This window comes from Alteromonas sp. 76-1, from assembly GCF_900654235.1.
Lineage (GTDB): Bacteria > Pseudomonadota > Gammaproteobacteria > Enterobacterales > Alteromonadaceae > Alteromonas > Alteromonas naphthalenivorans.
On record NZ_LR136958.1, the window covers coordinates 4670810 to 4728480 of the forward strand.

General features: G+C 43.7%; 59 protein-coding genes (2 of these 59 running past the window's edge). 20 read left to right on the forward strand and 39 right to left on the reverse strand.

The features are described from left to right. Positions 1–1765 carry the 3' portion of a translocation/assembly module TamB domain-containing protein gene (locus tag ALT761_RS19840; RefSeq protein ID WP_129740483.1) on the forward strand. The gene continues 2105 nt to the left of window position 1, outside the view, so the window shows 1765 of its 3870 coding nt (coding positions 2106–3870); its start codon lies off the left edge, out of view; it ends in the stop codon at positions 1763–1765. Positions 1766–1901: 136 nt separating this feature from the next. Here the strand turns inward: ALT761_RS19840 and ALT761_RS19845 are convergent, their stop codons facing one another. Beyond that, complete coding sequence (locus ALT761_RS19845; RefSeq protein ID WP_129740484.1) at positions 1902–2498, reverse strand: hypothetical protein; 597 nt, start codon at positions 2496–2498, stop codon at positions 1902–1904. Then, on the reverse strand, positions 2491–2988 hold the full coding sequence (locus ALT761_RS19850) for an RNA polymerase sigma factor (RefSeq protein WP_129740708.1): 498 nt from the start codon (positions 2986–2988) through the stop codon (positions 2491–2493). Before ALT761_RS19850 ends, ALT761_RS19845 begins: the two co-directional genes overlap by 8 nt. Positions 2989–3237: 249 nt before the next feature. Here ALT761_RS19850 and ALT761_RS19855 point away from each other — a divergent pair, with 249 nt between their 5' ends. Then, a complete protein-coding gene (locus tag ALT761_RS19855; RefSeq protein WP_129740485.1) occupies positions 3238–3513 on the forward strand; it encodes a hypothetical protein in 276 nt (91 codons plus the stop codon). Positions 3514–3531: 18 nt separating this feature from the next. Here the strand turns inward: ALT761_RS19855 and ALT761_RS19860 are convergent, their stop codons facing one another. Genes ALT761_RS19860 through proB form a run of 4 tightly spaced genes read right to left on the reverse strand, consistent with a single transcriptional unit; the run spans position 3532 to position 7067 of the window. Then, entirely contained in the window at positions 3532–4434 is a 903-nt protein-coding gene (locus ALT761_RS19860) for a DMT family transporter (protein ID WP_129740486.1), read from the reverse strand. Continuing rightward, a complete protein-coding gene (locus ALT761_RS19865) occupies positions 4431–5471 on the reverse strand; it encodes a D-2-hydroxyacid dehydrogenase (RefSeq protein ID WP_129740487.1) in 1041 nt (346 codons plus the stop codon). The genes ALT761_RS19860 and ALT761_RS19865 overlap by 4 nt, the downstream gene beginning before the upstream one ends. Then, positions 5461–5934 carry an acyl-CoA thioesterase gene (locus ALT761_RS19870; RefSeq protein WP_129740488.1) on the reverse strand — a complete coding sequence of 158 codons (474 nt, stop codon included), beginning with the start codon at positions 5932–5934 and terminating at the stop codon, positions 5461–5463. Before ALT761_RS19870 ends, ALT761_RS19865 begins: the two co-directional genes overlap by 11 nt. Positions 5935–5969: 35 nt before the next feature. After that, positions 5970–7067 (reverse strand): glutamate 5-kinase, encoded by a 1098-nt coding sequence (gene proB, locus ALT761_RS19875; protein ID WP_129740489.1) that lies wholly within the window; start codon positions 7065–7067, stop codon positions 5970–5972. Positions 7068–7294: 227 nt separating this feature from the next. On the opposite strand from proB, the gene ALT761_RS19880 reads away from it, so the two are divergent. The 4 genes from ALT761_RS19880 to ALT761_RS19895 all read left to right on the forward strand — a co-directional run bounded on the left by ALT761_RS19880 (position 7295) and on the right by ALT761_RS19895 (position 12382). Beyond that, the gene (locus ALT761_RS19880; RefSeq protein ID WP_129740709.1) at positions 7295–9715 is read left to right on the forward strand and encodes a M1 family metallopeptidase; all 2421 of its coding nucleotides are present in this window, start codon (positions 7295–7297) and stop codon (positions 9713–9715) included. A gap of 4 nt (positions 9716–9719) precedes the next feature. Continuing rightward, the gene (locus tag ALT761_RS19885; protein ID WP_041453219.1) at positions 9720–10268 is read left to right on the forward strand and encodes a DUF6702 family protein; all 549 of its coding nucleotides are present in this window, start codon (positions 9720–9722) and stop codon (positions 10266–10268) included. Positions 10269–10506: 238 nt separating this feature from the next. Continuing rightward, positions 10507–10779 (forward strand): hypothetical protein, encoded by a 273-nt coding sequence (locus tag ALT761_RS19890; protein ID WP_057795120.1) that lies wholly within the window; start codon positions 10507–10509, stop codon positions 10777–10779. Positions 10780–11035: 256 nt separating this feature from the next. Further along, entirely contained in the window at positions 11036–12382 is a 1347-nt protein-coding gene (locus ALT761_RS19895; RefSeq protein ID WP_129740490.1) for an ABC1 kinase family protein, read from the forward strand. Positions 12383–12435: 53 nt separating this feature from the next. Here the strand turns inward: ALT761_RS19895 and ALT761_RS19900 are convergent, their stop codons facing one another. Both ALT761_RS19900 and ALT761_RS19905 read right to left on the reverse strand, forming a co-directional pair. Then, positions 12436–12744 (reverse strand): DUF6482 family protein, encoded by a 309-nt coding sequence (locus ALT761_RS19900; protein WP_129740491.1) that lies wholly within the window; start codon positions 12742–12744, stop codon positions 12436–12438. A gap of 88 nt (positions 12745–12832) precedes the next feature. Further along, positions 12833–14095, reverse strand: coding sequence for a sterol desaturase family protein (locus ALT761_RS19905; protein ID WP_129740492.1), 1263 nt, complete (start codon positions 14093–14095; stop codon positions 12833–12835). A gap of 319 nt (positions 14096–14414) precedes the next feature. Here ALT761_RS19905 and ALT761_RS19910 point away from each other — a divergent pair, with 319 nt between their 5' ends. The 7 genes from ALT761_RS19910 to ALT761_RS19940 all read left to right on the forward strand — a co-directional run bounded on the left by ALT761_RS19910 (position 14415) and on the right by ALT761_RS19940 (position 19818). Continuing rightward, positions 14415–15275 carry a DUF3014 domain-containing protein gene (locus ALT761_RS19910; protein WP_129740493.1) on the forward strand — a complete coding sequence of 287 codons (861 nt, stop codon included), beginning with the start codon at positions 14415–14417 and terminating at the stop codon, positions 15273–15275. Then, complete coding sequence (locus ALT761_RS19915; RefSeq protein ID WP_129740494.1) at positions 15262–15831, forward strand: DUF1285 domain-containing protein; 570 nt, start codon at positions 15262–15264, stop codon at positions 15829–15831. Before ALT761_RS19910 ends, ALT761_RS19915 begins: the two co-directional genes overlap by 14 nt. Before the next feature lie 221 nt (positions 15832–16052). After that, the gene (locus tag ALT761_RS19920) at positions 16053–17360 is read left to right on the forward strand and encodes a metal-dependent hydrolase family protein (RefSeq protein WP_129740495.1); all 1308 of its coding nucleotides are present in this window, start codon (positions 16053–16055) and stop codon (positions 17358–17360) included. Positions 17361–17415: 55 nt separating this feature from the next. After that, positions 17416–18006 (forward strand): YqaA family protein, encoded by a 591-nt coding sequence (locus ALT761_RS19925; protein ID WP_129740496.1) that lies wholly within the window; start codon positions 17416–17418, stop codon positions 18004–18006. Between the two features lie 134 nt (positions 18007–18140). Next, on the forward strand, positions 18141–18602 hold the full coding sequence (locus ALT761_RS19930; RefSeq protein ID WP_129740497.1) for a hypothetical protein: 462 nt from the start codon (positions 18141–18143) through the stop codon (positions 18600–18602). 53 nt (positions 18603–18655) lie between these two features. Beyond that, on the forward strand, positions 18656–18838 hold the full coding sequence (locus ALT761_RS19935) for a hypothetical protein (RefSeq protein WP_129740498.1): 183 nt from the start codon (positions 18656–18658) through the stop codon (positions 18836–18838). A gap of 167 nt (positions 18839–19005) precedes the next feature. Then, on the forward strand, positions 19006–19818 hold the full coding sequence (locus tag ALT761_RS19940) for a DUF1206 domain-containing protein (RefSeq protein ID WP_129740499.1): 813 nt from the start codon (positions 19006–19008) through the stop codon (positions 19816–19818). Between the two features lie 25 nt (positions 19819–19843). On the opposite strand, the gene tusA is transcribed toward ALT761_RS19940, so the two are convergent. From tusA to rph, 3 genes are read right to left on the reverse strand one after another with little or no spacing between them, the layout of a single operon-like run. Further along, a complete protein-coding gene (tusA, locus tag ALT761_RS19945; RefSeq protein ID WP_129740500.1) occupies positions 19844–20101 on the reverse strand; it encodes a sulfurtransferase TusA in 258 nt (85 codons plus the stop codon). 2 nt (positions 20102–20103) lie between these two features. Then, positions 20104–20745, reverse strand: coding sequence for an orotate phosphoribosyltransferase (gene pyrE, locus ALT761_RS19950; RefSeq protein ID WP_126871521.1), 642 nt, complete (start codon positions 20743–20745; stop codon positions 20104–20106). 9 nt (positions 20746–20754) lie between these two features. After that, positions 20755–21468 (reverse strand): ribonuclease PH, encoded by a 714-nt coding sequence (gene rph, locus ALT761_RS19955; protein WP_013786776.1) that lies wholly within the window; start codon positions 21466–21468, stop codon positions 20755–20757. Positions 21469–21755: 287 nt separating this feature from the next. Here rph and ALT761_RS19960 point away from each other — a divergent pair, with 287 nt between their 5' ends. Both ALT761_RS19960 and ALT761_RS19965 read left to right on the forward strand, forming a co-directional pair. After that, a complete protein-coding gene (locus ALT761_RS19960) occupies positions 21756–22619 on the forward strand; it encodes a YicC/YloC family endoribonuclease (RefSeq protein ID WP_129740501.1) in 864 nt (287 codons plus the stop codon). A 219-nt stretch (positions 22620–22838) separates the two neighbouring features. Then, the gene (locus ALT761_RS19965; protein WP_129740502.1) at positions 22839–23282 is read left to right on the forward strand and encodes an SRPBCC family protein; all 444 of its coding nucleotides are present in this window, start codon (positions 22839–22841) and stop codon (positions 23280–23282) included. A gap of 40 nt (positions 23283–23322) precedes the next feature. Here ALT761_RS19965 and ALT761_RS19970 read toward each other — a convergent pair whose 3' ends face one another. The 3 genes from ALT761_RS19970 to ALT761_RS19980 all read right to left on the reverse strand — a co-directional run bounded on the left by ALT761_RS19970 (position 23323) and on the right by ALT761_RS19980 (position 29613). Further along, the gene (locus ALT761_RS19970) at positions 23323–24846 is read right to left on the reverse strand and encodes a tryptophan halogenase family protein (RefSeq protein ID WP_129740503.1); all 1524 of its coding nucleotides are present in this window, start codon (positions 24844–24846) and stop codon (positions 23323–23325) included. Continuing rightward, on the reverse strand, positions 24824–26512 hold the full coding sequence (locus ALT761_RS19975) for a tryptophan halogenase family protein (protein WP_129740504.1): 1689 nt from the start codon (positions 26510–26512) through the stop codon (positions 24824–24826). The genes ALT761_RS19970 and ALT761_RS19975 overlap by 23 nt, the downstream gene beginning before the upstream one ends. Before the next feature lie 164 nt (positions 26513–26676). Next, positions 26677–29613 (reverse strand): TonB-dependent receptor, encoded by a 2937-nt coding sequence (locus ALT761_RS19980; protein ID WP_442858135.1) that lies wholly within the window; start codon positions 29611–29613, stop codon positions 26677–26679. A 519-nt stretch (positions 29614–30132) separates the two neighbouring features. Between ALT761_RS19980 and ALT761_RS19985 the strand changes: the two genes are divergently transcribed. The 4 genes from ALT761_RS19985 (at position 30133) to ALT761_RS20000 (ending at position 34788) form a co-directional block, all read left to right on the forward strand. Continuing rightward, positions 30133–31470: a GH1 family beta-glucosidase gene (locus ALT761_RS19985; protein ID WP_129740710.1), complete on the forward strand. Its 1338-nt coding sequence runs from the start codon at positions 30133–30135 to the stop codon at positions 31468–31470. A gap of 21 nt (positions 31471–31491) precedes the next feature. Then, entirely contained in the window at positions 31492–33024 is a 1533-nt protein-coding gene (locus ALT761_RS19990; RefSeq protein ID WP_129740506.1) for an MFS transporter, read from the forward strand. Between the two features lie 73 nt (positions 33025–33097). Continuing rightward, the gene (locus ALT761_RS19995) at positions 33098–34099 is read left to right on the forward strand and encodes a LacI family DNA-binding transcriptional regulator (protein WP_129740507.1); all 1002 of its coding nucleotides are present in this window, start codon (positions 33098–33100) and stop codon (positions 34097–34099) included. Positions 34100–34254: 155 nt separating this feature from the next. Next, the gene (locus ALT761_RS20000; protein WP_129740508.1) at positions 34255–34788 is read left to right on the forward strand and encodes a nuclear transport factor 2 family protein; all 534 of its coding nucleotides are present in this window, start codon (positions 34255–34257) and stop codon (positions 34786–34788) included. A 29-nt stretch (positions 34789–34817) separates the two neighbouring features. Here ALT761_RS20000 and ALT761_RS20005 read toward each other — a convergent pair whose 3' ends face one another. The 3 genes from ALT761_RS20005 to ALT761_RS20015 form a co-directional block, all read right to left on the reverse strand. Further along, positions 34818–35453, reverse strand: coding sequence for an OmpA family protein (locus ALT761_RS20005; protein ID WP_129740509.1), 636 nt, complete (start codon positions 35451–35453; stop codon positions 34818–34820). A gap of 529 nt (positions 35454–35982) precedes the next feature. Continuing rightward, positions 35983–37176: an HD-GYP domain-containing protein gene (locus ALT761_RS20010; protein ID WP_129740510.1), complete on the reverse strand. Its 1194-nt coding sequence runs from the start codon at positions 37174–37176 to the stop codon at positions 35983–35985. A gap of 72 nt (positions 37177–37248) precedes the next feature. Then, positions 37249–37587: an MGMT family protein gene (locus ALT761_RS20015; protein ID WP_129740511.1), complete on the reverse strand. Its 339-nt coding sequence runs from the start codon at positions 37585–37587 to the stop codon at positions 37249–37251. Positions 37588–37653: 66 nt separating this feature from the next. Here ALT761_RS20015 and ALT761_RS20020 point away from each other — a divergent pair, with 66 nt between their 5' ends. Next, positions 37654–38235 carry a DTW domain-containing protein gene (locus tag ALT761_RS20020; protein ID WP_129740512.1) on the forward strand — a complete coding sequence of 194 codons (582 nt, stop codon included), beginning with the start codon at positions 37654–37656 and terminating at the stop codon, positions 38233–38235. A 3-nt stretch (positions 38236–38238) separates the two neighbouring features. Here ALT761_RS20020 and ALT761_RS20025 read toward each other — a convergent pair whose 3' ends face one another. The 22 genes from ALT761_RS20025 to yidC form a co-directional block, all read right to left on the reverse strand. Then, positions 38239–38838: a glutathione S-transferase family protein gene (locus tag ALT761_RS20025; RefSeq protein WP_129740513.1), complete on the reverse strand. Its 600-nt coding sequence runs from the start codon at positions 38836–38838 to the stop codon at positions 38239–38241. A gap of 41 nt (positions 38839–38879) precedes the next feature. After that, positions 38880–39836, reverse strand: coding sequence for a hypothetical protein (locus ALT761_RS20030; protein ID WP_129740514.1), 957 nt, complete (start codon positions 39834–39836; stop codon positions 38880–38882). Positions 39837–39992: 156 nt separating this feature from the next. Next, on the reverse strand, positions 39993–40907 hold the full coding sequence (locus tag ALT761_RS20035; protein ID WP_129740515.1) for a hypothetical protein: 915 nt from the start codon (positions 40905–40907) through the stop codon (positions 39993–39995). 198 nt (positions 40908–41105) lie between these two features. Continuing rightward, positions 41106–41522, reverse strand: a complete 417-nt coding sequence (locus ALT761_RS20040) for a F0F1 ATP synthase subunit epsilon (protein ID WP_013786809.1) — start codon at positions 41520–41522, stop codon at positions 41106–41108. Between the two features lie 58 nt (positions 41523–41580). After that, a complete protein-coding gene (gene atpD / locus ALT761_RS20045) occupies positions 41581–42966 on the reverse strand; it encodes a F0F1 ATP synthase subunit beta (RefSeq protein WP_013786810.1) in 1386 nt (461 codons plus the stop codon). A gap of 33 nt (positions 42967–42999) precedes the next feature. Continuing rightward, positions 43000–43860: a F0F1 ATP synthase subunit gamma gene (gene atpG, locus ALT761_RS20050; protein ID WP_013786811.1), complete on the reverse strand. Its 861-nt coding sequence runs from the start codon at positions 43858–43860 to the stop codon at positions 43000–43002. A gap of 62 nt (positions 43861–43922) precedes the next feature. Beyond that, positions 43923–45464: a F0F1 ATP synthase subunit alpha gene (gene atpA / locus ALT761_RS20055; RefSeq protein WP_013786812.1), complete on the reverse strand. Its 1542-nt coding sequence runs from the start codon at positions 45462–45464 to the stop codon at positions 43923–43925. Positions 45465–45477: 13 nt separating this feature from the next. Next, a complete protein-coding gene (atpH, locus tag ALT761_RS20060; RefSeq protein WP_129740516.1) occupies positions 45478–46011 on the reverse strand; it encodes a F0F1 ATP synthase subunit delta in 534 nt (177 codons plus the stop codon). Between the two features lie 14 nt (positions 46012–46025). After that, positions 46026–46496 (reverse strand): F0F1 ATP synthase subunit B, encoded by a 471-nt coding sequence (gene atpF / locus ALT761_RS20065; RefSeq protein WP_129740517.1) that lies wholly within the window; start codon positions 46494–46496, stop codon positions 46026–46028. 45 nt (positions 46497–46541) lie between these two features. Continuing rightward, on the reverse strand, positions 46542–46763 hold the full coding sequence (gene atpE / locus ALT761_RS20070) for a F0F1 ATP synthase subunit C (RefSeq protein ID WP_012520222.1): 222 nt from the start codon (positions 46761–46763) through the stop codon (positions 46542–46544). Between the two features lie 104 nt (positions 46764–46867). Next, entirely contained in the window at positions 46868–47701 is an 834-nt protein-coding gene (atpB, locus tag ALT761_RS20075) for a F0F1 ATP synthase subunit A (protein ID WP_013786815.1), read from the reverse strand. A 99-nt stretch (positions 47702–47800) separates the two neighbouring features. Then, positions 47801–48184, reverse strand: a complete 384-nt coding sequence (locus tag ALT761_RS20080; protein WP_129740518.1) for an ATP synthase subunit I — start codon at positions 48182–48184, stop codon at positions 47801–47803. 205 nt (positions 48185–48389) lie between these two features. Then, positions 48390–49268 (reverse strand): ParB/RepB/Spo0J family partition protein, encoded by an 879-nt coding sequence (locus ALT761_RS20085; protein WP_129740519.1) that lies wholly within the window; start codon positions 49266–49268, stop codon positions 48390–48392. 49 nt (positions 49269–49317) lie between these two features. Next, on the reverse strand, positions 49318–50112 hold the full coding sequence (locus tag ALT761_RS20090; protein ID WP_013786818.1) for a ParA family protein: 795 nt from the start codon (positions 50110–50112) through the stop codon (positions 49318–49320). Between the two features lie 11 nt (positions 50113–50123). Further along, a complete protein-coding gene (gene rsmG, locus ALT761_RS20095; RefSeq protein WP_129740520.1) occupies positions 50124–50768 on the reverse strand; it encodes a 16S rRNA (guanine(527)-N(7))-methyltransferase RsmG in 645 nt (214 codons plus the stop codon). Between the two features lie 14 nt (positions 50769–50782). Beyond that, positions 50783–52684 carry a tRNA uridine-5-carboxymethylaminomethyl(34) synthesis enzyme MnmG gene (mnmG, locus tag ALT761_RS20100; RefSeq protein ID WP_129740521.1) on the reverse strand — a complete coding sequence of 634 codons (1902 nt, stop codon included), beginning with the start codon at positions 52682–52684 and terminating at the stop codon, positions 50783–50785. A 713-nt stretch (positions 52685–53397) separates the two neighbouring features. Next, entirely contained in the window at positions 53398–54219 is an 822-nt protein-coding gene (locus ALT761_RS20105; RefSeq protein WP_013786821.1) for an ATP-binding protein, read from the reverse strand. A 4-nt stretch (positions 54220–54223) separates the two neighbouring features. After that, a complete protein-coding gene (locus ALT761_RS20110) occupies positions 54224–54895 on the reverse strand; it encodes a DnaT-like ssDNA-binding domain-containing protein (protein WP_129740522.1) in 672 nt (223 codons plus the stop codon). Beyond that, positions 54892–55329, reverse strand: a complete 438-nt coding sequence (gene mioC / locus ALT761_RS20115; protein WP_129740523.1) for an FMN-binding protein MioC — start codon at positions 55327–55329, stop codon at positions 54892–54894. The genes ALT761_RS20110 and mioC overlap by 4 nt, the downstream gene beginning before the upstream one ends. Before the next feature lie 3 nt (positions 55330–55332). Continuing rightward, positions 55333–56721 (reverse strand): tRNA uridine-5-carboxymethylaminomethyl(34) synthesis GTPase MnmE, encoded by a 1389-nt coding sequence (gene mnmE / locus ALT761_RS20120; RefSeq protein ID WP_129740524.1) that lies wholly within the window; start codon positions 56719–56721, stop codon positions 55333–55335. 3 nt (positions 56722–56724) lie between these two features. Then, on the reverse strand, positions 56725–57207 hold the full coding sequence (locus ALT761_RS20125; protein ID WP_129740525.1) for a YajQ family cyclic di-GMP-binding protein: 483 nt from the start codon (positions 57205–57207) through the stop codon (positions 56725–56727). Positions 57208–57278: 71 nt separating this feature from the next. Continuing rightward, positions 57279–57671: the final stretch of a membrane protein insertase YidC gene (gene yidC / locus ALT761_RS20130; protein ID WP_013786826.1), read on the reverse strand. The gene runs 1260 nt beyond the window's last position; 393 of the gene's 1653 nt are visible here — the last part of the coding sequence; the start codon falls outside the window, past its right edge; its stop codon occupies positions 57279–57281.

Consider the following 57671-nt stretch of genomic DNA (forward strand, 5'->3'; position numbering starts at 1 on the left):
ATGGGCCAAGGCATTGCCCGTTGGCTTGTGGGCGCACGAGCTTGCGCCAGATATGATAGCGGCAGCCGCACCGGCAACCTTGTCAGTGAAAACCCAAGGGCAATATTCTCAAGCCGATCCTATCGATGCCACTTTTACGGCCTCTTTATCGCCTGCCACATGGCAGTTAGGAAAAGAGCGCCCCCTAGCAATAACGATTAATTCTGTAGAAACAACCGGTACTTTTAAGCAAGGTGAACTTAAAGCTAAGTCGCTTATTGCCAGTGAAGACTTAGGCAATGCGACCCTAAATGTAAATACGTCTCCCTTTGAAACCCGCAAACCCATTAGTGGTAATCTTGAGGTTGTTAATATAGACGTAGCCCCGCTTAAACCACTGTCTCCTGCCATTCGCACACTTACGGGTGTTATGAATGGAAATATCACCTTGGCGGGGTTTGTAGATTCGCCCGAACTATCCGGAAAACTACAAATAGAAAACGGCGCCATTGATATTCAAGACACACCGGTATCATTAGAGAGCTGGACCCAATCAATTACGTTAAACGGCCAACAAGCCAACTTCGACGGCACGTTCTTGCTGGGCGGGGGTAAAGGGGCGCTAAACGGCGATCTCAATTGGTCTGATGTACCAAGCGCGAACATTAATTTGAAAGGTGACAAATTTGAGGTGCGCCAACCAAACATGCGTTTACGGGTATCGCCAGATTTAAAAGTAGCGGCTACTGCTGACAAGGTTGATGTAACAGGCAGTGTAAATATACCTTGGGCGCGTATTGAAGTTGAGTCACTGCCTGAAAGCGCGGTGTCACCGTCTAAAGACGTTCATCTTCGCGGCGAACCCCCAAAAGAGGAGCCCCTTGATATCGTACATGCGTCTGTGATGGTCAATATCGACAAGGCGAAAACCGGTGAAGTGCAGTTGGAAGCATTTGGTTTAACCGCGAGCTTACACGGTGGTGTAAAAGTGAATAACCAACCCGCCTTGGTGGGCTTTGGTGATTTGCAAATACTCAACGGCCGCTATAACGCTTATGGGCAGCAGCTTGTTATTCAAACGGGTGAAGTGCAGTTTAATGGGCCTATCGATCAACCAATGCTACTGATTGAAGCCATTCGCGACCCAGATAAAACTGACGATGATGTAATTGCCGGTATTAGGATAGACGGGGCAGCCGATTCTCCCAGCATTAATTTATTCTCTGAACCCGCCATGGATCAGCAAAACGTACTCTCGTACTTACTTACAGGGTCGGGGCCTGACGCTGAAAGCGAAGATCCTAACTACACTGCCTTATTGGTAGGTTTTGGGCTTTCAAATACCAAAACCTTAACAGGCCAAGTAGGCAATGCCTTGGGTATTGATGATTTCAGCTTAAGCACTAACGAGAACAAACTGTCAGTAACCGGCCAGATTAATGACCGATTAACGGCTGAATATAACGTGGATGTGGGGTTGAAGAACAATGACTCGAGCAGCACCGTTCGCCGTAGGCAAGATCCACCCGATTTAGCATTGCGATACCGCTTGTTGCCTCGTTTATTTTTAGAAGCGGTACAAACCACCATTGAAAATCAGCCTGAATTCGCCCTAGATTTATACTATGAATTCTTCTTAGGTGAAGAAAAAGATGATGATGAAGGTGATAGTGAAAATGAAGGGGACGGGAACGACGCAAACAATGCAAACAACGCAAGCAGCGATGCCATTAACGGCGAAGCTGCCACTCCAAAAGCCGCGAATAGCGATACATTAGATAACTAATATTGACGAGGGCGGCAGGCTCAGCCCAGTATTATTCATCAATAGAGTGCGCCACGCTTCAACTAAATAAGAAAATGGCTATCGTTATTGATGGCCTTTTTTGGTTGGCATCCATTCAATAAGCTTTCACGAAAGGCTAGTCACCATCACTCATATCATTTAATGCCGTTAATTTTTTTTCAAATTGTTTTTGTCTGCGATGGGCCCAAACATACCACACTGCCATTATGCCAGCGGTGACTGCCGTTACCAACAGCACTACCCCATACTCCCTTTCTTCAGCCGCCTTAGCCAAGGTGAATATGGTATTAAACGCAATAACAATCAGTACGGCTAACCATGCAGAGTGTTTGTTGATAAATGCAATTCGCGCATTGTTTTTAAACTGCTTTTTCAGTTGTTGTAGATGATTGTTAGTTTGCGCATTACTACCAAACGCAGCTACTCTTCTAAGCCAAAGCTGATAGCCTAGCAACGGTAAAATGAAAACAATAAGACCAACATTGAGTATGCGTACCAGTGGAGGAAATTCACTCCAGTAATATATAAACATCCATGCCATCGGGATAAGTGAGAGACAATCTACCATTATGTAAAGTCGCTGCTTTCTTGTTTGGCTTTTAAAGGTTTTTTTCACCTCATCCACATCTACATTCGAGACGGGTTGGGCTTGCCATAGCGCGCTGAGGTCTTTGTCACTGCTATTATCAGCGCTTTTGTTGTTATCATTCATCAGAGTTTCCTTCCAATACACTTGCTTTAGCACGCTTTAAAATAACCCCTACATGCGATTTAGTGAGGCCGCATATATCCGCAATCTCATCGTAAGATAAGCCTTCTAAAGAAAGGGTAAGTACTTGGCGTGGCTGTACCGCGAGAGCGCGTACTTTAACGAGTAATCGCGATAGCGATTGTTGCTGGCTGGTGGCGGTTTCAGGGGAAATTTGCGACGCTTGCTCAATAACAACGTCATCATTGTACTCGTCGGTGTCGATGCGCTTCACCTGATTGGCCACATGAGTAACGGCGCGGTTATGGGCTATTTTTAGAATATAGGTTTTTACACTGCTATCGCCTTTGAAACGAGTAAGCCCCTGCCACACAGCTATGGCTATTTCTTGTAGCAACTCTTGCTGTAGCGCATGGTTAGCCTCGTAACTGTTTGCGACACGGCTTAATAGACTGCCGTACTGCGCAAACACATCTTCAAACCCTTGCCCCAATCTCTCGTCCTCAGTATTTCTTATTATTAACTGCGCTGCATTGCCAACTATGACGGTAAAAGCCACTCATTTACTTTTCTTACATGCATGTGATGACAGAAATCATTCGTGCTTATTTTGTGTAGTCTAGGGTTAGCGAAAAAAATTACATCTATCTGTAATTTTTTTCGAAAGCCAAAGACTAGTAATAATGAAGAGGGTGATGAAAACACCTTCATCGGTTACAACACCTTTACCTTGGAGCACACTATGTCTACGCTAAGCATTTTTTTACTTATTGGTTTTATTGCCACTATCGCCCTTGGCGCAAATTACTTAGATGCCAAGTTTCAATGGCGCCTCAACGACTGGATGAACGGCACCTGTAGCAATCCTTTCATTGCTAGCAAAGCGACCCAGCAACAACAGCTTATTGAGAAAAAAGATAAGCAAATTGAGGCCTTGATTGGACGGGTAGAAACACTCGAAGCTATAGTGACCGAGCCCGCTTACGAGCTTAATCAAAAAATTAATGCGCTAAAGTAAACGCTAGCTAGTTCATACTTAGCTACTTAGGGGTGGTCGACGCATAAACATGGGTACTTTACCCATAGCTATGGCGTTGCCCACCAGCACCACTGCTACGCCAAGTACAGACAGCCAACTCCACGTATAACCTTCAAAAAAAGTAGAGATAACAAGCGCCACAATGGGGTAAACCAGTACTACATAAGCCGCTTTGTCTGCGCCTATTTGCTTTAGCAGCTTCATGTAAGAGCCAAACGCCAACACCGAACCGAAAATAGCCAAATAAAGCAGTGAGAGGTAAAACTCAGGCGCGGTAGGGATGACCAAGGTGTCGTTTGTGAACCACGCGGTAACATAGAGCATCACCATGGCATAGCTCATGGCGTAAAAATTCATTTGAATAACCGGTGTGCCCGAGGTGAGGATCCGCTCTGATATCACGTTACCAATTGATGCACTAAAAAAAGAAACAAATGCAATAGAAAGGCCCGCCGCTAACGCAGCGTCCATCGATACTTTTGAAAACTCGGGCACAAACAAGCAAATAATACCCGCAAGCCCAAACGTAGCGCCCACCACCACTTCTAAACGAATAGGCTGCTTTAACCACCACCGTCGAAGTACCACATTAAAGTAAATAATGCTGGAACTCATAAGGGCGAGTAACGCGCTGATAATATGCGCCTGCGCCATATATAGCAGGGTATAGTTGAGGCAATATAGGAAGAAGCCTACTCCGGCCATTTTAATGTGAATGTGTAACGGTAACTTAAACGGCAAGCCGCGCACCATACAAAATAGCCCTAAACACAGTGCAGCTAACGTATAGCGCCATGCAACGGCTAAAGTCTCAGCGGTATGCCCTATTTGATACGTGATGGCAATCCAAGTTGAACCCCAGATGAGTGTACAAATGGCAAACAGCACACCATTGCTCATGGTTGAGCATCTATAAACTGAATTAAATGGTTTATAGCCATATTAAACAACCGCTGACGGGACTCATTCGCCATCCATGCCGTATGGGGAGTAACAATAAGGTTAGGGATAGTACCGGTTAGCAATGGATGATCTGCTGGGGGAGGCTCTTGAGATATAACATCAACCGCCGCGCCGCCTATTTTCCCGCTTTTAAGCGCAGAAACCAGTGCGTCTTCATCAATTAGCCCACCTCTGGCGGTATTAATAAGAAAACTGGTGGGTTTCATCAACGACAACCGAGTTTTGTTGAAAAGATGATAATTATCATCTGTTAGTGGGCAATGCAGGCTAACCACATCGGCGCTAGGTAATAATGATTCTAATGAAGGTCGAGTGTCTCGCTTATTATCATAAAGCTCTTCTGTAGAAAGCCCCCCTGGCCGCGCTGCAATACTCACCTTCATACCCATTGCGATAAATAGCGCCTCAACTCGCTTTCCCAACTCTCCATGACCTACTATGACAGCATGCTTTCCAGCAAGCTCCACAATGGGGTGCTCGGTTAAGCAAAAGTGCGGCGATGTTGCCCATTTACCTTGGTTTACATCGTTATGATACTGAACAAACGCAGTGGCCAAATTAAGCAGCAACATTAAAGTATGCTGGGCCACACTGTCGGTGCCATAACCTTCCACATTCTGCACGGTAATATTGTGCGTTTGGCAGTAATTAGTATCTACATTGTTAGTACCTGTGGCCATTACACCCACATACTTTAGCGACTTGGCGTGTTGTAACGCCTCGCTATCTAATACTACCTTGTTGGTAAGTACGATATCGGCATTCGCTATTCTGGCAACGACCTCTTCTGGAAGTGTGTTGTCATAGCAAGTTAGCTCAACATTTACGTTATTAAGCAATGACGTATCTATTGAGTCAGAGTTCAGTAAATCTGCACTAAACGTTTCAGCATCAAGAAAAACCCCTGTTAGCTTTTTCTGAGCAAGGTTTTTCGTGCTTTTAATACCTGCTTGGGCCGCATGGCTATTGGTCACCGGCATTTCCTTGATTCTCTGCCTCACCGATAGACTCGCAAATAGACTCAAGGGCAGTTTTTATATTAACGGGTATAGGCACTGCTTTGTCAGAGAGTCGGTCGACAAATACATGTACAAACTGACCGTGCGCCACGCGGCGTTTAGCCTCACCAGCATAAACCGACAAACCGTAAGTCACTGAACTTCGACCTAACTTTATCACCCTTAACCCAACGTAAATCGTTTCTGGATAAGCGGCTGGCGTAATATATTGGCACTGGCTACTGACTACATAAGCCACCGCGCTGCTTTCTTGAATATTAAGGCCGCCCTCGTCAATTAAAAAGCGATTTACGGCGGTATCAAAAAAGCTGTAATACATCACATTGTTAATGTGACCATAAGCGTCGTTGTCTTGCCAGCGAGTGGCGATTTCAAGGTGATAAGGGTAATCGTTAAGCGATGGTGTAATGTCTGTCATGCGTGGCGTTATCCCAAAAGTTAAAAATGTGGAAACTAAAGCAATACCAAGTCGTCGCGATGTACAACCACGTCGGTCGTTTCATAACCTAACACATCCGCAATATGCTGCGACTTTTTCCCTTTTATAAGCATTAAGTCTCGGGCGTTATAAAGGGCTAAGCCCTTTGCAATAACCTGGTTTTCAAAGCAAATCTCTACCGCTTCCCCTTGGTTAAAATTACCTTCTATGCTCGTCATACCTGAAGGCAATAATGACGCACCGCGGTCAACTAGGGCGGCTTTTGCGCCTTCATCGACATGAATACGGCCACACGTTTTAAGCGTATGCGTTAACCACAGACGTCGTGCTTTTTTAGGGGAATTACTGGCGTGAAATAAGGTACCAGGAATAGAACCGTTTAGCATGGCATCGAAAGACGCCCCTTTTCTTCCGTTCACAATAATGGTTTGAATGCCGCTACTGGTGCACTTATCCGCCGCTTCAATTTTCGTTCGCATACCGCCAGTACCTACTGAGGTGCCAGCACCGCCCGCCAATTTATAAATCGACTCGTCGATATTATGCACTTCACTGATTAACGTGGCGTCTGGATCTTTACGAGGGTCGGCCGTGTACAAGCCGTCAATGTCGGAGCAAATAATCAGCGTATCAGCTTGAGCGACTAGCGCGGTATAGGCACCAAGGTTATCGTTATCACCTACTTTTAGCTCGTTTACAGCGACGGTATCGTTCTCATTAACAATGGGAAGCGCATTATGGTTTAGCAGTTCTCTCAGGGTGTTTTTGATATTTACATAGCGAGTGCGGTCGCGAAGATCGTCGGCTGTAAGTAAAACCTGCGCACAAGGAAAATCGAAAAAGCGTTGCCAATTTGCCATCATTTGGGTTTGACCAATGGCAGCCATGGCTTGCTTTTCAGCAATAGACGCATTGTGACGAATCTTCACTTTGCTTCGCCCTGCTGCCACGCTGCCCGAGGAAACCAAAATAATTTCTTTGCCAGATTCACGACTTATCGTGATAAAGCGCGCCAGTGCTAACAAAAATCGGGCGCTACACTCATCGCCATTTGGCGCAATAAGGGCGCTACCTACTTTAATTACGGCACGCTGCCAATTGAGACGGTTCATAAGAAGATGATACAAGAAAACAAGAGTTTAAGAATACGACACTTCGCTTTTTAAACAAACGTTATGTTACAGTTTTTTGCGTTAAAATAGGGTGAGTTTACGGCCAAAAACTGGGATAAAAGCAAAAGGGCTTATATACTAGTGTGCTTATTTTATTATAAAAATAACCGGGAAACTCCATGAATAAGCACCAACGACATCTATTCTGGCTTGCGCCAGTGTTGTCTATGCTGATTTATCTTCCATTCGCCAACGCAGCAACAAATCAAACTAAAGGCGATTTTGAAGATAAGTTCCGTCAGCTAGACGAATCTCTTCCTACCCCCAATGTATATCGAAATGCAGCGGGTGAGCCAGGTCATCAATACTGGCAACAACAAGTAGACTACAAAATTGACGTTAAGCTGATTGAAGATACGCGCCGTATTGAAGCCAGTGAAACCATTACCTATCACAACAATGCACCTGATACGTTGAAGTATTTATGGATCCAATTGGATCAGAATAAATTCCGCGACGATTCAATGTCTGCCCTTACTACCACTTTTGGTGGCATAGGTAATCGTGGGCCTGCTACGAAAACAGCCAGTGGCAGTAAACCTGCACAACTGAGCATGGCAGCACTTCGCCGCCAACAGTTTGTTGACGATAACGAATTGGGTTACACCATTTCACGGGTGCAAGACAGCGCAGGTAACGATTTACACCACGTTATCGTTGGTACGCTAATGCGTGTAGATTTAGCGCAACCTCTTCAACCTAAAAACAACGTCACTTTCGATATCGATTTTGCGTTTAACATTGTTGAAGAAGATGCCGTTTCTGCTCGTGCGGGTTACGAACACTTCCCAGATGACGAACGTGAAGGCGGTAACGATATTTTCTTACTTGCCCAATGGTTTCCTCGCCTAGCGGCTTACACCGATTACGAAGCATGGACAAATAAAGAGTTTATTGGCCGTGGTGAGTTCACGTTAGAATTCGGTAACTACGAAGTTGATATTACCGTTCCGGCCGATCATATCGTTTCCTCTACAGGTGAATTACAAAACGCAGACGACGTGCTAACTAGCACGCAGCGTAAGCGTTTGAAAGAAGCGGAAGATGCTGATCGTATTGTATTCGTGGTTACTGCTGAAGAAGCGCTAGAGAACGAAAAAGCTGGCACTAATAAGCAAAAAACATGGCGTTTTAAAGCTGACAACGTGCGTGATTTCGCATGGGCTTCTTCACGTAAGTTTATGTGGGATGCGCGTGGCTACCACCAAGGTGGCGAGACTCAGCCATTAGTGATGGCGATGTCTTTCTACCCGAAAGAAGGTGGCGAGCTTTGGGAGAAGTACTCTACTGAATCTATTATCCACACTATGGATGTATACAGCCGCTTTAGCTTCGACTATCCGTATCCTGTAGCCCAGTCTGTAAATGGCCCTGTTGGCGGCATGGAATACCCAATGATTACCTTCAATGGGCCACGTACCGAGCTTCGCGATGATGGCTCTCGTACTTATTCACTATCAGAAAAGCGTTTCTTAATTGGCGTGGTTATCCATGAAGTGGGTCATATCTACTTCCCAATGACGGTTAACTCTGATGAGCGTCAGTGGACATGGATGGATGAAGGCTTGAACAGCTTTCTAGACGGTGTTGCAGGACGCGAATGGGATCCAACTATTCCATGGGGCGTTGAGCCGCGTGACATTGTTAGCTACATGAAGTCTGAAACACAAGTGCCAATTATGACCCAGTCTGATTCAGTACTTAAATTAGGCCCTAACGCTTACACCAAGCCAGCCGTCGCCCTAAACATTCTACGTGAAACTATTCTTGGCCGCGATTTGTTCGACTTCGCCTTCAAAGAATACGCACAGCGCTGGATGTTTAAACGCCCGACACCTTCTGATTTTTTCCGCACTATGGAAGAAGCTTCAGGTGTTGATTTAGATTGGTTCTGGCGCGGTTGGTTTTACACTACCGATCACGTTGATATTAGCCTAGACAGCGTTTACAAGCTTCGTTTGAACACTGAAGATCCTGATATTGATTTCGCCCGTGAGCGTGAAGCCGAACTTGATAAACCTAAGTCACTTACCGATATTCGCAATAAAGAAGAAGGGAAAGAGCTTTGGGTAGACCGCTTCGATGACATCAAAGATTTCTATGACGAAAACGATCGTTACACCGTAACTAACAAAGAGCGCAACAAGTACCGTAGTTTCCTGAAGAAACTTGAACCTTGGGAACGTAAAGCGTTTGAACGTGCGGTACGTGAAGATAAAAACTACTACGTGCTTGATTTTAGCAACAAGGGCGGCTTGGTTATGCCGATTATTCTTGAGCTAGCATTCGAAGACGGCACTACAGAAGAGATGCGTATTCCTGCTGAAATTTGGCGTCGTACACCGAAAGCGGTAAGCAAGCTGATTGTCACTGAAAAAGGCAAAGAGCTAGTAAGCGTAACGGTTGACCCACATTGGGAAACCGCAGACGTAGATGTTGAAAACAACCACTATCCGCGTCAAATCATTCCATCACGTATTGAAGCGTACAAGTCTAAGCCTCGTAACACTTACGAGTATCGCGATCTTATGAACGATGTAAAAACCGAGCTAAAGACCGACGATGACGAAGACGAAGATGACAACTAAGGTTATGCCTTTTAAGTTATCTGCTAAAAACCACAAGCAGAGCCTAACGGCGCTGCTTGTGGCTGTTTTTTTATGTACCGGTTTATTCAGTACTTGGGCTAACGCGCACCAAGTTAAAGCCGCTATCACAACAGTGTTGTTCAACCCTAGAACGCAAAACATTGAAGTAATGCACCGCTTTAACCTGCACGATGCCGAGCATGCTGTAAAAGTGCTGTTTGATAAGCACGCCGATATTATGGAAGAAGAGAAAACCCAACAAGCCTTCGCTGATTACGTGAGCAACCATTTTGCGTTGTTAAACGGTGAGGAAAAGTCATTAGATTTAGGTTTGGTCGGTTTTGAGTTGGATGGTAATCACTTTTGGGTGTACCAAGAAACCGCTCAACCGCCAGAATTAGATGGTTTGATGATTCGTCACGATGCCTTACGTGATTTGTGGCCAACACAAGTGAATACGTTAAACGTAGAAGGTAATGGGCCTTTAAAAACCCTGACCTTCACCGACAACGTTACCTTGCTTGAAGTGGAATTTGCTAGCGACCATCATTAAGCCGCTTGTGATATTACACATATCTATTCGCTTCAAAAGCCTCATTGAAAAGCACTGCCACTTCGCAGTGCTTTTTTATATCCCCCTGAAGTCTTATTCCCATTTGCGTTAATCTCGCCTAAGTTAACCTAATACCCTGTTTTTAGAACAATCGGTTTATATTAATAAATGAATGTCGATTTTTATAAAAAAGGGGCAAGTAAGGGCATGCTTTTAACTCACACCATGGGGACTTTCCATGAGCGATAATACAACCACCAATGCGTTTTCCAATAACAAGAATATTATGTGGGTGCTACTTAGCGGCGCCATGGCACTTACCTTCATTGTGATGATGTTTTTACCTAACAGCGGCACGGGTGAGGGCATGATAGCGGTTTACTCTGCCATGCTATGGTGTGGCATATTTGGCGCGGCATTATTTCGCTATATGACAAAAAATGGCTGGGTAGGGTTCGCAATAGGCAGCGTAGTTGGCCTTATACTACAAATGGTAGCTCAGATAGTCTAAACACTGATAGTGCGAGCACCGACAATACGACAAATAGTTTCGAACACCTTAATGCAGCACCATTTAGCTAAGCAATATACGAAAAATTAAGAAGTAATCGACCAACGACACTTTAGCGTATAAGTACTAATATAATTTGGTTCTCGTAGGTTGGGCTTCACAGGTTGGGCCTCACAGGTTGGGCCTCACAGGTTGGGCTTCATAAAATGAGGCTGCCCGCGTTTCATAAAAGATTAAAGGCTTCCAAGGTTACTTCATGGCAAAAAATACCGATGAACGAAAAGCGCGAGCAGTACCGTCTTCTCGTATTGGGAGAGTAGGGCGCTTAGGTGCTTTGGCAGGCAAAATTGCAGGCAATGTTGTTACTAATGGGGCTAGCCAATGGATAAAGGGCGAACGCCCAGCGCTTAGCGCGTTATTACTGACGCCAAAAAACATAACTAACATTGCCGATCAACTCGCCACCATGCGTGGTGCAGCCATGAAGCTAGGCCAGCTTATCTCTATGGATACGGGCGACTTTTTACCGCCAGAACTCGCTACCATATTAGCCAGGCTCAGAGAAGATGCCGACCCTATGCCAAAAGCCCAATTAGATACCACGCTAAAGGCCCAATGGGGCGAAAGTTGGCATGATGACTTGCTGTATTTTTCTTATGCCCCCGTTGCGGCGGCCTCTATTGGACAAGTGCATAAAGTGATTACTATGGACGGTAAAATGCTGGCCGCAAAGGTACAATACCCTGGTGTACGTAAAAGTATCAGTAGCGATGTAGATAACGTAGCAACACTCATTAAACTCACAGGTTTGGTGCCGAGCTCTTTAGATATTGGTCCGCTGTTAGAAGAAGCAAAAGTTCAACTTCATCAAGAAGCTGACTATCACCGCGAAGCCAACATGCTAACGCGCTACAAAGATGCGGTTACGCAGCATAACGATGCTGAATTCGCTTCCCAATTTGTTATACCCAGTGTTCATCCAGAGTTAACAACAGACTCTGTGCTGACAATGGACTTTATCGAAGCCAGCCCCCTTGATGCTGCAATGAACGCTCCCCAAGAAATTCGCAACACGTTAATGACGTCACTATTCCAATTATTTTTTAACGAGATATTTGGCTTTAAGTTACTTCAAAGCGACCCAAATTTAGCGAACTATCGATACAAAGAAGATACTCAGCAATGGGTATTACTAGACTTCGGGGCAACGCGAGAAGTTCCAAGTGATATTGCATTGGGCTACCAAGCACTGCTTCAAAGTGCTGCCAGCGGCAGTAAACAAGACATGCAACACGCAGCCCTGCAGATTGGTTTAATAAACCAAGAACACAGTGATGCACAGCAAGACCTTGTAGTGGCATTGGGAATGGAAGCGTGTGAAGCAATTAGAGAAGACGACCCCTACGATTTCGGCAATAGCGACCTGTTGCCAAGACTGCATGACAAAGGCGTGGCGTTGACCATGCAGCATGATTTCTGGCATACACCGCCAGTTGATGCCCTGTTTATTCATCGCAAGTTAGGAGGGCTGTACATGTTGGCTAAGCGATTAGGCACACAAGTTAATATGCGCGCCGCAGCAGAGCCTTGGTTAAAGCCCTGATATTGCGAGCTCTGATATTACGAGTTCTGATATTACGTTAGTACCGTAAATGACTAATAAGGTAACTGCATGCTAAACGGCAACGCCATTTGTTCTGCGCTTTTGGGCGGGTTACCAATCATTTCGTCATAAGGGGAGTCGTGTTTCATAACGGCTTGCTGTACGGTGCAGTGAGAAAATACTTCTCGTATTTGGCCTGTACTGAAAAAACGCATGGGTCGGTCTTGCTTATCGTACACCATGCCGCTTTTATCTCCCACGGTTAGGTAGACCAAATAAACGTTCATTTCATATGACTGAACTTCAAGATAATCGATGTTTAAAGACTTACCTTCAATTTGGGTAAATAGAAACTTGTGCATAACCGCCCCTCAGCGCACGTAAATCAACTGATGATTTTTTTGATAATTTTAACGTTGCTTTTTACGTTGCTGGCGACAAACAGGTTCATTACGATGATACTGATACTGGGGTATCGGTATCTTCTGAAGACATGCCTTTAGACATATTGCTGAGTGTTACGCTAGCGCGAACAGCTCTAACGAGCATAATCATACTGATCAAACACGCGCCACCAAATATGGCTGCAGGAAGCACAATCCCACTTCCTAACCACATCAGTGGAAATATCAGTAATCGAGGCCCTTCTAGCGCCAACGCCAGTTTTGAACCAGCCAAAATAAAACCATTTTGGATACTCATCGCCACTATTGTTAACACCAGTATTAACTGGTGGGCACCACTTAATGTTTGAATAAACAGTAATAAGTATACGGTGATACTTAGTAAGATAACGTGCTGCGCCACGCTGTAATGAGTCACGGGGGCAGCCAACGCAGGGTGAAATTTTTTAAACGAAGACAGCGGCGCTTTTTCGAAGGGAAAGCGTTCGGCCACGTCATTGGGGCGCCACCCCGTGCGACCAAACCACACACGAAGTTTATCTTGCCAACGTGAAGTGTAAAAACTGTCTTTGGCTAGTTGACTATAAAGCTGCGCATTCGCCCACAAAGGGTTAAAACTTTTCAATGCACCGCGAATGCCGAAAACTGGTTTGTCGCTTTCTAGTTCTGGAATAAAGGTATTAAATAAACGATCCCATATGATGAACACACCACCATAATTCTTGTCGATATAAACGCGATTTTGGGCGTGATGTACACGATGATTCGAAGGCGTAACAAACCATTTTTCCATCCAACCTAGTTTGTCAATATGCTGAGTATGAACCCAGAATTGATATATTAAGTTAAGCGCTCCAACGGTAATTATCATTTCTGGAGGAAAACCTATTAGCGCTAAAGGCAGATAGAAAACCCAGCTGAAAATAGCGCCACTTGTTTGTCGAAGTGCGGTGGTTAGATTGTAGTCTTCACTGGAGTGATGCACCACATGGGCAGCCCATAAAATACTCATTTCATGGCCCATTCGGTGATTCCAATAATAAAAGAAGTCGTACAATATGAATGCAGCTATCCATACCCAAGGTGAATAACTCAGTTCGACAACTGCAAAAGTATTAAACACCAATACGTAGAAAGTGAGCGGTATAAGCTGATGCCCAATAGCCATGACTCGCGATAATACGCCCATGCTTAAACTGGCAATCGCATCATTTGCACGATAGTGACCGGTTTTTTTCCGTTTATCGACAAGTATTTCAATGGCGATAAGAAGAACGAATAAAGGAATAGCAAAAAGGATAACAGTCATAGTATCTACGTTTTATAAATTCATCTTAATTGTTAATAAAATGTATAATATAAGCAAGTTATTTTACATTCCTCTGCAAAATTAAGGATTTTATAGAATGATGATACCGAAGTTACCCTTTCTAGCGTTTCGTAGCATTTGCTGCTATCGCTAAGAAATTGCTACAAATTACGATCGAATTGCGAACCAATTACGTTAAAAAGTGTTCTAAATAAGGAAATTACCTTCATCAGAGAACAATTCTCTTGCGTGATATCCAAATATTGGGTGTTATCTCTGATAGTATTATTATTAGATCAGTTATTGCAGCGGAGATATTATGAGCGAATCGTCAGAAAAGCGTACGTTAGGTCCCCATTTTCTTATTATCGGGGTAATAATTGTAGTCATCTTGGCTCTCGTGTTTTGGCCTTCGAAAGAAGAAGAGGTCGTCGCCCCCGAGCCTGAAGTTGTTCAGCCAGACGTAGAAGTGCCTGTTGAAGAAGTACCCGACGTTTTTGAAACCAAGCCTGCTCCGCCACCGTTAGAACTTGAAGAGCCCGACGAAGTCCCACCAATGCCAGAACCTGTAGAGCCAGATCCTGAGCCGTTAGATGTGAGCGACCCGGCCATAAAATCGTCACTGCAGGAGATTTCTACCGCCACTGACGACAGCGTAAACCGTATGATTGTGAATGAAGGTTTATTACAGCGATTTGTGGTCTCGGTTACCAACTTAGCGAATGATGAAATGGCGCCCAATCACCAGTTGCTTACGCCTCCTGAGCAAACATTTCGTGTTTATTCTCAGGCTGGAAAGCAATGGATTGATGCAGCAAGCTATAAGCGCTATACACCTTATGTAAACATGCTTGAGTCGTTTGAAAGTGAAGCGTTATTGGGCATGTACGATATTTATAAGGGTGACATTCAAGACAAATACGCAGAAATTGGCGATTCGAATAAGAACTTCAACGAAGTGGTATTAGATGCTATCGATCAGTTGCTCGATACACCTGAAGTGCCGGTACCTGTTGAAGTGTATACCGATTCAGTTACCTATAAATACACCGACCCTCGTTTAGAGAATCTAAACGAACCGCAGAAGCAGTTGCTTCGTACAGGCCCAGACAATATGCGCCGTATTAAAGCAAAGCTGCGTGAAATTAAAGTGTTGCTTGAAGAAAATGGATCTAACTAGATTTCAACAGCAATTAAAGGGCACGTCTGACAAGGCGCGCCCACTTCCGCCGGTGGAAAAGTGGAACCCGCCTTTTTGCGGTGATATCAATTTAACCATCGCGCTAGATGGCCGTTGGTTTTACGAAGGTAGCCCCATAGGTCGAGCAAGCTTAGTGAAGCTATTTGCCTCTGTACTTAAAAAAGAAGAAGACAGTTACTTTTTGGTTACCCCCGTTGAGAAGGTGGGGATTACCGTAGAAGACGTGCCTTTTTTGGTTACCGAGTGGCGTTTTGATAACGATTGCTTAGAACTCACCACACAAACTGGCGATATCGTCACACTGAGTGCGGCGGAGCAACTTAGCTTACGCAAGCCCCCCACCGACTTACAAGATACTGACGCAACGCCGATTCCCTATGTTTTAGTTAGACGCAATTTGTGGGCGCGTTTGCATCAAAACGTTTATTATCAACTGCTCGAGCACGCTACCGAGCAGCAAGAAGGTAATGAAACGCAATTTGTGGTTACCTCGAATGCTATCCCCTTCATTATTGGCGCGGTGCCCATCAAATAAAGGGCAAGGCCTTAGCGTTAAGCTTCGATGAAAGCCTTTGGTTAAAAGTCTCTGTTATAAAAGCCAGGGCAGAAGCTTATGCTGAAGATGGCGATGGCGAGCAATTTTAAATAGCACAGCAAGTAAAATAACACCGATAACGAAGCGCAAAGTTTTGCGTTAGCTTTGCTGGTGTTCTACATTGGTTCTTCGTCTATTCACACATCATAAGAAGAATCATCATGAAAAAGACACTGACTTCATTAGCTATTTCCTTAGGACTGGCAACGCTAGGCACCATTGCCCTTTCAGCGCCTGCCGTTTCCGCCACCTTAGTGCATGCAGGTAAAGCCTTCACCGGCACGTCGGACAAGCTTAAAAGCGAAGTAACCATTGTTATCGAGGGCAACAAAATTGCATCGGTAGAGTCTGGCTATAAAACCCCCTCAGAATCAGACACGGTTATTGATTTAAAACATGCCACTGTCTTGCCAGGCTTAATGGATATGCATGTTCATTTGTCTTCACAGCATGGCGGCCCTCAAACCTATTTAGAGCGCTTTTCATTGAATGAGGCTGACTATGCACTTAAGGCCGCTAACTATGCTGAAATTACGCTAGATGCGGGGTTTACCACGGTGCGTAATTTAGGTGACGGCTATCATGAAACTGTTTCTCTTCGAAATGCGATCAGTAAAGGCTATGCCACAGGCCCGCGTATATTCACGGTAGGAAAATCAATCGCCACCACTGGCGGACATGCCGACCCAAGCAACGGATTATCTCACTTACTGCGCCCCGACGTTGGCCCTAAACAAGGCGTGGTTAACGGCGAAGTAGAAGCCCGTGAAGCCGTTCGTTCACGTTATCAAGACGGTGCAGATTTAATTAAAATCACTGCCACCGGCGGCGTATTGAGTGTAGCGAAAAGCGGTCAGAACCCACAGTTTATGACCGATGAACTAGAAGCTATTGTACAGACCGCAAAAGATTACGGCATGACGGTAGCGGTTCACGCTCACGGTAAAGAAGGCATGAAACGCGCTATTGTCGCTGGCGTTGACTCCATTGAGCACGGCACTTATATGGACGACGAAGTGCGCGACCTAATGAAACAAAAAGGGACTTACTATGTGCCAACGATTTTGGCAGGTAAATTTGTTGCCGACAAAGCAAAGATTGACGGTTATTTTCCTGAACTAGTGCGCCCAAAAGCGGCGGCAATTGGCCCGCTGATTCAAAATACTTTCGAGAAAGCACATAAAGCAGGCGTAAAAATTGCTTTTGGAACAGATAGCGGAGTTTCTGCACATGGCGATAACGCTCAAGAATTTTCCCTAATGGTTGAAGCGGGCATGTCTGAAGCAGAAGCGATTTTAAGCGCTACCGCTAATAGCGCAGCATTGCTGGGTGTTGGTGATACCTTAGGTACATTAGAGGCTGGAAAACTGGCCGACTTGGTAGCCGTAGTAGGTAACCCGCTAGAAGACATATCACTTTTAGAAAGTGTGTCTTTTGTAATGAAAGACGGAAAAATTTACAAACAATAATGGAAAGGCTTTGGGTATCAGGGCCGTATTAACTTCAAGGCAGTAAAAATAAAAGATGGCACTGGGTAAAAAGGTAAAGAAAAAGACGAAGCAACTCGTAGACTCTAAACACATGCTTACCGGCATCACGTTTGCGTCTTTTTTAGAGTCGACCATTGTGCCAGTGCCTCTTGAAGCGATTATGGTGCCCTTGATGCAAGCCCGCCGCGATAAGCTTTGGCTGATAGCGCTAATGGCAACCTTAGGCTGTGTAGTGGGTGCAATATTTGGCTACGCGCTAGGGTATTATTTATTCGACCTACTCGGCCAGTGGGTAATTGATACGTTTTTTAGCCAACAACAATTCGACAGTGTTAAACAACAAATGCAAAACCAAGGGTTTTGGTTTGTGATGACATTGGGTATTGCCCCCATCCCCTTTCAAGTGGCCATGTTAGCAGCAGGTGCCACCAAATTCTCTCTTGGCCTTTTTCTGTTAGCCACGGTGATCGCGCGGGCCATCCGCTATTTTGGCTTAGCCGCCGTGGTATATTTCGCGGGGAACAAGGCCGAGCAGCTTATTAAGAAATATAAGATTTCCGCCATCGCCGTGCTTACTGCATTAGTGATTGGCGTATGGTTCGCTGTTAATATGTTGAAAGGCTAGTGTTTTTTCTGATGCTATTTAATACCCACTTAGCGCACTAATCTGCTTTGTAAATTACTTCGATAAAATTTTTCAATTCTACATTTGATAATAATTCTCATTTGCACTAATGTAGTTTTTAGGAGGTGCAAATTATGAATTTACAACGGTTATGCCCAGTCTACAGAAAGTGGTTACAGCTAAACCCTTCACACGCTCGCGAGCACAGAATCGCGATGCAGGTACAAACGCAGCAAGCTCACCAAGCGGGCAAATATAACGAGGCGAGGCGTCTTGGCTATCAAACCTTCGAAGCCGCTAAAGTTGTTCTTACCGCCTTACAGCCGGTTACTGATACGGTGGATAAATCTATTCACGAAGATGTATTAGCCTTTGGCACTATGGCCATGTATTTATCCTCGTTACTGCACAAAGAAAATAAAAAACACGAAGCTCACCACATTCTCCAAGAGTGCCACCAGCAACTTATCGCCATATTGCCTTTACATGCCAGTAAGCCCTCGGTGTGTAAGCTTATTTGCGCTATACAGGTAGCGCTTGAAAAGAGCAGTGGCGCGAAGCCAGCGGAACATCAGCAGGCGCTAACGTTGCACTAGTGATACAAACTATTAACCGTATAACATACCCCATGAAGACGAGGGACATCAGCATGACAGTAGAATCATTTCAGGATAATAACGACTTCATATCGTTAAACGTAAAAGCATCGGTGCTTCGAAAAATGTTAAACGGGCAAAACTTGCATGTATCAGACATTCATTGCAACTGCTCTCGTAGCAAACAACAATTGCAGCAACTTCTGTTACAAGCCGTCAGTGGTGACAGCGAGTAGGTAATTTCAGGTAGATATACATAGAAATAATAGTAGTCAGGACACACGACCAAAACGCTGCTCAGATTTATTATTTACGCTTCTATTATTTACGCCTTTATTATTAATGGTTCGATTCTTGATAATCGTAGTAGACGAAATTCAATTATACGAACTAGGAGCGCACCGTGCGCGATACATCAAACTGGCTTTCAGCCATTGCCAGCGCAGGTTACAGCGCGAAAACCATCATGTACTCCATGCTTGGTGTCTTTATTCTTTCCTCGGTAATTACTGCCGCAGACCGTGAAAAAGCGACACAAGAAAACGTATTTTCCACCCTCAAATCACAGCCATTTGGCCAAGTGCTACTCGGTATTTTAATAGCCGGATTAGTTAGCTATGCCCTGTGGCGATGGCTTCAAAGTATTTTAAATACCGAATCGCTAGATATGACAAAAGCGAAAGACATTATTATGCGCGTGTTTTTGTTTGTATCAGGAATATTCTATTTTGGCGCTGCGTTTTTAGGCGCAAAAGTGCTAATTGGTAGCAACTCTGGCAGTAGTTCAGGTGGTAGCGGTGGTTCAAAAGGGGAACAGGTAAGCCATCAACTTTTACAGTATCAATGGGGAACCTATTTAGTTGCTGCTATTGGTGCAGGAGTGCTTATATTTGCTTTTATGCAGTTTAAACATGCTTACAAAGCAGATTTCCTCAAAAAGTTTGAACAAGCAAAGCTAACGGGTCATAAACGGAAAACGACCAAAGTGGTCGGTAGAATAGGCTATTTCGCCCGAGGTGTGGTGTATTTGCTGGTGGGCAGTTTCTTTGTCATATCTGCGGTAAAAAACGACCCTTCTGAAGCGGGAGGGCTGCAACAGGCACTACAAACCCTTACCCAGCAAACGTTCGGGCTCTACATGCTAGCTGCCATGGGAATCGGGTTTATTATGTTTGGTATTTATTGCGGGTTTGAAGCCAAATATCGACGAACCTAAGTTGACTAAAAGCACTAAGAGCGCCCTACATCCCTTTTTTGATCACATACTGATACGGCATTACATCGGTTTGGGATGCCACTAGGGTATGCTCCATAAATCGACAAAAGCTAGGCACATCTCGTGCCGTTGAAGGATCGTCTGCCGTTATCGACAAAGTCTGACCGTCTTCCAGCTTACGTATTTGCAAACGCACCATCATAACCGGCTCTGGACAACGAAGCCCCAACGCATCTAAATGCGTTGTGGCTTCATCAAAGGCTTGTTGAAATTCAGTCGCCATACTTAAATACCATAGGTTTCACGGTATGTATTTATCGCGTTGATTTCATTAGTCATGTTGTCTTGCTCAGTTAAGTAAGTCACCACATCAGCTAACGTGACAATAGCAATTACTGTAGTACCAAAATCGCGCTCGACTTCTTGAATAGCAGATAATTTACCCTTACCGCGTTCTTGCCTGTCTAGCGCAATAAGCACACCGGATAAACTTGCGTTGTGCTGCTCTATCAAGGTCATCGACTCACGAATAGCCGTACCTGCGGTAATCACATCATCCACTAACATGATGCGACCTTCCAGCGGGCTACCTACTAAGTTGCCCCCTTCACCGTGAGTTTTCGCCTCTTTGCGATTAAAGCAATAAGGTACATCACGATGATGACTATCGGCTAAGGCTACCGCCGTCGTTGTGGCAATAGGAATACCTTTGTAGGCAGGGCCGAACAATACGTCGAATTCCACCCCAGCATCCACTAATGCATCGGCATAAAAGCGCCCCAACTTTGCTAAGTCGCCACCAGAATTAAATAATCCCGCGTTAAAAAAGTACGGGCTTACGCGGCCAGACTTTAAGGTAAACTCACCAAATTTAAGTACACCACGTTCAATGGCAAATTCAATAAAACTGCGCTGAAACGCTTTCATGGTAACTCCTTACGCCAGTGCTGCTTTTTGAATGTCGAACAATTCGCGCAAGCCGTGCTTAGCAATTGTCAACATTTCATCAAGCTCTTCAAACGCAAACGGTTCGCCTTCTGCAGTACCTTGTACTTCAATAAGCTTACCGGTTTCGGTCATGACAATATTCATGTCTGTTTCAGCTACTGAATCTTCGGTGTACTCAAGGTCAGCAATAGGCGTACCTTTATAAATACCTACCGACAACGCCGCAATCATGTGCTTAAGAGGGTTGGCTTTCAGAATACCTTTGCTACGCATATACGTTAACGCATCAACTAAAGCCACACATGCACCCGTGATAGACGCTGTACGTGTACCGCCGTCAGCTTGAATAACATCACAATCAAGCGTGATCGTGTTTTCACCTAGTAGCTTCAAATCTACTGCAGCGCGAAGCGAGCGCGCAATAAGGCGTTGAATTTCTAGCGTACGGCCACCTTGTTTACCACGAGCAGCTTCACGACCACTACGAGTATGAGTAGCACGAGGAAGCATGCTGTATTCCGCCGTGATCCAACCTTTGCCCTGACCTTTCATGAAACGAGGCACGCCTTCTTCAACCGTGGCGTTACACAACACTTTAGTGTTGCCGAACTCCACCAGCACTGAGCCTTCAGCGTGACATGTGTACTGACGAGTAATAGTAACTGGGCGAATTTGATTGGCGGTTCTGCCGCTTGGACGCATAGAGTTCTCCACGAGATGAATGCTTATAAAAGAAATAATTCTGGCAAGTAACGCACTTAATAATGGGTAAGTGTTCAGACAAGCCTAAGTTTGGGACGTAAGTATAACGCACTAATAGCAGCTGTTAAAAACGAACTTTCGCCCTTTTAGCATATCGAACTCTCATCAATGTAGGCTACTATAGTGAATACAAGAAAACCTGTCTGATGATAATGATGACACAATGCGCGACAGCGGGTTGTTTTTGCAGGCTTTCATTTGCAAAAAGTGCAATAAAAGGAACATTTATGATTTACAGCATGACCGCATTCGCGCGGGTAGAAACGAAAAAAGACTGGGGCTCTGCCGTATGGGAAATACGCTCCGTTAATCAACGTTTTCTAGAAACTTACTTCCGCTTACCCGAGCAATTCCGCTCTTTAGAGCCAGTACTTCGCGAACGTTTTAGAAAAAAACTGGCCCGCGGAAAAGTAGAATGCGCGTTACGTTTCACCGCCAACGATGCTGCTGTAACCACACTTAACCTTAACGAAGCGTTAGCTAAGCAAGTACTTAACGCCGCCGACTGGGTGCAAGCTCATGGGCAATCTACCGGTGTAAACCCGCTAGACGTATTGCGCTGGCCTGGTGTGATTGCTGCCGAAGAAGCCGACATGGATACCATTCATGGCGATGTCATGGCCGCGTTCGACCAAGCACTTAACGATTTTATAAGCGCCCGCGCCACAGAAGGCGAAGCATTGAAAGGCATGATCACTCAGCGTTTAGACGCCATTGAAGTAGAAGCCGCGAAAGTAACTGCACGTATGCCTGAAATTATGGTGTGGCAGCGCGAAAAAGTACAAGCACGCTTCGAAGAAGCGAAAATTGAGCTAGATGCAGGTCGCTTCGAACAAGAAATGATTATGCTTGCGCAAAAAGTCGATGTTGCCGAAGAATTAGACCGCTTAAACGCTCATGTTATAGAAACCCGCAACATTCTTAAAAAGGGCGGGGCGGTTGGCCGCCGTTTAGATTTTATGATGCAGGAATTTAACCGCGAGTCGAACACGCTTGGTTCAAAATCAATTAATACTGATATCACCCAATCGGCGGTTGAACTTAAGGTGCTGATTGAGCAAATGCGTGAACAAATTCAGAATATTGAATAAAGCTAAGTAGCGCTTAGTGAATCGAACAATAAACTTAGAAACCTCGCGATATCGCGAGGTTTTTTTAAGTTTTAGCCATAAGTGCCTATTAACGCCTCCCCCGCCTATAGTTAAAAATCAAAAGTGGTTATTTGAGCTATACATCCGTTGCTTTATATTTGAGTAAACAGTGAGAAAATCAGTCGTACTCAATAACAATAAATTCATCAGAGGCAGTGGATGTTTTCAATTCATGTAGAGCGCATTATCGACAAGCCAATAGACTTTGTTTTTGCCAAGCTAAGTGACCATGCAAACTATGCACAATTTAAAGGCGTGGAAGCAGCTAACCTTATTGTTGAAGGTAAGCTGGAACAAAACGGTCTTGGTGCTGTGCGAGAGATTATTGCGGGTGGGGCCAACTTGCATGAAGAAATAGTCGCTTACGATCCTCCCTATAAATTGGGTTATAAAGTGGTGAAGTCAAAACCGCTTCCTTATGACCACCAATTAGGTGAAATTACGTTGAAAGAAGTTGATGGCAAAACCCATGCGACATGGCGCTCAATAGGCCACATCACCATTTTTGTTTTAGGTAGTTTATATTTCGATAAGCAAATTCAAAAAAATGGCGGCAAAGCCTTCGGCAGTATTCTTAAGCAGATTGGCAACATGAAAAGTTAGAGACTGGTTTAATATTATACCGCGCCTAAAAAATACCGTGTTACCCTAAATATTGCTTCAAGAATTGCTCATGGCTAGGTAACGCCGATACCTGATTGTCTACCTGTTGCTTTAACCCGGCTAGAAACCGCTCGAGTTCGGTTTCAGACATTTCATCGGCTACCCGATGATATTGCTCTGGCACCACACCTTGCCCCATCATAACTTGTGTCCACGAATCGACTCGGAAGATATCACCATCATCTAGAAACACTCTTCCGGTTTGTTTAAATAGGTTTATTTTGTGGGTAAGAGAAGGGGGGATGTCCATGCTTTTGCAGTGTTCCCAGAACGGACTGTCTTCTCGGTTAGTCACTTTATAGTGCATCACAATAAAATCGAGAATAGCTGCCATTTCACTGTTGTACTTATTATTGTATTCATTTACCGTCGATTGGGTTATTCCATCAAATGGAAACAAGCGCATTAAGCGCACAATGCCGGTCATGATCAGGTGAATACTGGTAGACTCCAGAGGTTCGATAAAACCACTGGCTAGGCCTAGTGCTACACAATTTTTATTCCACCCTAACCGCCGTTTACCCGGTGTAAATCTTATGATTCTTGGTTCATTTAACGTCTCGCCTTCTATGGCACTTAATAAGGTGTCTTTGGCTTCGTCGTCGCTCATATAATTGCTGCAGTACACTAAACCATTACCCACTCGATTTTGAAGCGGAATTTTCCAGCGCCAGCCCGCGTCATGTGCCACACTTTTTGTATAAGGAATGGGCGCGCCCGTCGACTCAGTTTGTACTGCCAAAGCACTGTCGCAAGGAAGCCAATGGCTCCAGTTTTCATACCCGGTATGAAGTGTTTTTTCTATCAACAGCCCTTTGAACCCAGTGCAGTCGATAAATAAATCACCCGCCACTTCCTGACCATCCGATAGCCTTATACTTGATATGCAACCAGTATGTGAGCATTTACTTACATGGTAAATATCACCTTCAATATGCGTCACTCCCGCTTCTACTGCTAGCCCTTTTAAAAAGCGCCCGTATGCCACGGCATCAAAGTGATAGGCAAAGTTCATTGGCATGCGTTCGCCATAGGCAAACTTGCCTTCTTGTGCCGCTTTTAATTCGGTGCAGTAGTCACCGAAGTCACCACCAAAACCAAGGGCTTTTGCCCGCAGCCAAAAGTGATGAAATTCGCCCGCCCAGCACTCTCGACCTGTTACGCCAAATGAATGAATATAACTGTGATCTTGCTCTCGCCAGTTTTCAAACTCTATACCCAACTTAAAGGTGGCATTGGTGGCACGCATAAAGGCTTTTTCGTCTATGCCCAATAACTTGTGAAAAGTGCGAATAGGAGGAATTGTCGCCTCGCCCACACCAACAATACCTATATCTTTAGATTCCACTAGCGTAATGGAAAGTGATTTGCCAAGTAACTTTGAAAGCGCAGCGGCGGCCATCCAACCGGCGGTGCCGCCCCCTGCAATTACTACACGCTTCACTGGGCTGTTTTTCGCCCCTGTACCCATAGCGTTTAGATTACCGGAAACCGATGACATCATGGCGAGGTCCTTCTTTCTTGTCGTTATTATTTGCTGTGGTGTCTTTCTCTAATTGATGAGAAATGGTGGAGAGTAAATCGCGGTTGGTTGGCAACCCAGCAAGCAATTGGCGTTTGCCTTGTTGTAGGCTTTGTTTTAACGCGAAGGCTTTTTTAACCATGTTGCTGTTTTTATCAAGCTGTCTGCCGGTGGTGTGAAACCCCATACCGTACAAAATGTATTGATAGCTTGCTGAGGGAAAGATTTCTTCATTTTCAATAAGATCGTAACGAGAAGGCGCTTGATATTGCCACAAATCGAGTAGCGCGTTCAGCGAGTCTGGAATACTGGATTCACTTCGCTGTGCTAACCAATAGGGCTCTTCTCTTTCGCTTAACACATAGTGTAATTTTAGAAAGTCGATAACTCTTTCCCAGCGATAGGTAAAACGCTGATTGTAACGCGTGGCCACGTGACTCATGTGTTGTCGGTTCTGCGGAAACTGGTCGCACAGCATGCGAATACCTAGCTCAACCATCGCAATTGCCGATGCCTCTAACGGCTCGATAAAGCCTGCTGACATCCCCATACCAATACAATTATTTACCCAAAACTGCTTTCGATAGCCTGGGTCAAACTGTAAATGTCTATATGTGAGGTTTTCTATCTCACTTTGGGGTAACCCCTTTGCTAAGTGCTCGCGCAGTATAGATTCTGCATTTTCCTCGCTGGCGTAGTCACTGGCATACACTAGCCCCACACCACGACGGTGTTGCAAGCCAATATCCCATGTCCAACCGCAGGTTTGGGCTGTGGCGATCGTCGTTGAAGCAATTGTATCGGCAGATGCCGACAAGTCGCTGCTGCCATAAGGCACCTGTACGGCCACGGCGCGGTTATTTAGCAGCACCGACGACACAGAGTGCCATGGCACATGGTAATGTTTGTCGATTAATAGCCCTTGTTGACCGCTACAATCAATAAACAAGTCACCTTTTATCGTATCGCCGTTTTCAGTCACCAGCGACTCGATATCGCCATTATCCTGTGCAACCACATTCGCAATATGTGCTTGGGTGTGCTTTACACCTAGGTTGTTTTTGCAATGGTTAGTGAGCAAGGTTGCCAATGCAGTGGCATCAAAATGATAGCCGTAATTGAGCACGTAGGCATATTCTGGTGTTGTGCTTTGCTTTGGTGCTAGCCCAGCATCACAAATTTCGGGTTGTAAGCAGAAGCTTTGCTCAAACGATTCGCTGCTGAAAAACTGTTGCCAGCAACGGTGAATATCCAGTTCAGTATAGCCTGTGGGTGTAGTGAAAGGGTGTTGATATTTGTCATCTTGATGGCCGTTTCGCCAACCAGCAAAGGTAGAGCCTTGTTTAAAGGATGCGTGACAGCAAGTAAGAAAATCTGCTTCCTTAATACCTATTTCTTGCAGTGTATCCCTTAGCGAAGGCCAAGAACCTTCTCCCACGCCGATACTTGGCACATTAGGCGATTCCACCAGTGTAATGTGTATGGCGCTTTCTTCACCGATGTTTTGTGCGTGGTTTGGGTTGTTGCTATTGGTATTTGTTCTGTTGCTTATTCTTTTACCCAGCCTCGCGGCTAATACTCCAGCGCACAGCCAACCAGCGGTTCCACCGCCCACAATGACTACATGCTTAATAGGTTGGTTCGACACTGTTTACCTTACCCTTTTCATTTTGTGTAGGGGGTTGTTTCTTTATTACTAAGCGTTGTATTTAATTTAGTCTTTTCTTTAGGATCCACTATGACAAAAAAGCCCATTGAGGTGCAATACATTCCACCCCAATAGGCCATTTATCAATTTAACATAGCAGTTACTTAGAAGGTGTAACGAGCGCCCAATGCGTAACGTGCGCCTAATTCATCTAGTTGCCATAGCATTGCGCTAGTTCTTCCGTGTCGACGAATATTTTCATCGGTAATGTTTATCCCTTCAAACGATACCGTTAATGCGTCAGACACCTCATACGACATACTAAAATCAATTTGTGAGTATGCTTCGGTATAACCTGGCTCATTCACATATTGAGACGTCGTATCTAGGAACTTATCACGCCAGTTATAGGCAATACGCGCTTGAAGGGCATCCATTTCATACATAAATATCAGGTTAGCGGTATCACTTAAGCCGACTAGCGCGAACTGCGTAATACTTGGGTTGGCGTTGTTATCAAACCCGATGTCACCCGTAACCGTTGTATAGTTCGCTTGAATACCAAAACCGGTATCGCCGAAGAAGTGCTGGGCAGCCAGCTCAAATCCGTAAATATTGGCGTTTTTGTTATTCACTGGCTTCGAATTGATGAAAGTCATCAATGGATCGTCACCATTTGGAATAATGTCGTATGCCGCTTCGAACTGTTCGTCGGTCATAGAGTCGTAATCGACACCATTTTCCATTGCAGCGACCATGTTAAATAACGAGGTATCGCTGATAGGAATGCCGCGGGCTTCAAGTTCGTCCATAGCGGCTTGTGCACGAGGACCTGCGGTAGCGTCCGTCAACCCAAATATGTTCTCTTCAACTTGTTCGTTACCAATAAAGTTTTTAACCCGTTTATCGTAAAAACCTACTGATACGTAGCTGGTTTCATCAAAGTAGTATTCTAGCGATAAATCTACGTTGTCTGATTCAAGCGGTATAAGGGCAGGGTTACCTGAGCTTGCCGTAGCCGTTGGGCCATCACTAAGAAGGGTAGGGCTACTTGGCGTACCAACAGTAGAAGCTGCACTTAAGTTGTTGTAAGTCGGTCTAGCAATGGTTTTGCTATAGGAGAAACGCGCAATCACATTTTCCATCACTTCGATATCGAAATCTAACGCAGGAAGGAAATGGTCATAGCTTGAATCAACTTCAACATCTTCCATGTCACTACCGAAACGGACGTTAAAGTCGTTGTTACCTTCCCATGCGATACCGCTAGGTAAGCTGATATTTGCAATAGAAGTGACATCCGTGTTTTCGTAACGAATACCGGTCAATAAGTTATATTCCATACCATTGAGTTCACCGGATAAATCGAGTTCAAAATAAACCGATGTAATATCTTCTTCAATAGTCCGGTTAGTGGCAAATGGGTTGTTGGCAAGTAAATCGAAACCATACTTTTGGGCAGCGAAGGCACCAATTTCAGCAATGCTTCCGGTAAACCCTTGTGAAAACATACCTGTGGTATTGAAGTCACTAAACTCACTGGCTAAATCGAGAGGGGTTAATGAACCTGCTGGCAATTCACCTGGATTTTCAATACCCCAGTTACCCATGGTATGTCGGGTAAGTGATTGTAGCGACGTACTCTCCATAGCACGAGATTCAATACCGAAGTTAATACTTCCGGTATCCATAGCATAACTACCGTCAATGCGAGCTTGAGTAATTTCTGTTTCTTGTGAAGCAAAGTTCATATCAAGAATTGATGTACCCACATCATCTTGATCAAGCACACCATTTCCATTTAGATTCGTACGAGAAACATCGTCGAAATCTAGCATCATGATAGGGAAGTCGCCGGAGAAATCGACACCTTGACCGCGGGCAACGTTCGCACCAAGGCCTAGGTTTGTCCATGTACCATAAGGCGAGTCTGGACGACCTTCTGCAGTAGAGTTATGCAAGTCGAAATGCAGCGTCAAATCATCGGTAGCAAAGTATTTAACGTTAAAGCCTACTGACTTATTTTCATTAACTTGATTAAGCTCTTGTAACGCTAAGCCCAAGTCACGAGGCAATAAATCTCTGCGCTCTTGCGTAATCAGCACGGGAGTTTTAACCGTATTGTCATCGAAGGTTAGGTTGGTAAAGTAACGGTCGTCCATCCAAATCGACTGTTCTGCACGGGCTTCATATAAATCTTGTTTTGAATACGTGTAGTCTAGGGTAGCCACGAGATCATCACTTGGCGCGTACTGAAAAGTAAGCTGGGCGTTGGTACGCTCACGCTCTCTGTCTGCCATGTAGTAACGTAAATCTGAAGGGATACCAAATAACTGCCCCATTGCTGGTGCATTATTTAAAACAATGGGATCACCACTGTCTGGATTAGCGGGATCTGGAGATTGTGGCACCGTGCCATCAAATGGGTTTACTCGCCATTGGTTAACGAACGCACCTTGTGCGGCACTATCACGCTGTTGATAGGACCCAGTAAAAGTTACGCCGAATTTTCTATCGTCGTCTAAGTAGTTAATAAACCCAGACAGCTCTGGCGTGACATCGTCACCTACACGGTTTGTGGTGTCATGCAACGCTTTTGCACCAACACTCGCCATGATGCCGGTTTCAGATGCATCGAATGGTCTTGCGGTACGAATATTGACTGAGGCACCAATACCACCAGTAGCTATACTTGCACGGCCAGTTTTATAAACCTCTACAGCACGGACACTTTCCGAGGCTAAATCAGAAAAGTTAAATGCACGGGAATTAGCAACACTACCACCATTCGGTAATGCGGCGCCTGGCATTGTTCTGCCATTTAACGTCACCATGTTGAAATCGGGGCCGAAACCACGTGCCGTAATTTGGCTACCCTCACCGTTATTTCGGCTTATCGATATGCCGGTAATACGTTGAAGAGATTCTGCCAAGTTTGTATCAGGGAATTTGCCAATGTCTTCAGCGGAAATAGCATCAACAACACCCGCTGAATCGCGCTTAATGCCCATCGATTCTTGAACACTGCTTCGAATCCCAGATACTTGAATGACTTCTATATTGTCATTTTCGCTAGCTTCCTGTGCTTGTACTGGGAACATCAGGCCTGTTCCCAATATTAAAGACAGACTGGTAGCGATTTTAGATTTGTATAGCTTGTTATGTGTCACTGTCTTTCTCTCTTATGTTGTGCTGAGTGATGAGCGCTTCCCAAGAAAGGGCTTTCTCAGGTATGACAACGAAACACCCGCAAGAGAAAGCGCTTTCTCAAAACTAAGGCATCCTAGACTAAAGATCAACATTTTTTTCACACAAAGTTCACAACAAAAAATAAGCTAAATATTAGATAACTGCCATTATTTACATTTATTGTTATAAATCATGAGCTTGAGTTATACCATCAAGTAAAATCAGTGAACACCAACCAGTTAAATGTAAACAGGTAATTTATAACGTAAAGATAAAATATAACAACTTTACAAAGAAAGCGCTTTCTCAAAATGTTGTGTTCATGCTATAAACAAAATAGGTGAAGTCATCCGTAGCGTTTATTTTTCACGCATTCAAACTTTCACCTCGCTACATTATTATCGAGAATTGTAATAGGACCCTAAGAAATGATGAAAGACATCGAGCTACCCAAAACAAGCCCCATGTTAGATAAAGAATTTACCTTTGGAACAGCGACTTCTTCTTTTCAAATAGAGGGGGATGCCGAAAATCGAATGGAAAGTATTTGGGATGTTTTTTGTCGCACCCCTGGGGCAGTAGCTGATAATTCTGATGGCGTGGTAGCTTGTGAACATATTCTTAGGTGGCGTGATGATGTTGAAATACTCAAACAACTTGGTGTAGATGCGTATCGCTTTTCGATATCTTGGCCACGGGTGATGAATCAGGATGGCGAACTAAACGAAAAGGGGGTTTCTTTTTACATTCAATTACTTGAAGTATTAATTGAAGCAAATATAAAACCTTTCGTTACCCTTTATCATTGGGATTTACCACAATATTTAGAGGCAAAAGGCGGATGGCTATATCGTCAAACTGCATACGATTTCGCAAACTATGCTGACAAAATTACCGCAGCCCTTGGTGAAAGGGTTTATTCCTATGCCACCTTCAATGAACCCTTTTGTTCTGCATACTTAGGCTACGAAATTGGTGTTCATGCGCCTGGACGAAAAGGAAGAAAGCTGGGTAGAGCTGCCGCGCATCACATTTTACTTGCCCACGGATTAGGTATGCAGGTACTAAGAAAAAATGCACCTCATGCCTTAAATGGCATCGTTTTGAATTTTACCCCGTGCTATAGCGCCTCAGATTCTGAAGCCGATAAACTCGCCACAGAAATGGCAGATCAATATATAAATCAATGGTATATGCAGCCTGTGATGAAAGGTAGTTACCCCTATGTTATTGATGCATTAGCAGATAATGATAAACCTCCTATTGAATCAGGCGATATGGAAATTATTTGTCAGCCTTTAGATTTTATTGGCATTAACTTCTATACCCGTCTTCATTACTCTGCTCCACATAAAGCAGAAGATCTCTTTCACGAGCACGCCCACCAAGCACCTATGACGGATATTGGTTGGGAAATTTACCCAGAAGCCTTACGTGAACTGCTCGTTTCTTTAAATGAGCGTTATAAACTTCCACCTGTATACATTACCGAAAACGGGGCTGCCATGGCGGATGTAGTCCAAGATGGTATGGTAGACGATGAAGATAGAATAGACTATTACACTGGCCACCTAAATGCGGTTAACGAAGCGATGAAATCAGGCGTGAAAGTGAGTGGTTACTTCGCATGGAGCCTTATGGATAACTTCGAATGGGCCGAGGGCTATGAAAAGCGGTTCGGTCTTGTTTATGTCGATTTCGAAACCCAAGAACGTACTTTTAAAAATAGTGCGAAGGCTTACCAACGTTTATTAGCTAGTCGTAAATAACAAATATAAAAGGAATACACAGTGAATCATTCGTTGAGTGTGCGGGAAAAGATTGGTTATGGGTTGGGCGATGCAGCGGCTAATCTTGTCTGGCGCGGCGCCCTTGCATACTTAGCGGTGTTTTACACAGATACCTTTGGGTTAACTGCGGCGGCCGCTGCTATGCTTTTTTTGGTGGTACGTCTTACTGATGGCGTTACTGACATCATCATGGGAATGATTGCAGATAGAACGCAAACTAAACTCGGTAAATTTCGTCCCTGGATATTAGGCTCTACTCCATTCTTAGGCTTATTCATGGTGCTGTGTTTCACCACTCCTGATTTTTCTTATACGAATAAGCTCATCTATGCCTACCTAACCTACATAGGGCTAACCTTAGCTTACACGGTAAATAACGTACCCTACTCAGCGCTAATGGGCGTGATGACAAGCGACGATCGAGAGCGAACCAGTTTATCTGGCTTTCGATTTGCTGGGGCATTTATGGGCGGATTGCTCGTCATGGGATGTTTACCTATGCTAGTTGCTTTCTTCGGTGAAGGTAATACTGCAAAGGGTTATCAATATGCCATGTACCTTTTCGCTACTCTCTTAGTCGCATTGATGTTCACGACTGTGGCCACAACCAAAGAGAGGGTCCCAGTAGTGCAAAACGACGGAGCAAGCTTACTTCAAGAGCTAAAAGACTTGTCTCGTCAGCTGCCTTTAATTCTGTTCCCACTGTCGGCCATTACTGCGTTTTTCTATTATCGAAATTGGCCAAGTGGCATCGCTTTCGTTGTAGTCATATCGATAACATCCATCTTTATTAAGCGCCTTGTGAATCGACCTGAAGCGAATAATAGTCGTTCACAACAAGACATCATTGATTTACTTACTAATAAACCCTGGGTCATTTTGCTAGGCATGGGCTTCCTCACTATGATGTTTAACGGCATAAAGTACGGTGTCATTGCTTATTACTTTAAGTACTACATTGGTGATGAGTTACTCACCGGATACTATTTTATTGCCTTATTGGTGGTATCGATATTAGGCGCATTGGCCACGCCAGCTTTATCGCGTTTTATGGGCAGAAAAAAGCTATTTATTCTCTCGTTATTGGCTAGCAGCGCACTGACATGTGCAATTTACTTTGTGCCACAAGGTTCTGTTACGGGCATATTTGTATTGGGCTGTAGCGCGGAGTTTTTCGCTGCGATCATGCCAACCTTATTCTTTTCCATGCTTGGCGACTCTGCAGATTATAACGAATGGCGTACAGGCCGAAGAGCGACAGGATTGATATATTCAGCAGGCTCTTTTGTACAGAAAACCGGTGGAGGCTTTGCAGGCGCTCTAGTTCTGTTGGTGCTAGGAAGTTATGGTTATGACGGCATGCAAGTCGATTCCATTTCGCAAACCTTACCGGGCATGCAGGCATTGATGAGCTGGATACCTGCCTGCTTTGGTATAGCAGGCGCACTCCTAATTATGCTGTATCCGCTTACTGATGCCCGACAGCAAGAAGTGACAGAGACTTTACTTAAGCGGCGTAGCGCAACTGCTTGAATAACGGCATAATGCATAAATAATGCGAACATGGCATTAATGAGCATCAAAACTAAGTTAGGGGAAGTGATACGTGGCAACAATCTATGAAGTAGCTGATAAGGCAGGGGTCTCGTTGTCGACGGTATCTCGGGTATTGAACGGTAAAACTACTGTAAATCCCGCCTTAAAAGCCAAGGTAGAGGAGGCCATGTTAGCGCTAAACTATCGCCCCAACTCCATTGCTCGTTCACTGGCCACCAGCCGCTCAGATAGTGTAGGCATTCTAGTTTCAGAGTTAAACTCACCATTTTTTGGTGACTTGATGCAAGCAGTAGAGTTAACGCTTAGAGCCGCTGATAAGCACGTAATTATTACAGTAGGACACAATAACTTAGAAACCGAACAAGACGCCGTCGAGTTTTTAATTGGCCGTAATTGCGATGCTATTATCATGCACGCTGAAGCCATGAGTGATGAGTATTTAAAAACGCTGAATTCATCTCGCCTCCCAATTTCTTTGGTAAATCGCCAAGTTGATGGTGTGGGAGAGGGATGTATTGTGTTGGACAATGAAAAAGGCGGCTATTTAGCCACGCAGCACCTTATTAGCTTAGGCCATAAAAATATTGGCTATATATCAGGGCCTTCTGATAAATGCGATGCAAATCAACGACTGGCAGGTCACAAGCGCGCACTTAAAGAAGCAGGGATAGCCTTTAAACCGAATTTAATCTTTGAAGGAAGCTACACAGAAGAAGACGGTAAAGCAGGTCTGTTAGAGTTACTTTCAGGAGACTCGCCTTTTTCAGCGCTGGTATGTGCTAATGATTGGATGGCCTCAGGTGCAATGAGCTGTGCCAGAGATTTAGGAATGAATCTGCCACAAGATTTATCTATCGTGGGTTTTGATGATGCTGTTTTTGCGCACCATGTATTCCCACGCCTAACCACGGTTAGCAATCCTATCTCCGACATGGCTGCTATGTCAGCACGTCATATTTTAAATGTAGTTTATGGCTACAAAGATGAAGTGCAAACCTTGTTTCAACCTTCTCTGATTATACGAGAGTCTACCATGGCGTATGAGGCCTAAGTTCTTGCTATAACTCATTATAAGTACTCCCTTTAAAGTGCGCATAAGTACACTTAAACAAATGCGTAAATGCCCTATGGCGCAGTTTCAATTTAAGATAAACTGATTCGCACTGTTTCATGTGAAACCTTTTCCTCCTTCGGAGCGATACATATATGCGCTTAACTATTACCGTCATCTTACTACTTAGCTGTGTGAATACTGTTACTGCTGAGGTGTTGTCCTCAACAACACAGCCGCATAGTGATACCAAAGTTCAGCCATTGCTAGAAGACGAAGTAAAAGTAAATAGGGTGCTCGATTCGCTACACCAATTTGCTTCCGATGCGAACTTCGACAGCTACTTTTCACTGTATAGCGACAATGCTATTTTCATTGGTACCGATGCTAGCGAGGTATGGACAATGAGTGCTTTTAAAGCATATGCGCAACCCCACTTTTCGAAAGGACGTGGATGGACATATACCCCTCATTCAAGACATATATATTTTTCAAGTAACCGCGATGTGGCGTGGTTCGATGAACTTCTAGATAACGAAAGCTTAGGAGTGACACGTGGAACTGGTGTATTAATATTAGTGAACGATAAGTGGAAAGTAAGCCAATATCACCTCACCATTCCCGTTCCAAATGCGCTTGCCGATAGCGTTGCTGAGCAAATTAAATCGCATAGAAAAAAGGGCCAATAAAGGCCCTTTCTTATTTTTAGCAGCTAACGCTAAGACTGAGTTAGCGGCTGAATCTCTAACTCTACACGACGGTTCATTGATCTATTTGCCGCAGTGTCATTTGGCACTTTAGGCTGATATTCACCCATACCTACTGTGGTAATGCGAGTAGAATTAACGCTGTAATTCAACAATACATTTCTAACTGCACCCGCACGGCGCTCAGACAAACCTTGGTTATATTGCTCTGACCCTGTGTCATCAGTATGACCTTTTATCATCAGTACTGTCTTATCATAGTTATTCACTACTTTCGCAACATCTTGAAGTACTGGGTTAAAGTTAGGGCTGATAGAAGAACTATCGGTAGCAAATGTTATATCGCCAGGCATGATCAAACGTAAGTTGTCGCCTTCTCGAACCACTTGAACGCCGGTATCAGATAATTCACTTCGAAGCGCTTCTTCTTGCTTGTCCATGTATCCGCCAATCGCGCCACCCGCAATGGCACCAACCGCCGCACCCCACGCGTAGCGACTTTTATCATTATCTCCCGTTGCCTTACCTAACAACGCGCCCATGACAGCACCAATAGCTGCACCTTTCTGCGAGTTCGATGGGTCGTTAGCACAGCCAGCAACGGCTAAAGATGCCGCAATTAACGTAATTCCTAATTTCTTTTTCATAACATCCTCGGTACGTCGTTATCAACTTTTTAAGTGAGGGCGAACTTACGCCTACTTTTAAACTTTACAGTTACACGCTCGCGTCACTTCTATCTTTACTGTTACTAAATTATCGTCTCAATCTATTGTCCAATTCGTATTGAGCGAAATTTATCGAGCATTAATTATTAACTAATTATTAAGTAGTACAGCAATATGCATTCCACATTCATTAACTGACATGAGTGTAACCAATAAACGAAAATCGTTAAGGCATTATAGAGGAAGTTAACTGAACGTAAGCTAAATGGCTGCTTATAGTGCAAGCCTTTAGATGCCTTCTTACGATTCGTAATATTTCGATAAACGGGTGATAATAAATTTTTTACGCACGCCGCGTTTGAGTAATATTGGGATGTATAATATGAAGGTGTTTGTAAAGGGTACAGACAAACGCAACGTTCTTACTTAGTCGCGTTTCTACGACAGTGTGTGTTTAGCGTTCTGCTCAACTCGTACAGAACATAGCCACTGAAATATGTTTTAGTGCTTACCCGATAGAGACCGAGCGTTCGAAAAAGGCGTTCACGTCAATTTTATAATCAGAAGCAATAGCCGCTTTTGAAACCTTAACGTTTTTTTCTGATGCTAAATCAATATCTTTTGGCTCAAGAAAGTGTGCATTTCGAACAGAATAAAATACCTTAACTTTAGGCGCTAATGGCGAGTCGGTTTGTTCAATCACCATGGCAAGTCGTTCATTCGACAGTAGTACTAGGCTTCCTACCGGATAGATACCCATACATTTAATAAATTGTTGTACCAATGGTAAATCTAATCGTGACGGCGCATCGCTTAACAAAATAGAAAACGCTTTTTGGCTCGACATACCAGATTTATAGACTCTATCTGCAGTTAGCGCATCGTACATATCCGCAATAGCTAACATGCGGCCTTCACGACTGATGTTTTCACCTTTAGTGCCCATAGGGTACCCTAAACCATCTAAGCGCTCGTGATGCTCACTGATAGTTCTAATTAAGGTTTTGTCTAAGTCGGTTTCATTTAAATAATCTACCCCGTGTTTAACATGCCCTTTCATGATATCCATTTCATCGTCAGTTAAACGGCCAGGCTTATGCAGAATTTCATCCGGTATTTGAATTTTACCCAAGTCATGTAGAAAACCTGAATATGAGAGATCTTGAACTTCGCTTTCGGACATCCCTAAATGACGACCAAAGTTGGCCAGTAATATGGCAACATTTAAAGAATGTTCTAAGAGGTAATCATCTTTTTCACGAATTTTCGTCAGACATAATAATGCATCGGGGTTACGGTCTACTGAAGACACCAACTTCGCTGAAAATTCTTTAGGAATACTGCTATCAAAAGGCTGTGCTTTTTTAACACTGTTAAGTAGTTGCTTTTGGATTCGCTTACCTTGCACGTGCAACTTGGTTGCGCGAGTCAATTCGCTTTCAAGGCTTGCCTTAGGTGCTTTCTCAGCAACTTTTTTGCTTACCGGCGCTTCCTTATTAGGTTCAGGTTCATCTGAAGATACGCTGAACGCTTTATCAGTATCAATAACAAGGGTTAACACGCCCTTTTTTTTAAGGGCATCAGCAATCGCTTGCGATGTAACTCGTCCTTGGCTTTTAACTGAAAGCTGACCTTTCTGCTCCAGGATTTGATGAACAAACATACCTGGTTTCAAGTCTTTTATTGTAATTTTCTTAAGCATTATGAGTGAGATACCACTTTAAAAACGCCACACCAACTGGTGATAAATTATGCCAAATACCAGTGAATATTCTTACTGGTCTAGTTCGGCCAATAAAGTATACAAACTAGGTTTCCAACCATAAACTTTCATATTCACTCTATGGTTTTTAACTACGATCCCTTCCGATACCAGCAAAGAACGCTGCTCTTCTGCTAGCTCAGATCCTGTCGGAAATGCTATTTTTCCATCAGCTCTTATTACTCGATGCCATCGAGTAGTAACATCAGAGCCTTTTAAGCACTTTCCTACAAGTCTAGCTTTACCCGGCAAACCTGCAAGGTCTGCTAACTGCCCATAGCTGACTACGTAACCACTTGGTACAATTGAAAGCGTTTTTAGTATTTTGGATTGTATCGCTACATTAACCATAATGCATATTATCCATTCTAACTATTTTTAACTGTTTAAGGACAGGGGTTTTTAAAAAACACGACTATGAGATCTAAATGTAAAAAGTGCAATTACCCTACAAGCACCTGTATTTGTGACGCAATTTCATCGGTTATAATACCAATTAAGGTAATTGTAATTCAACACGTTAAGGAATCTGCCAATGCTAAGAATACAGCGAGATTAATTAAGCTTTGCGCTAACGATGTAGAGATAATTACCACTGATAGTATTGGCGAAATGACAACATTAGCTTCACAATGTAATGTTCAATCAACCGCACTTTTATACCCTAGTGATAACAGTATCGCCCTTGAGTCACAACGGGAACACATCGCTTCATCACTACAAACACTATTGGTGATAGATGGCAGCTGGAAGCAAGCTTACGCTGTATTGCAACAATTCCCTTGGTTGTCGACTATACCGAGCTTCCATTTCGAGCACGCCCCCTCTACACAATATAGAATACGGCACACTCGAATTCGTGAAGGGTTATCCACCCTTGAAGCAACGGCCTATACCTTAAACACACTATATAATATTGATACTCAACCTTTCATCGAGTTACAAGAAGCTATGCAAGAGAATTGGAGAGGACCCAAAGCCCACCAGAGAGAGACCTAATCACTAGGCCTCCATTGGAATAAACCCTTTTTGATCTCTAATCAGTGTTATCCAATTTCTTATCGCGGGGTAAGCCGCTAGATCGAAGCCTCCCTCGTGTGCAACATGGGTATAAGCAAATAGTGAGATGTCTGCCAGCGAAATTTGGTTACCTAGCAAAAACGGGGTTTGATTAAGTTGTTTATCCATCACTTCAAGCGCTCTGTAGCCTCCAGCTTGCTTTGCCTCATATTCTGCTTTTCTGTCCTCAGGTAAACCAAGATAAAGATTGATATAGCGCGCAACCGCTATATAGGGTTCATGACTGTATTGCTCGAAGAATTGCCATTGTAGTAAAGTGGCAAAAGTAAAAGGTGAGGTAGGAATAAACGTAGAGCCTGAGGCTAAATAATGCATGATGGCGTTGGACTCAGACAACACACGTCCATCATCCAACTCTAGAATAGGAATTTTACCGTTAGGGGACTTTGCTAAAAAAGTATCTGTTCGACACTCTCCTTTAAGAATATCGACATCAACCCACTCACATGCCTTCCCAAGTAATGCCAGTAAAAGCTGTAATTTATAGCAATTACCTGAGCGTTTATCACCGTAAATCAGCATGTCACTCTCCTAATGAAATTTGCTTATTCTATAAGCTACCCTTAGTAGAAGGATTCTACAAATAGAAAGGCAAGCCAAGAGACAGGTAAAGGCATCATGCACATAAGTAATCTGAGCTTTTGGGGTTTGCTTAAAACTCTACGTAAGGTTTCTTTATTGGTTTCTATCGACTCTATTTCCTTGCTAAGCGACGATTTTACCGCGCTATTTGCCTGCTGACGAATTAACTGTGTAATTTCGCTTTCATAATCTTTCATCACTATATTTGCCACGGTACGCATTCGTTTCGCCACTATAATCATAGGTAGAAACAAGTACGCTGAAATGAAAATGGCATAGACAGTAAGAACAACAATATCGAAGAATGGGACTGACTTGTTGATCCAAAAAATCGGCGTTAGCGCAAACCCAGAGACCGCAATTAAGGTATTGGACAGCGCCATATTAAAAATCTCTCGCAACAAGTACAGTTCTTTTACAGCGTAAGAATGTTCCGTTGATGCGAGCTTTTGCAAATAATGAGTGTTACTGAAGACTTGTAAAATAAAGAGCGTTAACAATAACCAAAAAGGAATTGATGTGAGGGCAATTACAAGCACCTCTGGCTCATCTATTCGTGTCACTAAACCTTCTGATAATAGATACGCAATAGGCATGATCACCCCAATAGAGGTTGACCACATTAAATGTCTAGCGAACTGCCTTCCCAACAGACCGCGATGATGATTAAAATGACTTAGTTTTTCTAAGCTTACTAATGCTGCAATTAATGTGCTTGCCGCATTCTTATGAACGTTTCTTATCGTAAGCCAAAAAAAACCAGAAAGCAGCGTGGTGCCTAGCGCAGTATTAAAATCTCGCTGATGATTTGCATCTAGAATAGGCAACGTCAATGCCCCAGTCAAATTATGTATAAGTAGGAGGATCAAAACTAAAAAGAGTGGGTACGCCCATACACTTACTACATTGCGGTTACTCTCGTAAGCACTGAACTTCATCGTATTTTTTAACCGCTAGTTATAATAATAATTGGGATGTGAAACATACGCGTTTACTAAACGCTGAACTAGGAATTATACGGTTATCAGAAGTACAAACCAAATTTAAAAAGTACTTAAATATCGCCTTTTAATTTTAGGCGTATAGCTGGAAATTTAAATGAGCGTTTCGACCATTGAAACTAAACCCCACGAAACAGGAACTAAAACAACGGCGACTATTGTTTTGAGTTTATCATTATTTTTAAAAACTTCACTTGGGGCTCGGGCTATTCTTGACGGCCTATTTTTATCATTATGATTGCTCTGTTCACTGTAGCCTTGGTTTAAGGCTACAGTCTTCTGCTGTTTTAAAATAGCTTTGAATTTTAACAGGGGCGTAAACGTATATGCCATTATTAGCAGTGACAGACTCACTACCGCTACCACCTCCAAAGGTGATACGACTACATTGAACCAAAATATAGGCAGAACGGTTAATAGGCCTAGGGCAATAATGGCATTAGTCAGAGAAAGCTTGGTTATTACACTAAAAGACGCCCAGTAGTCTGAAGGTTTATTAGTTCCTGGAAGTACCTGCTTTAGCAGGTAGGTCACATTCGATCTTACTTGAAATAGAAACAAAGAAGTAAGAAGGCTAAAAGTAACGAATGATGCGATATATGAAATGCTTTTAATATTATAGCCTTCGTCACTAACATCTCCTAAAAATGCTAATACAACCATAAACATACATGCAATTATTAATGAATTTACAATTTGATGATGAAAGACCTTGGTTAGCCTTTGCCTATGTACTGAAAACTGACCTAACTGATTTTTTTTAACCAACAACGAAATTAAACTGCTTGCTACGTTTTGGTGAATATAACGAAATCCAAACCAGAAATATCCAATAAATAATGAAATACTAACTGCAGAATTAAAACTGCGCTGAGCAGAAATATCGCCAGAATTAGGCCAGTAAAAAGCGCCCGAATATATATTCAATAGCGGTATCGCTAACAAAACTAATAGAGGAAATAAGCCAATAAACTGTTGTGGTTTACTAGTTGGAGGAGCTATCTTCATAAAACCATCGTATCTACTAACGAGAGAATACGGACAGACTGTTATTGTAATGCTACGAATTAGCCACAATCTGCGTAGACAATCATTATATTCAGCAATCCTTATGTTAATCGATTAAAGTATTTATTTACACTATTTATCTATCTATTCAAATAAAAAAACCCGCCAAAAGGCGGGTTTTTATAAACAGCTATTAGATTACTTGCGTAACTTCTGAATAAGGCGAAGTTGTGCGATAGCTTCAGACAACTCTTGAGCTGCTTCTGCGTAATCAAAGTCTGCGCCTGGGTTGGCGATGTGCTCTTGTGCACGTCGTTTGGCTTCTTCTGCTGCTTGCTCGTCTAGATCTTCTACACGAACCGCAGTATCAGCCAGTACGGTGACGTTACCAGGCTGTACTTCTAGTACACCACCTGCAACGTAAATAACTTCTTCTTCACCGAACTGCTTAACCAAACGCACCATACCAGGTTTAATAGCAGAGATAAGTGGCGCGTGTCCTGGGTGTATACCTAGTTCACCTTCGCTACCTGTCACTTGAATCGTTTCAACAAGACCAGAAAAAATTTCTTTTTCTGCGCTTACTACGTCCAAATGTACTGTCATTGCTGCCATAGAACCTCCTGATTAGGTACGTTAGCACATTAATAGGCTGACAGGGTCAGCCACATAATTATGCTTTATTGGCTTTCTCTTGAGCTTCTTCGATAGAACCAACCATGTAGAAGGCTTGTTCTGGTAGAGAGTCATACTCACCTTCCAGGATACCTTTAAAGCCACTGATAGTGTCTTTAAGCGATACATATTTACCTGGAGAGCCAGTGAATACTTCTGCTACGAAGAAAGGCTGAGAAAGGAAGCGCTGAATTTTACGAGCACGTGATACCACTTGCTTGTCTTCTTCAGACAACTCGTCCATACCTAGGATGGCAATGATGTCTTTCAACTCTTTATAACGCTGAAGTACAGTTTGTACGCCACGTGCTACGTCGTAGTGCTCTTGACCAATAACTAGTGGGTCAAGCTGACGTGAAGTTGAATCTAGTGGGTCTACCGCAGGGTAGATACCAAGAGACGCGATATCACGAGAAAGTACAACTGTTGCATCTAAGTGAGCAAAGGTTGTTGCCGGAGATGGATCCGTCAAGTCATCCGCAGGTACGTATACCGCTTGGATTGAAGTGATTGAACCTGTCTTCGTTGACGTAATACGTTCTTGAAGTACACCCATCTCTTCTGCAAGCGTAGGCTGATAACCTACCGCAGACGGCATACGACCTAGAAGTGCTGATACTTCAGTACCTGCTAGGGTATAACGATAGATGTTATCTACGAAGAATAGTACGTCACGACCTTCGTCACGGAACTTCTCAGCCATAGTAAGACCTGTCAAAGCAACACGTAAACGGTTACCAGGAGGCTCATTCATTTGGCCGTAAACCAACGATACTTTATCAAGTACGTTAGAGTCGTTCATTTCATGATAGAAATCGTTACCTTCACGAGTACGCTCACCAACACCAGCGAATACAGAGAAACCACTGTGTTCGATTGCGATGTTACGGATAAGCTCCATCATGTTTACTGTTTTACCTACACCAGCACCACCGAATAGACCAACTTTACCACCCTTAGCGAATGGGCAAACCAAGTCGATTACTTTGATACCAGTTTCTAGTAATTCTACTGAGCTAGACTGATCTTCGTAGCTAGGCGCTGCACGGTGAATAGACATACGGTCTTCTTCGCCAATTGGGCCTGCTTCGTCGATTGGGTTACCCAATACGTCCATGATACGGCCAAGTGTAGCTGTACCTACTGGAACCATAATAGGGTTTTCAGTGTTCTCTACAGCCAAACCGCGCTGTAAGCCATCAGTAGAACCTAGGGCGATAGAGCGAACTACACCGCCACCTAATTGTTGTTGCACTTCTAGGGTTAACCCAGATAAGCCACCTTCGGTAACTCGTAGTGCGTCATAAACTCTTGGTACCGCAGTTTGTGGAAACTCAATGTCCACAACGGCGCCAATGATTTGGACGACCTTACCTTGACTCATAATTTGTCCTCGTTATCTTTTAGAAACCTTTGCCTACACCGCTGCGGCACCGCTCACAATCTCACTAATTTCTTGTGTGATTGCAGCTTGACGCGCTTTGTTATATATCAGTTGCAACTCATCAATTAAGTCGCCAGCGTTGTCGGTTGCTGCCTTCATGGCAACCATTCGCGCAGCTTGTTCTGACGCCGCGTTTTCTACAACACCCTGATACACCTGAGACTCAATGTAACGTACCATTAATGCTTCCAAAATTTCTTTTGGATCTGGTTCGTAAATGTAGTCCCAACGATGCTTATATTCTTCGTCTTCAGACTTTGGCAAAGGCAATAACTGATTGATCACAGGGCTCTGTGTCATGGTGTTTACGAAGTCATTAAATACCAAGAAAACTCGGTCTAATTTACCTTCGTCGTAAGCTTTAAGCATTACACGTACAACACCTACTACATCGCTCGCAGACGGCTTATCACCCAATCCAGATTCAGCGGCAAGCAAAGTGCCACCAAAACGGTTGAAGAAAGAGCACGCTTTTGAACCTAATGCAGCGAAGTCCACTTCTACACCTTGGTCACGCCATTTTTTGACGTCCTGAGTGACAAGCTTAAATTCATTACTGTTTAAGCCACCACACAAGCCTCGGTCAGTGGAAATCACAATGTAGCCGACGCGCTTAACTTCACGCTCTTCCAAATAAGGATGGCGGAACTCAAGGTTACCGTTAGCAATGTGACCAATCACTTTTAGCATGTTTTGCGCATATGGACGGCCAGAGGCCATACGTTCTTGCGCCCGTTTCATTTTGGACGCAGCAACCATTTCCATTGCACTGGTAATCTTTTGAGTATTTTTGATACTCCCAATCTTACCTTTTATTTCTTTACCGCTGGCCATGACTATTTCTCCGATTACTCAACGTGAAGCCGATGGTGTTTACACATCATCGGCTGCATTGATTACCAAGTTTGTGTCGCTTTAAATTGTGTTAAAGCGTCAGCTAACTTAGCGGCGATTTCGTCGTTGAAGTTACCAGTTTCGTTGATAGTCTTCATAAGGTCAGCGTTTTCGCTGTTCATGTAAGAATGAAGAGCAGCTTCAAAATCTAGGATTTTGTTAAGCTCAACGTCCTTAAGGAAACCTTTTTCAACCGCGAACAATGATACGCCCATATCTGCAATAGATAGTGGTGCATATTGTTTCTGTTTCATTAGCTCTGTTACGCGCTCACCGTGCTCAAGTTGCTCACGGGTTGCATCATCAAGGTCAGATGCGAACTGCGAGAATGCCGCCAATTCACGATACTGAGCAAGTGCAAGACGAATACCACCGCCCAACTTCTTGATAATTTTAGTTTGCGCAGCACCACCAACACGAGATACCGATACACCAGCGTTAACCGCTGGACGGATACCTGCGTTAAACAAGTCAGTTTCTAGGAAGATCTGACCATCTGTAATCGAGATTACGTTGGTAGGTACGAAAGCAGATACGTCACCAGCTTGCGTTTCGATAATTGGAAGCGCAGTTAATGAACCGGTTTTGCCTTTCACTTCACCGTTTGTATAACGCTCAACGTATTGTTCGTTTACACGAGCAGCACGTTCTAGCAAACGAGAGTGAAGATAGAAAACGTCACCAGGGTATGCTTCACGACCAGGAGGACGCTTAAGTAGCAATGAAATTTGACGGTAAGCAACAGCTTGCTTAGACAAATCATCATATACGATTAGCGCATCTTCACCGCGGTCACGGAAGTATTCACCCATAGTACAACCAGAGTATGGTGCAAGGTATTGCAATGCAGCAGACTCAGACGCAGAAGCAGCAACGATAATGGTGTGACCCAATGCGTCGTGCTCTTCAAGCTTACGTACCACGTTAGCGATAGTAGAAGCTTTCTGACCAACCGCTACGTACACACATTTAATGCCTGTACCTTTTTGGTTGATGATAGCGTCGATTGCCATTGCGGTTTTACCACACTGACGGTCGCCGATGATAAGTTCACGCTGACCACGACCAACTGGGATCATGGCATCAACTGACTTATAACCAGTTTGGATTGGCTGATCTACTGATTGACGCTCGATTACACCAGGTGCAATCTTTTCTACTGGCTCAAAGCCAGCTGCATCAATGGCGCCTTTACCGTCGATAGGCTCACCAAGTGTGTTTACAACACGACCTAGTAGCGCATTACCAACAGGTACTTCAAGAATACGGCCTGTAGATTGTACTTTTACGCCTTCCTGTAAGTCCGCATATGGACCCATTACAACCGCACCTACAGAGTCTCGCTCAAGGTTTAGTGCAATAGCGTAGCGGCTTCCAGGAAGCTCAATCATTTCACCTTGCATTACATCGGCAAGGCCATGAATGCGGATAATACCGTCAGTTACTGCGACGATAGTACCTTCATTGCGTGCTTCACTGCTTACATTGAACTGTTCAATTCTTTTCTTGATCAGTTCAGCAATTTCAGTGGAATTAAGTTGCATGCTCTTATCCCCGTTATGCTTGCAACGCGTCTGCTAGACGGTTCAATTTCGATTTTACGGAACCATCTATTACTGTATCGCCGGCTTTAATAACCATTCCAGCGATCAGGTCAGGATTCACGTTACAATTAAGCTTCACTTTACGTGCCAAACGTTTTTCCAACGATGCAACCAAATCGGTTTTCTGTGCATCGTTCAGCGCAGAGGCTGAAGTTACGTCTACTTCAATTTCTTTGTCGTAATCTGCTTTAAAGGCATCAAACACATTTGAAATTTCAGGCAACGCGGCTAAACGTTTATTTTCAGCCAGTACCTTTACAAAGTTCTGGCCATGATCATCGAGTTGCTCACCACAAACATTGATGAAAACGTCAGCTAGAGTATCTGCAGCTACTGCGCCAGATAACAACTGATGCATATCATCGTTTTGTGCTACTGCACCTGCAAAGGTCAGCATTTCTTGCCACTTCGCAATGGCATTCTTCTCGACGGCGAAATCGAAAGCTGCTTTAGCGTAAGGACGAGCAACGGTTGTCAATTCAGACATGGCTCATCTCCCTCTTAAAGCTCAGCGACAAGTTTTTCAACAATGTCGTTTTGTGCGTTAGCATCAATTTCACGTTGTAAGATTTGCTCTGCGCCAGCTACTGCTAATGCAGAAACTTGCTTGCGCAAATCTTCTTTGGCACGATTGCGTTCAGCTTCAATTTCGGTGTAGCCAGAAGCAATAATCTTCTCGCGTTCTGCATGGCCTTTTTGCGTTTCTTCGTCAACCAATTGGTTGGCGCGCTTTTTGGCTTGCTCGATAATTTCGGCTGCTTGCGCTTTCGCATCTTTCATTTGCTCAGTGGCTTTCGCTTGAGCAAGTTCTAAGTCTTTCTCTGCCCGTTCAGAAGCTTCAAGCCCATCGGCTATTTTCTTCTGACGTTCTTCAATCGCTGCCATCAGCGGTGGCCACACATATTTCATGCAGAACACCACGAACACAGCGAAGGCGATTAATTGACCAATAAAAGTGGCGTTAAAATTCACAATCGCCCCTCCTCTAAAAGTTCGCTAAAAAAGTGTGTAGTAAAATTAAGCACCAACAGCGAACAATAGGTATAGAGCGATACCAACACCGATCATCGCGATAGCGTCAATAAGACCTGCTACGATGAACATCTTAACTTGAAGTTGAGGTGCTAGTTCAGGTTGGCGAGCAGCAGATTCTAGGAATTTACCACCCAGCAGACCGAAACCAATAGCGGTACCAAGGGCACCAAGACCGATCAGTAGTGCAACTGCGATGTATAACATGTACGTCTCCGATTTAAGTTAAATTTAAAGTTAATGTTAAAAGTAGAACTCGGTTATTAACCGCGCCGGTCAATCCAGGTATTACCAGCGCGGATCAATGCTTACTAGTGGTCTTCACACGCCAAGCTTAAATACACGATGGTTAGCATCATGAAAATAAACGCTTGAAGAGGGAGAACCAAAATATGGAATACAGCCCACATAAAATGTAAAGGTAACTGGAAGTAACCAATGGTGGCTATCAAGATAAAGATTAGCTCACTGGCGTATAAGTTACCGAATAAACGCAGTGCTAATGAAAGCGGGCGTGCAAGTAAGGTAACGGATTCCAGAATAAAGTTTACTGGGATGAATACAGGGTGACCGAACGGTTGCATAGTAAGTTCTTTTGCAAAACCGCTGATGCCCTTCATTTTAATTGAATAGAAAAGAATTAGGATGAACACACCAGACGCTAAAGCAAACGTCAGGTTAAGGTCAGTAGTAGGCACAGCCTTCATGTAAACATCATGAGGGTCCATACCGAACGCATGCTGACCTACAAGACCAGCAATCCAAGGAATAAGGTCAACAGGCACTAAATCCATCAGGTTCATCAATAAAACCCAAACAAAAATAGTTAGTGCAAGTGGTGCAATTAGCGCACTTCTTCCATGGAACGTACTTTTTACGTTGTCGTCAACGAACTCAATAACCAATTCTACAAACGCCTGCATCTTACCAGGTACGCCCGTAGTGGCTTTTGAAGCTACGCTTCTAAAAACAACAAGAAATAGTATGCCAAGGCCAATTGACCAGGCTAGTGTGTCGACATGCCACGCCCAAAAACCTGCATCAGAGCATGCTTTGTTAAAAGCAATTCCGTTGTCGGTTGAGCACATGGTGGCATTGGTCAAGTGGTGCTTGATATATTCTGAGGTAGTGTATTCAGATGCCATTGTTTAACCTAAGTTGTAAAGTGTAAAAATTGGTGACTGGTTCCAGTACATATTCGTAAGCAAGTATTCAGTAGTTATTTATTAATCGTTATTGTTTGACTACTTCGTACCATAACGGAACATGGCCAGTGCATGACTGGCGGTTGTAACGACATAAGCCACAAAAACTTCAAGCGGCGCGGCATTTAAGCCTGCAAATGTCACTACAAATAAAATGATTGTCAGTGCCAGTTTCAATTTTGAACCTTGGCTAAAACTTTGGGCAACAAGTTCGTTTTTACTTGCACCAGCATATTTAAATGCAAACCCCGAAAAAATAGCTGTTGGCAGTATGCTTATCACTGCGCCAGCGGCGGTTGAAATTGCAGAATGTTGACCTGCAATAATACCCGCCAAAAGGGTTATTATTAGTGCCGTGACTAACTGAAACAGAATGCCTTTTTTGGCAATAAATAATCCATGTTCAGCTAACTTGTTTTTCACGTTGCCCTGCTGCTTGTTCATGTCTAACGAAAAGCGTCAGAAGTATACTGTTTTACCGACATTTTTCAACAGTACATCGCATTTTGAAAGCTATTCTGAAAATATTCTAAAGCTATAACCGGAAAGGAGGCTGTCCACAGCCCAAGTTTAAGGAATGAATGACCTCGCTATTCATACTTACCATCTTTCAGAATATAAATATAACTTATTGAATTTTAGTTATTATTCCGTCTAATTGTTGTAAGTCGTCGAAGCTAATGACTAATTTACCTTTCCCTTTTGCGTTATGGTCTATTGTTACCGGTGCCCCTAAATTTTCTGAAAGTCGGGTCATAAGGTTTTGCACATCTGGATCAATTTGCTTCTCTTGCTTCGGTTTTTCTGGTTCAAGTAGCTTTTTGACCAGCTTTTCTGTATCACGAACCGTTAAACCTTTACCCGAAACAACATTTGCCGCTTCTGATTGTTGCTCACCGTCAAGGGCGAGTAATGCGCGAGCATGACCCATTTCAATATCACCATGCTCAACTAGCAACTTAACGTCATCATTAAGATTATTAAGACGAAGCAAATTAGTCACGGTTGTACGAGATTTACCCACAGCTTCAGCAACTTCTTGGTGGGTTAAAGAGAATTCATTCATCAGACGGTCTAATGCTTGCGCTTCTTCCATCGCGTTTAAATCTTCACGCTGAATATTCTCAATTAGCGCGATGGCAACCGCGGCCTCATCAGGTACATCTTTAACAAGACAAGGAACTTCATCGAGTTGCGCAAGTTGCGATGCACGCCAGCGACGTTCACCTGCAATAATTTCGTACTTGTTGTCGTCAACTTTGCGAACAACAATGGGTTGAATAACACCTTGGGCACGAATAGAGGAAGCAAGGTCTTCAAGGGCATCAGGTGACATGTCTTTGCGAGGCTGATATTTGCCAGGCACAAGAAATTCTATAGGTAATTTACTAAGTTCGCTTTGTGTAGCTTCTGTCGCCGCAGCATCTGTTTCTCTTTGCGACGTCGATTGACTGGTTGCTAATAGCGCATCCAAACCGCGACCTAGCCCTCTTTTTCTTGCTGACATATTTCCCTCAATGGCCTATTTGCTGATATGCATTACGCTTTATTATAATTTAACTGGCTTTCGCCTGACTTGGCGCAGATTTATCACGACGACGAAGAATTTCACCCGCCAATGCTAAATATGCTTTAGCCCCTGTAGAAGACTTATCGTAGTACATCGCCGGTGTACCGAAACTTGGCGCTTCAGCTAGGCGCACGTTGCGCGGAATGACAGTACGATATACTTGCTCACCAAAGTGACGTTTAAGCTGTTCGGAAACGTCGTTGGCAAGGCGATTACGAGGGTCGTACATAGTACGCAATACCCCTTCAATCTTCAATTCAGGATTTACCACTGATGCGAGTTTTTGAATGGTATCCATTAACGCCGTTAACCCTTCGAGTGCGTAATATTCACATTGCATCGGCACCATGACTGAATCAGCCGCAGCTAATGCATTCACCGTAAGTTGGTTTAGTGAAGGGGGGCAGTCAATAAAGATAAAATCGTAGTAATCAAGAACAGGTTTTAACGCATTTCTAAGGCGAACTTCGCGGGCAAACATTTCCATCAACTTAATTTCAGCTGCCGTCACGTCACCGTTCGCAGCCACTAAATCAAATTTACCCGCTGTATTTTTTACAATAACGTCGTTGATAGGTTGTTCTTCGATAAGCAATTCAAACGCGGTAGCGTGAACATCGTATTTGTCGACGCCGCTTCCCATGGTTGCATTACCTTGTGGATCAAGATCAATCAGTAGCACTTTACGTTTTGTGGCAGCCATTGATGCTGCAACATTCACTGCAGTAGTGGTTTTACCCACACCACCTTTTTGATTCGCGATCGCGATTACCTTTGCCACAATAAGTCCTGTTATGCCTTTTTAACCCAAACGAGGTGTCGTTCGCCCACCAGATTAGGAACAGTGAGACTTTCCGTTTTGATCACCTGATAGTAATCACTCACTTCTTTTAATTCGTCTTCTGGAAACTGCCCTTTAAGTGCAAGGAACTGCCCGTCTGAATTTACCAGATGTTGGCACCAGTGCAACATATCTTTTAACGAAGCGAACGCTCTGCTAAGTACTATATCATACGGTTGCGCTGGGGTATGTGCTTCGACACGACTTTGAACAGGCGTAACGTTCGATAATTTAAGGGTATGGACACATTGGGTCATAAACCGAACACGCTTACCTAAACTATCTAGCAAGGTAAATGCTGTGTCAGGAAACGCTATCGCAAGGGGCATACCTGGCAAACCAGGGCCAGTGCCGACATCAATGATATGTTTGGCTTCATGTTTAGCTAAATATGGATATATCGCTAATGAGTCCAAAATATGTTTTACCATCATTTGTTTCGGATCGCGCACCGATGTCAGGTTGTAGGCTTTGTTCCATTTATCAATCAATAATACAAAGCCCACTAGCTTCGCTTGCTGATCATCGCTTAATTGAAGTGATTGTGCCGCAAGGCCCGAGGCCAGTATTTCGTGTAACTCTTGCTCTAAACTCATAAATTGAAATCTGCTTAAGCGCTTAATTTATCGTGTTTTCTTAACATGCCGTGCTTTTTCAAATACACCAAAAGCAAGGAAATAGCGGCCGGTGTAATTCCAGAGATGCGCGACGCTTTACCTATGGTTTCAGGTCTCGCTTCTGTGAGTTTCGCTACCACTTCGTTTGATAAACCTGAGATTTTAGTAAAATCAAGATCAACCGGTAATAGTGAATTTTCGTGACGCTGCGTTTTGGCTATTTCGTCCATTTGACGGGCAATATAACCAGCGTACTTAATTTGGATCTCAACTTGTTCTGCTGCAATGGGATCGGTTAAACCAGGCCCAATACTTTCAATCTCCATCAATTGACGATAGGTCATTTCAGGTCGACGAATAAGTTCTTCTAGCGAATGCTCTTTGCTTACCGGCGTTTTAAGCAGGGTGTTAAGTGCTGGCGTAGCACCATGATCTTTATGTACCCATTGACCACGCAAGCGTTGCAATTCACCTTCAACCGCTTCCATTTTAGTATTGAATGCCGCCCAACGTGCGTCATCTACCAAGCCTATGTCACGACCTAACGCGGTTAAGCGACTGTCGGCGTTATCTTCACGAAGGAGTAATCGATACTCTGCACGGCTGGTAAACATGCGATAGGGTTCTTTCGTTCCCATGGTAGCGAGATCATCAATCAATACACCCATGTAGGCTTGATCGCGACGTAAAATAAGCGGATCTTTTTCTTGTGCTTGCAGCGATGCATTAGCACCAGCAATAAGGCCTTGCGCACCTGCTTCTTCGTACCCGGTTGTGCCATTAATTTGGCCAGCAAAAAACAAACCTTTGATAAATTTATTTTCTAAAGTTTGTTTCAAATCTCTAGGGTCAAAGAAATCATATTCAATCGCATAGCCTGGACGAACAATATGCGCGTTCTCAAAACCTTTGATTGAGCGTACAAGATTCATTTGAATATCGAAAGGCAAGCTTGTTGAAATACCATTTGGGTAAACCTCAATGCTATTTAACCCTTCTGGCTCTACAAAAATTTGATGAGAATCTTTGTCTGCAAAACGGGTGATCTTATCTTCAATGCTTGGGCAGTAACGAGGGCCAATACCTTCAATTACGCCAGTGAACATAGGAGAGCGATCAAGTCCGCCTCGAATAATATCGTGTGTTTTTTCGTTAGTGTGCGTGATGTAACACGGGATCTGTTGTGGATGCATTTCACGGTTGCCCATGAACGAAAATACCGGCGTTGGATTATCACCAGGTTGTGCCTGCATCACACTAAAATCTAATGAACGGGCATCTAATCGTGCAGGTGTACCGGTTTTTAAGCGGTCTACACGAAACGGTAAGGCACGTAAACGATCTGCGAGGGCTATCGAAGGGGGATCGCCTGCGCGTCCACCACGATAGTTCTCAAGGCCTATGTGAATCGTGCCGCCTAAGAAGGTTCCTACTGTGAGTACCACGGTTTTGGCTTTAAATTTTAGCCCCATTTGGGTAACCACGCCTGTCACCTGATCGTTTTCAACGACAAGATCGTCAACGCTTTGTTGAAACAACGTGAGGTTTTCTTGGCTTTCTACGATTTTACGAATGGCTTGGCGGTAAAGGGTTCTGTCAGCCTGAGCACGCGTGGCTCGTACAGCTGGTCCCTTGCTTGAATTCAGAGTTCTAAACTGAATACCACCTTGATCGGCAGCCAAACCCATTGCACCACCTAGTGCATCGATTTCTTTTACTAGATGACCTTTGCCGATCCCACCGATCGCTGGGTTACAAGACATCTGTCCAATGGTTTCAATGTTATGCGTTAACAGTAAGGTGTTTGATCCCATGCGAGCAGCAGCTAACGCAGCTTCTGTTCCAGCATGACCACCACCGACTACGATGACATCAAATGCTTGGGTGTAATACATATCGAACCTCACTATTAACGTAAATGGAGTAACTTTTTTCTTTTCTGTACAAGTCGAAAAAAAGGGCGCGTATTTTAGCTGACTTATTGCCTAAAGAAAACGGTTAAATTTTCTTCAATGCTGTTGTTCATTTCTTTTCGACCTGGCTCTATTGATCTTAAGATCTTATATAGATCTGTTTATTTTTATTATTATTAGGATCAGCAAGATCTGTTAGTAACCCTTTAAAGCAGTTTCAGATCATGACGTTACACGATCTGAAAGGTTGTGTAATACAGATCGATAACCCCCTCATAATCTTGTGTATAAACCCCTTAGTTATCCACATGGGCAATTGTGAATAAAGTTACTCATTCTTCAGTAAGAGCTTATACACAGTGGTTTGTAGGATCCTATCCACAGCACTGATCAAGATGTGATCGCATTGGGGATAAAATGTTGGTTAATACCACTGTTAGATCGTTAACTAAGCATAGAATATGGCTTTCAGGGCGATCTAACTGTGGATGAGATCTTTCCACAATTTATGAGTGGATCATATGATCACGCTTTATCTTTTATTTTGTGATCAGGAAAATAATTAAAAATTTATGGAGGAAACAGAAAAAATTAGTGCCACAAGGGAGTAATGATCATCATTAATGACACTCTTTTAAAGAATCACGAGGGATATTTTAATGATCTTTTAACGCTTACTGCCTGTGGCTTTTGGTTTAGCGTACCTGATTAGGTTGATATCTCGGTGTGATATTCTGTGCTTCGGCTTCATCTTGGGTTAAGCCTTCACGTCTACTTGGCCCTTGAAAGCGTACTTTGTAAGTATCGTATTCTTTTACTGACTCAAAGCAATAGCGTCCCATAGCGTGTTCTAGTTCGCCTAAACTGTGGTTAGTGATTAAGATACAGTTCTTTTTATTCACCAATCGTTGGCGTAATAAATTGCCTAACCAGCTTTGGGTATTCTTTTTAAGTACGGTTTCATTCACACACACTTCATCAAGAATGAGCAAATCGACTTCAAGTAGTTCCTGGTTTGCTTCTCTAAATTTCTGGCCTATGTTGTCTGTGGCACTAAAATCGTAAGAGGAATAACGCATTTCTAATAGGGTTGAAAGCTGCCTATACAATACGGAGATCTCATATTGTTCTATAAGTTGATGGGCGATCGCACCTGCAATATGAGACTTACCTCGGCCATAATCGCCGTAGAATAACATCATATGTGAGCCGCTTTGGCGCCACGCTGGATCATCGTGAGCGGCAATGAAAGACTGAGCGATAGATACTGCTTCAATAACATCGTCACTGTCTTCAATTAAATTTGCGAATGTCCATTTTGGATTTAGATCAGAACGCCCATGAATGGCCTCTACACGCGCTTTTTTAGAACGCTGTTGTAGTTGACCAATCTCTTGGTTTGCTTGGTTCTCATATTGCTTTCTAAGCGTTGCGTAATCGATATATTCATCATTAGGCTCTGAAGGCTTGTTAAGTGCCTTTGCAAGATTCGCAATTTTGTCTGTAATTCGATCCATAGCGTTAGTTCTTCTTTGTCGATGTGGCGTATTTTTCCACCAGCTTTCTTGCATTATCATCCGCTTCGATACCAGCTGCAACTTTCACTTGCTGATTTCCTACTTTTCTTACAGGAGAATAGCCCGCGGCTATCCGTTTATGTTTAATATTATGAGCGAATTTTTGTGTCCACTGGAATTCACTAAGTATCGTTCCAGGCCTACCAAGCCAGTATGAAATGAATTCGCCTACTTCATTATCATCATATTCAGTATCGATAATACCGAGTAGAGAGGCCATTTCTAAGAATAAATCCTTATTTGGTTTCCAAGCTGCCGAAATAGCAAAATGGGATTTATGTAGGGCATCAAAATTCGATTGTGCACTATTTATTAAGGGCAGAAGTAGGGCTTTGCCGTTAATAGAATGCTCTAAATCCAACGCTTCTGGAAAAACCACCAGCCCAACAAGTTCAAGCTGTTTTAACAGGCTATTGATTTGCCGGCCACGTTGATAGGGGAGGTCTTTTTGTTCGCCGTTTAATAGCGACAGTAAGAACTTATAATCGATAGGCGCAGTTGCCGTTGAAGCCGTATTGGCTGTTGGGCGTAAGCCAAGCAAGTAAAGTACGCGGCAATCGTTAGATAATGGCGATTGCAGTACCGCGAGTTCAGCTTGCGTTAGCGTTGTGCTCATGCAGTTTCCAGCGTGCTTTCAAAGCGGGCTACCGCTTCATCTTCTGGAATAGGGTGTTCTAACACATCAATGTGTATGGGAGCGGCAAGAAGGGTAGCGCCAGTATTTTTCATTGTGGTTTCTATCTCTTTTGCGCCTTGGCAGAAGGTATCGTAACTAGTGTCACCTAAACCAATCACATAGAAATTCACGCCATTCAAATCAGCGCCTTTTAACGATTTCGCAAAAGGTTGGATATTATCAGGTAGCTCTCCGGCACCATGGGTTGATGTACACAGTATCCATGTTGAATCTTTATTAATATCGTTAAGCGTTGGTTCAAGATGAATAGTGAAAGTATTGCCCTGCTGTTCAAGTGTTTTCGCAATAGCTTCGGCTACATATTCTGAAGCGCCAAGCATGGTACCCACAATTATTTCGTAGTGCGTTGTCATCAATTATTTACCAATACAGAAAGATGAAAATATCTTACCAAGTAAGTCGTCTGAGGTGAATTCACCAGTGATTTCACATAATGACTGATGGGCTAATCGAAGTTCTTCTGCAAGTAATTCACCGGCCATAGCATCGTGAAGTTGTTGTTCGCCTATCACTACATATTCGTAGGCTTTTTCCAACGCATCTAGGTGACGTCTACGGGCGATGAATTGCCCTTCAGTGGTAGTGTCGAAACCCATGGTTTTGGCTAAATGATCCCGTAGGGTATCGATACCGTCGCTTTGTTTTGCTGAAATATTAAGAACGGGAATGTCGCCATGTTCCGTTTTCACTTGATTCAGGCCTACTTGTAAATCGCTTAGATCCGCTTTGTTTTTGATTACCGTGGTAGGAATACCCTCTGGTAAGCGCGCCATAAATTCAGGCCAAATTTTATAGGGATCTGCTATGTCGGTAGTGGTTGAATCGGTAACAAACAGTACGTGATCGGCTTCGCTAATAGCTTGCCAGGCTCGCTCAATACCAATTTTTTCTACTTTATCAGGGCTATCACGAAGACCAGCGGTATCAATGATATGTACCGGCATACCGTTAATGTGAATATGCTCTTTTAATACATCACGGGTAGTACCTGCAATCTCGGTGACTATGGCGCTATCCCGGCCAGCCAAGGCATTAAGTAAACTTGATTTACCCGCATTAGGGCGCCCGGCAATAACCACCTGCATCCCTTCTCTAAGCAGGCTTCCCTGTTTGGCTTGCTCTCGTACCACTTGAAGATGCGCAAGTATGGCGGCTAGGTCACCAGACACTTTGCCATCAGATAAGAAATCAATTTCTTCTTCAGGAAAGTCGATTGCGGCTTCAACATACATACGCAAATGAACGATTTGATCGGATAAGGTTTGAATTTGGGTTGAAAACTCGCCCTGTAACGAACGTAGCGCACTTCTTGCCGCTTGTTTAGAACTGGCATCTATTAAATCAGCGATAGCCTCAGCTTGCGCTAAATCGAGCTTGTCGTTAATAAAGGCTTGTTCACTGAACTCGCCTGGGTTGGCTAATCGCGCCTTACCAGTGGATAACACGGCGTCAATAAGCATATCCATCACAACCTGGCCGCCATGACCTTGTAGTTCTAATACATCTTCGCCCGTAAATGAATTAGGCCCTTTGAAGAATAGCGCGATACCTTGGTCGATAACGTTTTGTTGACTATCGATAAACGGGGTATAGGTCGCCAATCTTGGCGTTAGCGCTGTGGGAACTAATACCTCAGCGATAGCCTTTGCGTATGGTCCTGAAACCCGCACTATTCCAACACCACCGCGCCCAGGGGCAGTAGCTTGAGCGGTAATGGTATCGGTTGTGATGATATGTGAATCCATATTTTAGTCGCGAAAGTTCTTAAATTGAAAAGGCTGACCTAAACCTGATGATTTAACCAAGGCCATGGCTTGTTGTAAATCGTCACGCTTTTTACCGGTTACTCGCAATTCTTCACCTTGAATAGCCGTTTGTACTTTAATTTTCGCGTCTTTAATTATTTTTACGATCTTCTTCGCAATAGGCTGTTCTATGCCTTCTTTAAAAGCAATCGTTTGGCGATAAGTTTTGCCGTTAGCATCAAAGGGCTTCATATCAATAAACGAAGTATCTAGGTTTCGTTTAGAGCAAGCGGTTCTAAACATACTTTCCATTTGCTGCAACTGGAATTCAGCTTCCGCTTTCATTACCACAGTTTTTTCTTTGTATTCAAAGCTCGCTTCAATACCGCGAAAATCAAAACGTGTGGCAAGTTCTCGGTGGGCATTTTCAGTGGCGTTACGCACTTCTTCCATATTGATTTCAGACACAATATCAAATGATGGCATAGTTAATTTATCCTCGTAGACAAAACAGCCCGCAATTGGCGGGCTGTTTATTATAAAAGAAATAGACGTTGCTATTTAATTCCCCGCTTCTCCATAGAAGCATATATCATTTTGGCTTGTACTAACGTAATGATGTTACTTACTAACCAGTATAATACTAGACCTGCTGGGAACCATAAGAAGAACACACTCATTGCCACAGGCATGAACTGCATTATCTTCTGCTGCATAGGGTCAGTAATTGTTGTCGGTTGTAGTTTCTGCAACAAGTACATACTTGCGCCCGTTAATATAGGCAATACAAAGTACGGGTCTTTCACTGATAAATCAGTGATCCACAATGCGAAGTCTGCATGGCGTAATTCAACACTTTCCATTAACACCCAATAGAGTGCTAGGAATATTGGCATTTGAAGTACGAGTGGTAAACAACCACCCATTGGGTTTACTTTTTCTTTCTTGTA

Coding starts and splice junctions, on each gene's coding strand:
- mnmG (WP_129740521.1), bottom strand. CDS start 52,684: ATGTATTACACCCAAGCATTTGATGTCATCGTAGTCGGTGGTGGTCAT.
- ALT761_RS19920 (WP_129740495.1), top strand. CDS start 16,053: ATGAAAAAGACACTGACTTCATTAGCTATTTCCTTAGGACTGGCAACG.
- ALT761_RS19925 (WP_129740496.1), top strand. CDS start 17,416: ATGGCACTGGGTAAAAAGGTAAAGAAAAAGACGAAGCAACTCGTAGAC.
- ALT761_RS20010 (WP_129740510.1), bottom strand. CDS start 37,176: ATGCTTAAGAAAATTACAATAAAAGACTTGAAACCAGGTATGTTTGTT.
- ALT761_RS19970 (WP_129740503.1), bottom strand. CDS start 24,846: ATGATGTCATCGGTTTCCGGTAATCTAAACGCTATGGGTACAGGGGCG.
- pyrE (WP_126871521.1), bottom strand. CDS start 20,745: ATGAAAGCGTTTCAGCGCAGTTTTATTGAATTTGCCATTGAACGTGGT.
- rph (WP_013786776.1), bottom strand. CDS start 21,468: ATGCGTCCAAGCGGCAGAACCGCCAATCAAATTCGCCCAGTTACTATT.
- proB (WP_129740489.1), bottom strand. CDS start 7,067: ATGAACCGTCTCAATTGGCAGCGTGCCGTAATTAAAGTAGGTAGCGCC.
- ALT761_RS20110 (WP_129740522.1), bottom strand. CDS start 54,895: ATGAGCACAACGCTAACGCAAGCTGAACTCGCGGTACTGCAATCGCCA.
- ALT761_RS20040 (WP_013786809.1), bottom strand. CDS start 41,522: ATGGCAGCAATGACAGTACATTTGGACGTAGTAAGCGCAGAAAAAGAA.
- ALT761_RS19935 (WP_129740498.1), top strand. CDS start 18,656: ATGACAGTAGAATCATTTCAGGATAATAACGACTTCATATCGTTAAAC.
- ALT761_RS19930 (WP_129740497.1), top strand. CDS start 18,141: ATGAATTTACAACGGTTATGCCCAGTCTACAGAAAGTGGTTACAGCTA.
- ALT761_RS19910 (WP_129740493.1), top strand. CDS start 14,415: ATGAGCGAATCGTCAGAAAAGCGTACGTTAGGTCCCCATTTTCTTATT.
- ALT761_RS19870 (WP_129740488.1), bottom strand. CDS start 5,934: ATGACAGACATTACACCATCGCTTAACGATTACCCTTATCACCTTGAA.
- ALT761_RS20000 (WP_129740508.1), top strand. CDS start 34,255: ATGCGCTTAACTATTACCGTCATCTTACTACTTAGCTGTGTGAATACT.
- ALT761_RS20020 (WP_129740512.1), top strand. CDS start 37,654: ATGAGATCTAAATGTAAAAAGTGCAATTACCCTACAAGCACCTGTATT.
- rsmG (WP_129740520.1), bottom strand. CDS start 50,768: ATGAGTTTAGAGCAAGAGTTACACGAAATACTGGCCTCGGGCCTTGCG.
- ALT761_RS20085 (WP_129740519.1), bottom strand. CDS start 49,268: ATGTCAGCAAGAAAAAGAGGGCTAGGTCGCGGTTTGGATGCGCTATTA.
- ALT761_RS19860 (WP_129740486.1), bottom strand. CDS start 4,434: ATGAGCAATGGTGTGCTGTTTGCCATTTGTACACTCATCTGGGGTTCA.
- ALT761_RS19885 (WP_041453219.1), top strand. CDS start 9,720: ATGCCTTTTAAGTTATCTGCTAAAAACCACAAGCAGAGCCTAACGGCG.
- ALT761_RS19895 (WP_129740490.1), top strand. CDS start 11,036: ATGGCAAAAAATACCGATGAACGAAAAGCGCGAGCAGTACCGTCTTCT.
- ALT761_RS19980 (WP_442858135.1), bottom strand. CDS start 29,613: ATGTTCCCAGTACAAGCACAGGAAGCTAGCGAAAATGACAATATAGAA.
- ALT761_RS19890 (WP_057795120.1), top strand. CDS start 10,507: ATGAGCGATAATACAACCACCAATGCGTTTTCCAATAACAAGAATATT.
- ALT761_RS20030 (WP_129740514.1), bottom strand. CDS start 39,836: ATGAAGTTCAGTGCTTACGAGAGTAACCGCAATGTAGTAAGTGTATGG.
- ALT761_RS19985 (WP_129740710.1), top strand. CDS start 30,133: ATGAAAGACATCGAGCTACCCAAAACAAGCCCCATGTTAGATAAAGAA.
- tusA (WP_129740500.1), bottom strand. CDS start 20,101: ATGGCGACTGAATTTCAACAAGCCTTTGATGAAGCCACAACGCATTTA.
- ALT761_RS19880 (WP_129740709.1), top strand. CDS start 7,295: ATGCTGATTTATCTTCCATTCGCCAACGCAGCAACAAATCAAACTAAA.
- ALT761_RS20125 (WP_129740525.1), bottom strand. CDS start 57,207: ATGCCATCATTTGATATTGTGTCTGAAATCAATATGGAAGAAGTGCGT.
- ALT761_RS20025 (WP_129740513.1), bottom strand. CDS start 38,838: ATGCTGATTTACGGTGATAAACGCTCAGGTAATTGCTATAAATTACAG.
- mioC (WP_129740523.1), bottom strand. CDS start 55,329: ATGACAACGCACTACGAAATAATTGTGGGTACCATGCTTGGCGCTTCA.
- ALT761_RS19905 (WP_129740492.1), bottom strand. CDS start 14,095: ATGACTGTTATCCTTTTTGCTATTCCTTTATTCGTTCTTCTTATCGCC.
- atpE (WP_012520222.1), bottom strand. CDS start 46,763: ATGTTATACATCGCAGTTGCACTACTGATCGGTCTTGGTGCCCTTGGT.
- mnmE (WP_129740524.1), bottom strand. CDS start 56,721: ATGGATTCACATATCATCACAACCGATACCATTACCGCTCAAGCTACT.
- ALT761_RS19965 (WP_129740502.1), top strand. CDS start 22,839: ATGTTTTCAATTCATGTAGAGCGCATTATCGACAAGCCAATAGACTTT.
- ALT761_RS20035 (WP_129740515.1), bottom strand. CDS start 40,907: ATGAAGATAGCTCCTCCAACTAGTAAACCACAACAGTTTATTGGCTTA.
- atpD (WP_013786810.1), bottom strand. CDS start 42,966: ATGAGTCAAGGTAAGGTCGTCCAAATCATTGGCGCCGTTGTGGACATT.
- ALT761_RS19900 (WP_129740491.1), bottom strand. CDS start 12,744: ATGCACAAGTTTCTATTTACCCAAATTGAAGGTAAGTCTTTAAACATC.
- ALT761_RS20005 (WP_129740509.1), bottom strand. CDS start 35,453: ATGAAAAAGAAATTAGGAATTACGTTAATTGCGGCATCTTTAGCCGTT.
- ALT761_RS19960 (WP_129740501.1), top strand. CDS start 21,756: ATGATTTACAGCATGACCGCATTCGCGCGGGTAGAAACGAAAAAAGAC.
- ALT761_RS20105 (WP_013786821.1), bottom strand. CDS start 54,219: ATGGATCGAATTACAGACAAAATTGCGAATCTTGCAAAGGCACTTAAC.
- atpG (WP_013786811.1), bottom strand. CDS start 43,860: ATGGCCAGCGGTAAAGAAATAAAAGGTAAGATTGGGAGTATCAAAAAT.
- ALT761_RS20015 (WP_129740511.1), bottom strand. CDS start 37,587: ATGGTTAATGTAGCGATACAATCCAAAATACTAAAAACGCTTTCAATT.
- ALT761_RS19855 (WP_129740485.1), top strand. CDS start 3,238: ATGTCTACGCTAAGCATTTTTTTACTTATTGGTTTTATTGCCACTATC.
- ALT761_RS19915 (WP_129740494.1), top strand. CDS start 15,262: ATGGATCTAACTAGATTTCAACAGCAATTAAAGGGCACGTCTGACAAG.
- atpH (WP_129740516.1), bottom strand. CDS start 46,011: ATGTCTGAATTGACAACCGTTGCTCGTCCTTACGCTAAAGCAGCTTTC.
- ALT761_RS19845 (WP_129740484.1), bottom strand. CDS start 2,498: ATGAATGATAACAACAAAAGCGCTGATAATAGCAGTGACAAAGACCTC.
- atpB (WP_013786815.1), bottom strand. CDS start 47,701: ATGGCATCTGAATACACTACCTCAGAATATATCAAGCACCACTTGACC.
- atpA (WP_013786812.1), bottom strand. CDS start 45,464: ATGCAACTTAATTCCACTGAAATTGCTGAACTGATCAAGAAAAGAATT.